This window comes from Morganella sp. GD04133 (assembly GCF_029835375.1).
In the GTDB taxonomy this organism is placed as follows: Bacteria; Pseudomonadota; Gammaproteobacteria; order Enterobacterales; family Enterobacteriaceae; genus Morganella; species Morganella morganii_B.
In genome coordinates this window covers 1-44,007 of record NZ_JAODZS010000038.1, presented here as the reverse complement: position 1 = coordinate 44,007, position 44,007 = coordinate 1, and the positions used below count along the sequence as shown (strand labels likewise).

The window sequence follows — 44,007 nt, the reverse complement described above, 5'->3', positions numbered from 1 at the left end:
ACGGATGTAATAATCCTAAAAAGGGCATCATTTGATGCCCTTTTTCTGCGTTGTTTTATGAAGAACCTATCTCATCACTAGTTGATCATCAACTACTGGTGAGATAGGCTCTCACGCAACGAATGGTGAGTATCTCGAAGAATACGAAACTCATGCTGGATTATGACGCCAAGTCAGATACAATTGCATCTGTCCCTAATTTTGGTCTGATTTGTTTTGCAACAGCGAGGCAGTCCGGCTGACTTTTTTATTTCATGGTTACAGGTTGGTTTATGAGTGCGAATAGCGAAGCTCAACAAAACGGCCGTGGTGCTGACATTGCCAAGTGGTTAGTGGTCGCAGTTCTGCTGATCGCAGCCATCGGCGGGAATTACTACTTCCGCGAATTTAATCTTGCGCTGCGTGCGCTGGCAGTTGTTGTCGTCATCGCATTAGCCGGTGGTATTGCACTGTGGACAACGAAAGGCAGAGCGACACTGACTTTTGCCCGCGAAGCACGGGTTGAAATGCGTAAAGTGATCTGGCCTACACGTCAGGAAACACTGCATACAACACTGATCGTTGCGGCAGTCACAGCGGTTATGTCGTTAGTGTTATGGGGCCTTGATGGTATCCTTGTCCGTCTTGTTTCCTATATAACATCCTTCTGAGGTTCTAAAGATGTCGGATTCTCCTAAAAAACGTTGGTATGTCATCCAGGCTTTCTCCGGATTCGAGAGCCGGGTTGCGCAGTCTCTGCGTGAACATATCAAAATCAACGGGATGGAAGATTCATTTGGCGAAGTCATGGTGCCAACGGAAGAAGTCGTCGAGATCCGCAGCGGTCAGCGCCGCAAAAGTGAGCGCAAATTCTTCCCGGGCTATGTCCTGGTCCAGATGGTGATGAACGATGCATCCTGGCATCTGGTGCGTAACGTACCGCGTGTAATGGGATTCATCGGCGGAACATCCGATCGTCCTGCACCGATCAGCGATAAAGAAGTTGATGCGATTATGAACCGCCTGCAGCAGGTGGGTGATAAGCCGCGTCCGAAAACGCTGTTCGAGCCGGGCGAAATGGTCCGTGTTTCCGATGGTCCGTTTGCAGACTTTAATGGTGTTGTTGAAGAAGTCGACTACGAGAAGAGCCGCCTGAAGGTATCAGTCTCTATTTTTGGTCGTGCAACACCGGTCGAACTGGATTTCAGTCAGGTCGAAAAACCATAACGGTTTTTTTTCCGGGCTTGCAAAGGGCGGGAAATTTATCTACAATTTCGCGCCTTTTGTTTTTCAGGGGTTCGCGTTTTTTACGCGGGCCTGTATTCATAGGGGAGCCGGGATAACCGGCGCTATTACCCATATTGAGGATTTTTTAAATGGCTAAGAAAGTACAAGCCTATATCAAACTGCAGGTTGCAGCTGGTATGGCAAACCCAAGTCCGCCGGTTGGTCCTGCACTGGGTCAGCAGGGTGTGAACATCATGGAATTCTGTAAAGCGTTTAACGCCAAAACAGACAGCATGGAAAAAGGTTTACCAATCCCGGTTGTTATCACCGTTTATGCTGACCGTTCTTTCACTTTCATCACTAAAACTCCGCCAGCGGCAGTTTTACTGAAGAAAGCTGCAGGTCTGAAATCTGGTTCCGGCAAACCGAACAAAGAGAAAGTAGGTAAAATTACTTCTGCTCAGGTTCGTGAGATTGCTGAGACTAAAGCAGCGGATATGACTGGTGCCGATGTAGAAGCTATGATGCGTTCTATCGAAGGTACTGCTCGTTCCATGGGCCTGGTAGTGGAGGGTTAATCGATGGCTAAACTGACCAAGCGCATGCGCAATATCCGTGAAAAAGTTGATGCGACCAAACTGTACGACATCAATGAAGCCGTAGCCCTGCTGAAAGAATTAGCGACTGCTAAATTCGTTGAAAGCGTTGACGTTGCCGTTAACCTGGGTATCGATGCACGTAAATCTGATCAAAACGTTCGCGGTGCAACTGTACTGCCAAACGGTACCGGTCGTTCTGTCCGTGTCGCTGTGTTCGCACAGGGCGCTAACGCTGAAGCTGCTAAAGCTGCCGGCGCAGAACTGGTTGGTATGGAAGACCTGGCTGACAAAATCAAAGCCGGCGAAATGGACTTCGACGTTGTTATCGCATCTCCGGATGCAATGCGCGTTGTTGGCCAATTAGGTCAGATCTTAGGCCCGCGCGGCCTGATGCCAAACCCGAAAGTAGGTACTGTAACGCCTAACGTTGCTGAAGCTGTGAACAACGCTAAAGCGGGTCAGGTTCGTTACCGTAACGACAAAAACGGGATCATCCACACCACTATCGGTAAAGTAGATTTCGACACTGATAAACTGAAAGAAAACCTGGAAGCTCTGCTGGTTGCGCTGAAAAAAGCAAAACCATCTTCAGCGAAAGGCGTGTACATCAAGAAAGTCAGCCTGTCTACCACCATGGGTGCGGGTGTTGCAATCGACCAGTCTGGTCTGACTGCTGCTGCTTAATATCTGCGGATAGTAAGCGCTTTACATTGGGGTCAGGTTTCTGTAGAATCTGACGCCCAATGTTTGCTGTATTTGATTTAGTGAAATTATCACGGAATCAGGCACAGCTCAGAATTTCGGTTGGAGCCCGGCCTTTTCCGGGCCCCGTCCAAGACCGCAGGTGTAAGTGATTACTTAATTTTCCTGCGTAGACGGTGACAGAGCCACAAGAATTTTATTCGAGTATTCTGCTCACCGTGTTTTAGCGCTCTCCACCTTCCGGTGCTGAGTGAAGTGAGTTCCGGGGTTGTATTACCCGGCTAAACCAGGAGCAAGAAGCTAATGGCATTAAATCTTCAAGACAAACAAGCGATTGTTGCTGAAGTCAGCGAAGTTGCCAAAGGTGCGCTGTCTGCAGTTGTCGCGGATTCCCGTGGTGTGACTGTAGATAAAATGACCGGTCTGCGTAAAGCATGTCGTGAAGCTGGCGTTACTGTACGTGTAGTACGTAACACCCTGCTGCGTCGTGCTGTTGAAGGTACCTCTTCTGAGTGCCTGAAAGACGTATTCGTCGGTCCTACCTTGATTGCATTTTCTCATGAACACCCGGGCGCTGCTGCTCGTCTGTTCAAAGAATTCGCGAAAGCGAACCCTGCATTCGAGATTAAAGCCGCAGCCTTTGAAGGTGAGTTAATTGCAGCGAAAGATATCGATCGCTTAGCAACACTCCCGACTTACGAAGAAGCAATCGCGCGCCTGATGGCAACCATGAAAGAAGCCTCTGCAGGCAAACTGGTTCGCACTCTGGCAGCGTTACGCGATCAGAAAGAAGCTGCTTAATTGCCCTTTCTTTTCTTCGTTGCTTTTTAACGTATAAACTTATTCTGAATTTTAGGAACATATCGTATGTCTATCACTAAAGAACAAATCCTGGACGCAGTTGCTGAAATGTCTGTAATGGACGTTGTTGAACTGATCACCATGATGGAAGAAAAATTCGGCGTTTCTGCTGCTGCTGCTGTAGCAGTTGCTGCGGGTCCTGCTGAAGCTGCTGAAGAGAAAACTGAGTTCGACGTTATTCTGAAAGCTGCCGGCGCTAACAAAGTTGCAGTAATCAAAGCTGTTCGCGGCGCAACTGGTCTGGGCCTGAAAGAAGCTAAAGACTTAGTTGAAAGCGCACCTGCTGCACTGAAAGAAGGTGTGAGCAAAGATGAAGCTGAAACTCTGAAAAAATCTCTGGAAGAAGCTGGCGCGGAAGTTGAAGTTAAATAAGCCACTTTTTGCAGTAGCAGCCTGAAAATGGCTGATGGCTGGTGACTTATTGGTCACCAGCCTTTTTGCGCTAATGCGCATGCGTGTGTTTTCGGGGTAACAGTTGTGTTATCTGACACCCGCAAACTCTCCGAATACTTTTTTCTATTGACGACTTAATATACTGTGTTTATGACTGCGATTCGCTCGGGTAGCTCGGTAGTCAGCAGCGCAATGAAATGATTTAAGAGTAATAGCAATGGGTATTAACAGAAAATGTTCAATTTTCTGTCCAAATTAGATAGTTGTAGCGACTGTCCGTCCGATACGGGCAGGCCGGGTCACTGATCAAGCGAGCTGAGGAACCCTATGGTTTACTCCTATACCGAGAAGAAACGTATTCGTAAGGATTTTGGTAAACGTCCGCAAGTGCTGGATGTACCGTATCTCCTTTCTATCCAGCTGGATTCATTCCAGAAATTCATTGAACTCGATCCGGACGGTCAGAACGGCCTGGAAGCCGCGTTCCGTTCCGTTTTCCCGATTCAGAGCTACAGTGGTAATGCTGAACTGCAATATGTCAGCTTCCGTCTGGGTGAGCCGGTATTTGACGTTAAAGAATGTCAGATCCGCGGCGTAACCTTTTCCGCACCGCTGCGCGTAAAACTGCGTCTGGTTGTTTACGAGCGTGAAGCACCGGAAGGCACAGTTAAAGATATTAAAGAACAGGAAGTTTACATGGGCGAGATTCCGCTCATGACTGAAAACGGAACGTTCGTTATCAACGGTACTGAGCGTGTTATCGTTTCTCAGTTACACCGCAGCCCGGGCGTGTTCTTTGACAGTGACAAAGGTAAAACACACTCTTCCGGTAAAGTGCTGTATAACGCACGTATCATTCCTTACCGTGGTTCATGGCTGGATTTCGAATTCGATCCGAAAGACAACTTATTTGTCCGTATTGACCGCCGCCGTAAATTACCGGCATCGATCATTCTGCGTGCGATGAATTTCAGCACCGAAGACATTCTGAACCTGTTCTTCGAAAAAACCACCTTTGAAATCCGCAACAATAAACTGACCATGACCCTCATTCCTGAGCGTCTGCGTGGTGAAACCGCATCCTTCGATATCGAAGCGAACGGTAAAGTTTATGTTGAGAAAGGTCGTCGTATCACTGCCCGTCATATCCGCCAGCTGGAAAAAGACGAAGTCAACCAGATTGAAGTGCCTGTTGAATATATCGCAGGTAAAGTGGTTGCGCGCGATTACATCGATGAAGCGACCGGCGAATTAATCTGTGCGGCGAACATGGAAATGTCACTGGATCTGCTGGCGCGTCTGAGCCAGTCCGGTCACAAAACCATTGAAACCTTGTTCACCAACGACCTGGATCACGGCGCCTACATGTCAGAAACCCTGCGTGTGGATCCGACCAACGATCGTTTAAGCGCACTGGTAGAAATCTACCGCATGATGCGCCCTGGTGAGCCGCCAACCCGCGAAGCTGCTGAAAACCTGTTCGAGAACCTGTTCTTCTCTGAAGATCGTTATGATCTGTCTGCGGTCGGCCGCATGAAGTTCAACCGTTCATTGGGTCGTGATGACTCTGACGGTACCGGGATCCTGAGCCAGCAGGACATTACTGATGTCATGAAGAAACTGATCGACATCCGTAACGGCCGTGGTGAAGTGGATGATATCGACCACTTAGGTAACCGTCGTATCCGTTCTGTCGGTGAAATGGCAGAGAACCAGTTCCGTGTCGGTCTGGTCCGTGTTGAGCGTGCGGTGAAAGAGCGTCTGTCACTGGGTGATCTGGATAACCTGATGCCTCAGGATATGATCAACGCCAAGCCGATTTCTGCTGCGGTTAAAGAGTTCTTTGGTTCCAGCCAGCTGTCCCAGTTTATGGACCAGAACAACCCGCTGTCAGAAATTACTCACAAACGCCGTATATCAGCATTAGGCCCGGGCGGTCTGACCCGTGAGCGTGCCGGCTTCGAAGTACGAGACGTTCACCCGACTCACTACGGTCGCGTATGTCCTATCGAGACCCCTGAAGGTCCGAACATCGGTCTGATCAACTCCTTATCTGTTTATGCACAGACTAACGAATATGGTTTCCTGGAAACCCCGTACCGTTTAGTGCGTGACGATGTTGTTACCGATGAAATTCATTATCTGTCTGCAATCGAAGAAGGTAACTTCATCATTGCACAGGCAAACACCGTGTTAGATGACGAAGGTCACTTCGTTGATGAACTGATCACCTGCCGTAACAAAGGTGAATCCAGCTTATTCAGCCGTGATCAGGTTCAGTACATGGACGTTTCCACCCAGCAGGTGGTTTCTGTCGGTGCATCCCTGATCCCGTTCCTGGAACACGATGACGCCAACCGTGCATTGATGGGTGCGAACATGCAACGTCAGGCGGTTCCGACTCTGCGCGCTGACAAGCCGCTGGTTGGTACCGGTATGGAACGTGCGGTAGCGGTTGACTCCGGTGTTACAGCCGTAGCCAGACGCGGCGGTACTGTTCAGTACGTTGACGCATCACGTATCGTTATCAAGGTAAATGAAGATGAAATGTATGCCGGCGAAGCGGGCATCGACATCTACAGCCTGACCAAATATACCCGTTCTAACCAGAACACCTGTATCAACCAGACTCCTTGCGTATCGCTGGGCGAGCCGGTTGAACGCGGTGACGTGCTGGCTGATGGTCCGTCAACTGACCTCGGCGAACTGGCACTGGGTCAGAACATGCGCGTGGCATTTATGCCATGGAACGGTTACAACTTCGAAGACTCCATCCTCGTGTCCGAGCGTGTGGTTCAGGAAGACCGTTTCACCACTATCCACATCCAGGAACTGGCTTGTGTGTCCCGTGACACCAAACTGGGGCCGGAAGAGATCACCGCCGACATCCCTAACGTGGGTGAAGCAGCGCTCTCCAAACTGGATGAATCCGGTATCGTGTATATCGGTGCGGAAGTGAAAGGCGGCGACATTCTGGTCGGTAAAGTGACACCGAAAGGTGAAACACAGTTAACCCCGGAAGAGAAACTGCTGCGTGCTATCTTCGGTGAGAAAGCGTCAGATGTGAAAGATTCATCTCTGCGCGTACCGAACGGTGTTTCCGGCACGGTTATCGACGTCCAGGTCTTTACCCGCGATGGCGTGGAAAAAGACAAGCGTGCTCTCGAAATCGAAGAGATGCAGTTGCGTGACGCGAAGAAAGACCTGACCGAAGAGCTCCAGATTCTGGAAGCCGGTCTGTTCAGCCGTATCCGTTCCGTTCTGATCAACGGCGGCATGGAAGCTGACAAACTGGACAAACTGCCGCGCGAGCGCTGGCTGGAACTGGCTCTGACTGATGAAGAAAAACAGAATCAGTTAGAACAGCTGGCCGAGCAGTATGACGAACTGAAATCTGAGTTCGCCAAGAAACTGGAAGCGAAACGCCGCAAAATCACCCAGGGCGATGATCTGGCACCGGGCGTGCTGAAAATCGTTAAAGTGTATCTGGCTGTTAAACGTCAGATCCAGCCTGGTGATAAAATGGCGGGTCGTCACGGTAACAAAGGGGTTATCTCAAAAATTAACCCTATCGAAGATATGCCATACGATGAAAAAGGTAACCCTGTTGACATCGTACTGAACCCGCTGGGCGTACCATCGCGTATGAACATCGGTCAGATTCTGGAAACCCACCTGGGTATGGCTGCGAAAGGCATCGGTGACAAAATCAACCAGATGATCAAAGAGCAGCAGGAAATCGCGAAATTACGCGAATTCATTCAGAAAGCCTATGACCTGGGTAATGACCCGCGTCAGAAAGTGGATCTGAACACCTTCAGTGATGAAGAAGTTCTGCGTCTGGCGAACAACCTGAAAAAAGGTATGCCGACAGCAACACCGGTATTCGATGGTGCAAAAGAGCAGGAAATCAAAGCATTACTGACTCTGGGTGGCTTACCGACTTCCGGTCAGATCACACTGTTTGATGGTCGTACCGGCGAGCAGTTCGAGCGTCAGGTTACCGTCGGCTATATGTACATGCTGAAGCTGAACCACCTGGTTGATGACAAGATGCATGCGCGTTCTACCGGTTCTTACAGCCTGGTTACCCAGCAGCCGCTGGGTGGTAAGGCGCAGTTCGGTGGTCAGCGCTTCGGGGAGATGGAAGTGTGGGCACTGGAAGCATACGGTGCCGCTTACACCCTCCAGGAGATGCTGACTGTGAAATCGGATGACGTTAACGGTCGTACGAAGATGTACAAAAACATCGTCGACGGCAGTCATCAGATGGAGCCGGGAATGCCGGAATCTTTCAACGTATTGCTGAAAGAAATCCGTTCCCTCGGTATCAATATCGAGCTGGAAGACGAGTAATTACCGTTGTGGCTGCCCGTGGTACACGGGCAGCACCAGTAAATCTGGTTTAAGGGACAAACAGACGACCGTTTGTCTCACAGGTCTAACTCCGACAGGAGCCATTTCGTGAAAGACTTATTAAAGTTTCTGAAAGCGCAAACCAAGACCGAAGAGTTTGATGCGATCAAAATTGGTCTGGCCTCACCTGACATGATTCGTTCATGGTCATTTGGTGAAGTGAAAAAGCCGGAAACCATTAACTACCGTACGTTCAAACCTGAGCGTGACGGGCTTTTCTGTGCGCGTATCTTCGGGCCGGTAAAAGATTACGAATGTTTGTGCGGTAAGTACAAACGTCTGAAACACCGTGGTGTGATTTGTGAGAAGTGTGGTGTTGAAGTGACTCAGACTAAAGTGCGCCGTGAGCGCATGGGTCACATCGAACTGGCATCACCGACTGCACACATCTGGTTCCTGAAATCACTGCCGTCCCGTATCGGCCTGCTGCTGGATATGCCGCTGCGTGATATCGAACGTGTTCTGTACTTTGAATCTTATGTTGTTGTTGAAGGCGGGATGACCAGCCTGGAGCGCAGCCAGATTCTGACAGAAGAACAGTATCTCGACGCTCTGGAAGAGTTCGGTGATGAGTTCGACGCGAAAATGGGTGCGGAAGCCATCCAGGCATTGCTGAAAGCAATGGATCTGGAACAGGAAGTCGAAAACCTGCGCGAAGAACTGAATGAAACCAATTCAGAAACCAAACGTAAGAAACTGACCAAGCGCATCAAGCTGCTGGAAGCGTTCATTCAGTCCGGTAACAAACCGGAGTGGATGATCCTGACAGTGCTGCCGGTGTTACCACCGGATCTGCGTCCGTTAGTTCCGCTCGATGGTGGTCGTTTTGCGACATCAGATCTGAACGATCTGTACCGTCGTGTGATCAACCGTAATAACCGTCTGAAACGCCTGCTGGATCTGGCTGCACCTGACATCATCGTACGTAACGAAAAACGTATGCTGCAGGAAGCCGTGGATGCGCTGCTGGATAACGGCCGTCGTGGTCGTGCAATTACCGGCTCTAACAAGCGTCCGCTGAAATCGCTGGCAGACATGATCAAAGGTAAACAGGGTCGTTTCCGTCAGAACCTGCTCGGTAAGCGTGTTGACTATTCCGGTCGTTCTGTAATCACCGTAGGTCCTTACCTGCGTCTGCATCAGTGCGGTCTGCCTAAGAAAATGGCACTGGAACTGTTCAAACCGTTCATCTACGGCAAGCTGGAACTGCGTGGTCTCGCAACCACCATTAAAGCCGCCAAGAAAATGGTTGAGCGCGAAGAAGCGGTCGTATGGGATATCCTGGATGAAGTTATCCGTGAGCACCCGGTTCTCCTGAACCGTGCACCGACACTTCACCGTCTGGGTATTCAGGCGTTTGAACCTATCCTTATCGAAGGTAAAGCTATCCAGTTACACCCGCTCGTTTGTGCGGCATATAACGCCGACTTCGATGGTGACCAGATGGCGGTTCACGTCCCTCTGACCCTGGAAGCGCAGCTCGAAGCCCGTGCCCTGATGATGTCCACCAACAACATCCTGTCACCGGCAAGCGGCGATCCGATTATCGTACCTTCTCAGGACGTTGTTCTGGGTCTGTACTACATGACCCGTGACTGTGTTAACGCCAAAGGCGAAGGCATGGTACTGAACGGTTCAACCGAAGCTGAGCGTGTATACCGCGCCGGTCATGCGTCTCTGCATGCCCGTGTGAAAGTCCGTATCACTGAAGAAGTGAAAGACGGCGAAGGTAATGTCACCAAGCGTACCAGCATGATTGATACCACTGTCGGCCGAGCCATCTTATGGCGTATCGTTCCGCGTGGTCTGCCTTACTCACTGGTTAACCAGCCGCTGGGTAAAAAAGCAATCTCCAAAATGCTGAACACCTGTTACCGTATTCTGGGTCTGAAGCCGACCGTTATCTTTGCTGACCAGATCATGTACACCGGTTTTGCCTACGCTGCCCGTTCAGGTGCATCTGTTGGTATCGATGACATGGTTATTCCGGAGAAAAAAGCCGGGATCATCGCGGAAGCGGAAGCGGAAGTGGCCGAAATCCAGGAGCAGTTCCAGTCTGGTCTGGTTACCGCCGGCGAACGTTATAACAAAGTTATCGATATCTGGGCCGCAGCCAACGAACGTGTTGCCAAGGCGATGATGGAAAACCTGTCTGTTGAAACCGTGGTTAACCGCGACGGCGAAGAAGAACAGCAGGTTTCTTTCAACAGTATCTTTATGATGGCCGACTCCGGTGCGCGTGGTTCTGCCGCACAGATTCGTCAGCTGGCCGGTATGCGTGGTCTGATGGCGAAACCGGATGGTTCCATCATCGAAACGCCAATCACCGCGAACTTCCGTGAAGGTCTTGACGTACTCCAGTACTTCATCTCAACCCACGGTGCGCGTAAAGGTCTGGCGGATACCGCACTGAAAACAGCAAACTCCGGTTACCTGACCCGTCGTCTGGTTGACGTGGCACAAGACCTCGTCATCACTGAAGATGACTGTGGTACGCACGAAGGTATCGTCATGACCCCGGTTATCGAGGGTGGTGATGTTAAAGAACCTCTGCGCGACCGCGTATTAGGCCGTGTGGCTGCTGAAGACATTCTGAAGCCGGGTACTGCGGATATTCTTATCCCGCGTAACACCCTGCTGCACGAAAAACAGTGTGACCTGTTAGAAGAAAACTCTGTCGACAGCGTGAAAGTACGTTCCGTTGTAAGTTGCGAAACTGACTTCGGTGTCTGTGCGAAATGCTACGGCCGTGACCTAGCGCGTGGTCACATCATCAACGCCGGTGAGGCGGTGGGTGTTATCGCGGCACAGTCAATCGGTGAACCGGGTACACAGCTGACGATGCGTACGTTCCACATCGGTGGTGCGGCATCCCGTGCTGCTGCAGAATCGAGCATTCAGGTCCGTAACAAAGGTACAGTGAAACTGTTCAACGCGAAGCTTATCGGTAACACTGCCGGTAAACTGGTGGTGACTTCACGTAACACTGAACTGCGTCTGATCGATGAGTTCGGCCGTACCAAAGAAAGCTATAAAGTGCCTTACGGTGCTCAGCTTTCCAAAGGTGACGGTGAAGCCGTCAACGGCGGTGAAACGGTCGCTAACTGGGATCCGCATACCATGCCGGTTGTCAGTGAAGTATCCGGTGTTATCCGCTTCACAGATATGCACGATGGTCAGACCATCACCCGTCAGACTGATGAATTAACCGGTCTGTCCTCACTGGTTGTTCTGGATTCTGCAGAACGTACCACCAGTGCGAAAGAAATGCGTCCGGCACTGAAAATTGTTGATGCACAGGGTAACGATGTTCTGATCCCGAACACGGATATGCCTGCCGCTTACTTCCTGCCGGGTAAAGCGATTGTTCAGCTGGATGATGGTGTTACCATCAACGCCGGTGACACGCTGGCACGTATCCCGCAGGAATCTGTCGGTACCAAGGATATTACCGGTGGTCTGCCGCGCGTTGCGGATCTGTTCGAAGCGCGTCGTCCGAAAGAGCCTGCGATCCTAGCTGAAATCAGCGGTATCATCTCGTTCGGTAAAGAGACCAAAGGTAAGCGTCGTCTGGTGATCACACCAATCGACGGCAGCGATCCGTATGAAGAGATGATTCCGAAATGGCGTCAGCTCAACGTGTTCGAAGGCGAAATGGTTGAACGTGGTGACGTCGTATCCGATGGTCCGGAATCACCGCACGATATCCTGCGTCTGCGCGGCGTGAATGCGGTTGCCCGTTATATCGCGAACGAAGTCCAGGAAGTTTACCGCTTACAGGGCGTTAAGATTAACGATAAACACATCGAAGTTATCGTTCGTCAGATGCTGCGTAAAGTCACCATCACCTCTGCGGGAAGCTCTGAGTTCCTCGAAGGTGAGCAGGTTGAATATGCACGCGTGAAAGTGGCAAACCGTCTGCTGGAGCAGGAAGGTAAAATCCCTGCAACCTTCGAACGTGATCTGCTGGGTATCACCAAAGCGTCTCTGGCAACAGAGTCCTTTATCTCTGCGGCATCGTTCCAGGAGACCACCCGCGTTCTGACCGAAGCGGCCGTTGCGGGTAAACGCGACGAACTGCGCGGTCTGAAAGAGAACGTCATTGTGGGTCGCCTGATCCCGGCCGGTACCGGTTTCGCGTACCACCAGGATCGTATCCGCCGCCGTCATCTGGCAGAAACTGCCGATGCAGCACCACAGCCGGTCAGCGCTGATGAAGCAACAGCTAACTTAGCTGAGCTTCTGAACGCGGGCTTCGGTGGCAGCAAAGAGTAAGTGATACAGCAATGTAACTGACTGAACAGCCCTCCTTTTTAAGGAGGGCTTTTTTGTGCAGAACAGCAAGCAAACGGGCATATTATGCGCAACGTATTGTTTATTTTTATGATTTTATTTTCTGTCGCCGGTATCAGCCGGGCGGCGGAAGCCCCTTCCGATTCACAGGAATGGTTACTGAAAGATGAATCACCGGTACTGATTCAGGTAAAAGAACCGCAGGTGATTTTCGCACCGGTCGCCGGTGTGATGCAGGGGGTTGCGGAACTGAACCCGTCACACGGTTTTTATATTTATCCGATGAAAGGGGAATTCCGTGAGTTACAGTTTGGCAATGACCGCGGTTTTATCAGCAGCGAACATCTGTCAGATAAAAAACCCAAAGTCGTGCCGCCGCTGGACACACTGAATGAACTCAATAATCCTATTTATGATTATCTGATAACCATCCGTAACACCAATGTATTTGGCACGCCGGATGAATTGAAATCCCCGGTTGCCACTCTGTTTGGTGATCTGCGTTATCCGGTGCTGGCTAAAATGGTCAGGGAAAACCGGGAGGGTGAAAAAATTGTCTGGCTGACTATCCGCCTGGCAGACAGGCTGGCGTACATCCGTTTATCGGATGTGGAGCTGGATAAAGGGATCCCGATCCTGACGTATCACCATATTCTGAAAGACAGCGAAAACAGGAATTTCCGTCATACCTCGACCACCACATCCGTTGAGGCCTTTAAGGCACAGATGGATTATCTGAAGCAGGCCGGTTACCGGACGATTTCCCTTGATGACGTGGCCGGTTATCTGGCGAAGGAAAATAACCTGCCGGGCAAAGTAGTGGCGCTGACGTTCGACGATGGCCTGAAATCGGTTTACCGCTATGCTTATCCGATCCTGAAGCAGAATGATCAGAAAGCCACCCTGTTTGTGATTTCCTCGCGGGTGAAATCAAAACCGCAGAAATGGGCACCTGACGGATTACAGTTTATGTGCTGGCCGGAGCTGATGCAGTCACGGGATGTGTTTGACATTCAGTCACATACCCACTTTTTGCACCGTCTGGATAACCGCAAAAACCCGATTATTTTCAGCCGCAAAGAACATACACTCCTGCTGGATTACCAGCGTTCACAGCGCGTACTGGCGAAACTGAATCCGGAACAGCATTATCTGGCTTATCCTTTCGGGGCATATAATCAGGATGCGATGGATGCCGCACAGCAGGCGGGTATGACGATGGCTGTCACCACCATTCAGGGGAAAGTCCGCCTCGGCGATAACCCGTATGCGCTGAAACGTCTGTATGCACTGCGTACTGACCCGATTGAGAAATTTGCCACCATGATTGGCAACAGTGGTCCGGAAGTGGTGAATAAAGATATTGTTGTTGACCGATAGCATGATTTTTCTATAACGACTCACGGCCTGATAATCACGATTATCAGGCCATTTTTTTGCGGGATAGCGCGCTTTTTGCCCGACAGTAATGGAATAATTTAAATCTTAATATTTTTATTAGTTCAGAAATATCCACTATCAAAAAGCGCATTTTTCCTGTTTAACGATAATTTGTTAATTTAATTATTAATATTCAAGATTTTATAAAAGTGACATATTTCATTACATCTTTGTTTCTTTGGCTGTCATTTAAAGGGAGCATAACAAATTGTAATATAATGCGTTTTTCTTTATTTACCCGCGCAGTGAATACTGATTATCGGATTATCATGCCAAAAATATCATAATCAGCCTTTTTCTCAGTGTTATATTCCTATTCTCACACCATTTTCAACGAAAGATAAATATTTCGTGCCATGCCGCCGGTCAGCCATGCTTTACAGTCTGTTATGTGAAATCTATTATTCCCTCCCGCGCTTGCCCGGTGTGCCGGATGAAGCGTAATGATACCGTGCCGGACGGTATTTCTGCCGTGCCGGTTTGTTTTCTGATGGGTTCTGCACAGCACTGTCTGGCGACAACGGTGTGCAGAATTCGTCTGTCCTTATTTATGGAGCCGGCATGATCCCGTCCGTTTCTGAATTGTTGCCGGGGCAGTCCGGCCTGGTATTTACCTGCAAAATCGGCCGGTTGCCGGAACAGACCTTTCAGGTCACCGAGTTTTCACTCAGTGAATCCCTGTCCTCACTGTTTTCGCTGACCCTCAGCGCCGTCAGCCTGCTGCCGTCGATCACCTTTGAGGATCATCTCGGCTCTGCCGCCTCACTGACGGTCACCCGCAACGGTGTCAAAGTGCGTACCGTGCAGGGGCTGCTGGCCTCCGCTGAACAGGGCAATACCGACGGCAACAAAACCTGGTATCACTTTCTGATCCGCCCGGAAATGTGGATCATGACCCTTAACCAGGACAGCCGTATCTTCCGGCAGCAATCGGTGCCGGAAGTCCTCGCCACCCTGCTGGATGAGGCTCACGTCAAAAATGACCTGAAATTTTACGACGGTGAACTGCACGGGAAGCGCGATTACATCACCCAGAAGCGGGAATCAGCGTATGATTTCTGGTGCCGCCTGGCGGCAGAGGAAGGGATTAATTTCTGGTTTGAGGAAGGCCCGGTACTCTTTTACAGTGACAGCCATCTCGGCATGACTGCCGGTATTCACCTGACCTACAACCCGCAGGCGGATACGGACACCGGTGACAGCACGGCATTCTCCTGGCGCTACGCCGAAAAGCTGTGCAGTGATATTCAGATCCGGAAAGATTACAACCCGCAGAATCCCTCCTACCCCCTTGAACATCAGCTGACCGGGGATATACACCGGCAGCACGGTACCTTTGAAAGTTACGGTCGTTTTCAGCAGGATGAGCCGGGCGGCTACTTTACGATGCTGCGCTATGAACAGTCCCAGAATGAACGCCAGACCGGCAGCGCGGGCACCAACTGTTTTGCCCTGAGGCCGGGGAAAATCTTCACCCTGAAAAACCACCCGTCAGGGGTGATGAATCAGTCGTGGCAGGTGATTACGGTTAACCATCGGGGTACCCAGCCGCTGGCGGATAACAGCGGCGGTGAAGGCACCACCTTCAGTAATACCGTGCAGTTCATTCCCGGCTCCCGCGAATGGCGGCCGCCGTACCGTTTCCGCCCGCAGGCGGACGGTGACGAGCTGGCAACGGTGGTCGGGCCGGACGGAGAGGAAATCTACACTAACGATCAGGGTGAGGTGAAAGTCTATTTTCACTGGGACCGCTACGGCAGACCGGATCACAGCGCTTCCTGCTGGGTACGGGTTGCCCATGGCTGGAACGGGGACGGTTTCGGCTTTATGTCGGTACCGCGTATCGGGCAGGAAGTGATTATTTCATATCTTAACGGGGATATTGATCGTCCGGTCATCACCGGCTGCACCTATAACGGGCGCAACCGTCCGCCGCTGAACCTGCCGAAAGAGAAAACCCGCACCACATTCCGCACCAAAACCCATAAAGGGGACGGGTTTAATGAGCTGCGCTTTGATGATTTGGCCGGTCAGGAAGAGGTGTATATTCATGCTCAGAAAGACATGAATGTGCATGTCGAAGATAACGCGACCTGGCATATACAAAATGACCTGAAACGGCGGATCGATCATAACAGTTATACCGAACTGGCCGGTGATGAGCATGTCATTATTGACGGATCACAAAAACATCAGATAGCCGGGGATACCTCGCTGCATATCAAAGGTGAACAACATACCCGGGCAGACAGAAACCTGGTGACATCCAGCGGACAGCAGACACATCACGTCAGTGACGGAAAAATCATCATTGAGGCCGGAACAGAAATCACCCTTAAAGTCGGCGACAGCTTTATCCGTATTACTCCGGGGGCAATTTTTTCGTCCGGTAATATGAATGTCGGCGACAATGCACCCGGCGGCGGTATCCCTGTCCGGCTGCAGCCGCCGGACGGGGTACCGCCGGCTGAACCGCCGCATCCGGCGAAAAAACACTGTGCGCTGGCCTCACAGCATCCGGGCGGCCTGATGGTTAAACCGGCCGGGGAGGCATGAGAGGTATGAAGACAACAGACTGGCGGACATGGCTGACATCGGACAGTCAGCATGACGTTTATTTTCTGCTGAATAAGCTGGCCCGCCCTGATCCGTCAGACCTGTTTTACCGGTATGACTGGATTGATGAGGCGCAGCCGCTGTATGCCGGCACACCGTTGTCACACCTGGGCTCAGCCGGCCCCTGGCTTGTCCGCGTCAAATGGCAGGCCCTGTCCGGAATGGGGCAGTATCTGGATAACAACCCGTTTCCGGATGAAAGCTGGGGCTGGGCCTATCACAGTACCGGCAGCTGGGATGCACAGATAACCCACTGGCAGCACTACCAGCGGATGCTGTTTGAGGGGGAGGACTGCATTTTGCGGCTGTTCGATGCAAGAATTGCGGCTGTGATTATCCCTGCCTGCAAACCGGCAGACTGGGCTTCCCTGCTGGCGCCGGCCGCCGGCTGCTGTATCCCGTCCCCGGACGGCAATATCATCCTGAGCCGTCCCGCAGATACCGGCACAATTGTACCTTCCGGTCTTTTTGTTCCGGGCCGCCACCTGACAGAGGCCTGGAATAACTCTGCGCAGTCACGGCGTAATATCACCGATAATTTTTATATTCAGTTCTGGGAGGATCATTCTGAGCTGGCTCTTCAGCTGGATGAACCTCCCGGCCGTCTGATGGCGCTGATTAATGATTACATGGATACCTGCCGGGAGGATCTGACGGATGTGACCTGGGCAGGCAATGCGCTCTTTATCCGTTATCTGACAGACCAGAATATTATTCACCCGCAGACAGGGATTACCGATGCAACCTGACACAGTAAAGTATAATGACCCTTATTGCACAGACTGCGCTAAATTAAACGCCTGGATTGAGTGTGTGCTTGTTGATGAATTTAATAAACCTCTGGCAGGCCTCCATTACACACTCACAGTCAGGGGGGGCGGTGTCAGAAAAGGATGTACTGATAAGCAGGGGTATTTGCGGCAGGATAATTTACCGCGCACACTGGCAACTTTGACCCTCGATGCTCAGGCACTCACTGATGAAATGGAGGATCGTCCGCTGCGGACACTGCGGGGAGAATTCCATTCTACCGTGAAACCGGCGGCGGAATCCGTAAACCGTGGCTACCGCTATGCTGTCATCGGTGAATTGTGTGACAAAGCCCCGGATATCCCGCAGTGGAAACAGTCCCGTTTTGGGCTGCCTCATTACCATTTTCCGGATGAAGACAAATTTAACGGACAGACTTTCTTCAATACCGACTGGAACCGCTGTCATGTCATTGAGGTATGTCCGTTCAGAGCATGGTCTTTAATTCTCCGCCATACCCCGGACTACGATATGGTGAATACCTATAATCTGGGGCTGCTGTCCCTGCTGGTGTATAAAGATGAGGTTATGGCCGATCCGAATGAAACTGAGGATATGCGCGAATATATCCGGAAACCAGATACCACCGCCTCGTTTTTTTATCAGCAGTGCTTTGATTTATCCCTGGCACCGGTACTTAAAGACAGTTTTAATTACCCGGCCATCGTCACTGATGTGCCGTTCAGAGAACGTTACAGCCCGGCGGTATTTCTGGATGCCTCGCAGTCAAAGGATTATGAAAAAGGTGACCATGACACAAAAATGTTTTTTGTGGAAAATGCGTCACAAATTATCGTGGCGTGGCGTGGCGCGGCACGGCAAGTAAGCGAAGCATACTGACCGATGCAACCTATCAGCCGATCTCCTGCCCGGCAGAATTAGTTCCCGGCGGTGAATCAAAAGTTCACCGGGGTTTTCTGGAGGCATATCAATGTATCGGGCAATATTTCGGTAAAAAAATTAAAGAACTGAGCAAAACTACGAAGAGAAAAAATTTATTTATCACCGGCCACAGCCTGGGCGGCGCACTGGGGTTATTGCAGGCGGCAGCACTGAGAGATAATCATCCGCTCCTGTACACCTACGGAATGCCGAGGGTCCTGACTATCAGCGGTGCAAAATCCCTGTCATCCCTGATTCATTTCCGTCATGTCAATGATGCTGATACGGTGACCAGCGTTCCGTTTGATACCAATATGGACAGCTGGCTCTTCGACGTCGGCGGCAGTCTGGGCACGATACTGGGTGGACTGTGGACCTCTTTTACTATGTCAACCATCCCGTTGCAAAAAAGTCTGCCTGATTTCGGGGAAGTGTATTGCCATCATGGTCATCCGGTCAGCTTTTTCAGGGCCCGGCAGATTGGAGAGGAAAAAATTCCCAGCAAAAGCGGGCGGGAAAACGACTTTACCGGCACGAAACGCTGGCGTATGAACGGCGAATACCAGTTCTACCTGTTCCCGGAGATACAGGCATCGATCAATAAAGACCTGCAGAACGAACAGGCTGAACTGATGCGGTTATCAGAGGCGGATAAACGCATGCTGGAAGATGTTTTCCGGCCGTTAAATAACCCCCGGTTAGACACACTGATTACCATGCCGCTTGACCATTTTATGGGCAGTCAGTATCAGGTTATTATCAATAACCGGCTGCTGAATATGTTAGCACCGGAAAAAACGCCGGTATTAAATGTTGCTAAACAACGTTTTGAGACCCTGATTAATCATCACGATGCTTATCCGCTGAATGCAAAACGGAATACGACCTTTATTGCACTCGAAGACAGCCTGAAATATGCCGTCACGCAGGACATCAATAAAAATACGTTACTGAAACAAGCCATTGAGCGCTACAAGGAAGATACTTATGAAATTACGGTGTCATAAAAACATATTACCGCTCTTACCTATATTATTACTGTCACTGTCACAGGGATGCGCACAGAATATCGCATTTTCTCCGCCGGTGAACGGGGAGCGTATCCATTTTTCCGCCACCGTGCCCGGTGAACTGGAGGCGTTACCGCTTCATACCATCTACCGTTCTGATATCTGCCGCAAAGAGCTGCAGAATGCTGACTGGAAAACCTATACCGTGCCGGGGTATCACCGGGAGCGATATCCGCTGACCATGGTCACACCGGGTAAGGCGGAAGCCGATATTCCCGAATCCGGGGGAGGGGCCTGCAACTGGAGACTCAGTAATATAGTTTTTGAAGTCAAACTCAGGAACCCGGCTAAAATAGATCCGTTAATTTCGGATAATTTAGGTGAAGAAGCTACCTTTGTGTTTGATAATCATGCCCCGGCCACCTTTGATGGTGGTTACGAGAAAAAAACAGGGGACGTGAATGAAGAGCTGATACTGTTTCCTTTGATTACCGAGGATTTTATTGGTGGTCATGAAAAGTCATTCTGGCTAATCGGAAAAGATAAAACCCTAACCTATAAAGTCAAAAATACTAAAAATATCAATCTGATCATAGACTACAAATCAGACATGAAAACGTACAATATCGGACCTAAAAATAAGGAAAAAAATGCGATGGCTACCTTTATTTACCCTGATGGTGAACAGGAAAAAACCAGAGAGCTCTTCCCTGAATATAAAAAGCTGATGAAAATATATAATGAGCGTAAAAATAATAGTGATCACTAATCCGGTCTCGGCAGGAGAAAACTTATATTTAGTGCACATGAAGATACTCTGAAATATACCGTTGCGCAGGACATCAATAAAAGTACCGTATTAAAGCACGCCATTGAACGCTACAAGGAAGTTACTTATGAAATTACGGTGTCATAAAAACATATTACCTCTCTTACCTATATTATTACTGTCACAGGGGTGCGTACAGAATACCGCATTTTCTCCGCCGGTGAATGGGAAGCTTATTCATTTTTCCGCCACGGTACCGGACGCACTGGAATCGCTGCCGTTATCGGCCGTCTACCGTTCAAAAAAATGCACCCGTACCGAATACGACAGTAACGATAAGCCTTATGAGGTGGCGAAAGCTAACCGGGCGGACTACCCGCTGACCGCAATGAACGGCCGGGTGAGTGCAGCGGTACCGGTGTCCGGGGGCGGATACTGTGACTGGATACTCAGCAGTCTCACCTATGAGGTCAGACTGAAACATCCTCATACCGTTGACCCGGCAATCACGAAAAATTATGGGTTTGAAACGGTGTTTATCACCGGAAATTATGCCCCGGCGGTGTTTAACGGCGGCTATATTCCGCACCGGGGTGATTTCAGTGAGTCATTATTATTATTTCCTCTGATTCGTGAACGGCGTCTTGGCAAACACGAAACGATATTTAATTTGGTTGCTGAAGACGACATGGTCACGTACCGGCTGGCGGGGGCGGAAAATATTCACCTGACGGTGGATTATGAACAGGAGATGCTCAGCCGCTGGACGGATATAAAAGAAAACAAACCGGAAAATAAAAGCGTCATGACCTATCCGGACGGAGAGGAAGAACAAAAAGGAAAAATCTACCCAAGTTATAATAAATTACTGAAAATCCGGGAGGCGCGCCGGGCGGCGGCACAGCGTTAAAACAGCCCTGACACGGTTTGAGGAGAATACCCGTGAATTTATATAACAGTATCCCGGTGGCCGTCATTCTGGCCGCATCAGCCCTGACGGGCTGTTCCTACAACACGGCGCTGTCGCCGCCGGCAGACAGCCGGATGATTCATTTTTCCGCGACGGTACCGGACGCACTGGAATCGCTGCCGTTATCGGCCGTCTACCGTTCAAAAAAATGTACCCGTACCGAATATGACAGCCGCGATAAGCCTTATGAGGTGGCGAAAACGAATTGGGCGGATTACCCGCTGACTGCAGTGAATGGCAGGGTGAGTGCAGCGGTACCGGTGTCCGGGGGCGGATACTGTGACTGGACACTCAGCAATCTCACCTATGAGATCAGACTGAAACATCCTCATACCGTTGACCCGGAAATCACTGATAACTTCGGGTTTAAAACGGTGTTTATCACCGGAAATTATGCCCCTGCGGTGTTTAACGGCGGCTATATTCCGCACCGGGGCGATTTCAGGGGCAATTTGCTGTTGTTCCCGTTTATTCGTGATATTTTTCTCGGAAAACAAGAAAAAACATTTCATCTGGTTGCTGAAGACGACATGGTCACGTACCGGCTGGCGGGTGCGGAAAATATTCACCTGACGGTGGATTATGAACAGGAGATGCTCAGCCGCTGGACAGATATAAAAGAAAAAAAACCGGGAAATAAAACCGTTATCACTTATCCGGACGGAGAGGAAGAAAGAGAAAGCGAAATCTACCCGGACTATAAGAAATTACTGAAAATCCGGGAAGCGCGCCGGGCGGCGGCACAGCGTTAAAACAGCCCTGACACGGTTTGAGGAGAATACCCGTGAATTAACAAAATAATGTATGTCTTACTGTGCTGTTGCCCGCTCTATGGTACTGACCGGTGGTTTTTACACTTTGTGTTAAACGATGCCTTAAGATTTTTTTTGGAAATTAAAAAGCTAATTAACATAATGAATTTAATATTATTAATACAGAGTTATGATTGATATGGATAATCACAAGTTATTTAGTAAACCCGTTGTTTTATGTGTCGTTATGCTTGTTTTTTTATTTTATTCTGATGAATATGTGATAATATTTAGCAGTTATATTTTTGAGTCATTTTATATGTCACTTCGATTTATAGTTGACTTTATTAAATTAGCAGTAGTTCTTGCTATCTTGTTTTTTTATAATAAAACAAATACCCCTGTACTTATTGGCACTATAAAAATAAAGACAGTTACTGAATTGACATTTATCATCGTGCCAGTGGTATTGGTTTTATTTTTTATTGAAAAATTAACGGGTGTTGAGTTTGAGGCTGGATGGTATTATTCGTACATAGATGAAACAATGCCTGTATCTAAAGTGCTTTTTTATTTTTCTGTTTTTGTTATTCAGCCAATCATTCAGGGGATTGTTTTTTGTGGCGTGTTATTTAATGAGTTAATAAAATATTCAAGAAAAATTTTGTTCTCTGTTTCAACCCTGTTTTTCATTGTTTACAATGCTTATGATATCAGATTTGGCGTTTGTTTATCCGGAGTTGTACTATTTGTTTCTTTATCAATAATATTATTACTGGCCAGAATGAAAAGCGGAGGCGTACTTCTGCCTGTTATTTTACACGCTCTATTTAATATTTTTTATTTTAATATTCAGACTTATCATTATGGATATGACGGTTAACCATATCTCAAGACCGTATTTGAAAATAAGATATTAAAGTGTGTTGTTTTTGTTAAGGTATTAAAATGAATAAAGAAAAAAATAGTGTATATTTGAAGTTATTGATGTTTCCATATTTGTTATTTACAATAGGTAATATTGTTTTTTTATGGTTTGTTATTTTTATGTATTTTATTGGTTTTAATCAATGGGATATAAGTGGCGATGATGTTTTTAATGCAAGGGTGTTTATTTCTGTTCTTGTTTTTCTTGTTTCATTTCTTTCCTTTATTAAAGGCAGAGTTTTTTTGAAAAAAAATGGTTTTTATTGTCCATCATGGGTCTGGTTTGTTTTTCCTCCGCTATATATATACAAAAGACAAAAATATAATGATTCTGGGTTTGAGTATTTTTGGGTTTTTATTTTCATAAATTTATTTCTTCCTTTATATAATCAAGGTATTTTAATGGGTATAATCACAATCACGTTAAGATTATAATATACAGTAAAATTATAGTTTTTTTGATCGCTTACCCAAATCAGGCCGGTGATACCGGCCTTTCTTACCTTATCTTCCCAGATATTTATCCCAGTCCTTCCAGACCGGCTGAAGACCGGCGGCGAGCAGGGCATCGGCGACCTGCTGCGGCGAACGGTTGTCATGCGGGCTGAACTGCTCCAGTTCCGGATCATCCTCTTCGGCATAGCCGCCGGGCTGGGTGCGGGAACCGGCGCTGACCTGGTTTATCGCCACCGGTACCATATGATCACGGAAATACGGTGATTCGCGGGTGGAGAGTGACAGCTCAATATCGGGTGCGAACAGGCGGAAGGCACAGATAAGCTGCACCAGCTCCGCTTCATTCATCAGGGATTCAGGCTCAATACCGCCTGCACACGGGCGCAGACGCGGGAAAGAGATGGAATAACGGGTTTTCCAGTAGCGCTGGCGCAGATAATGCAGATGCTCCGCAACCATATAGCAGTCTGTCCGCCACTGTCCGGACAGACCGATCAGTGCGCCCAGGCCGATCTTGCTGATCCCGGCCTGACCAAGGCGATCAGGGGTTTGCAGCCGCCAGTGAAAATCCTGCTTTTTCCCTTTCAGATGGTGCCGCTGATAGGTGCTCTCATGGTAGGTTTCCTGATACACCATCACACCGTCCAGCCCCAGTGTGCGCAGTTCGGCGTATTCCTCTGTCGCCATCGGCTGCACTTCCATCATCATGGTGCTGAAATAATCGCGGATCAGCGGGAAGGTTTCGCGGAAGTAGTCCATCCCCACTTTGCGCTGATGTTCGCCGGTGACCAGCAGCAGGCTGTCAAAGCCGAGGGCTTTTATTGCCTTACATTCGGTATGGATTTCTTCCGGGGTCAGGGTCTTGCGCTTAATGTGGTTGCTCATGGAAAAACCGCAGTAAGTACAGTCGTTGGCACACAGGTTAGAGAGATAGAGCGGGACATACATCCCGACGACATGACCGAAACGCTGCCGGGTCAGCGTCTGTGCTTTCTGTGCCATCACTTCGAGATACGGGCGGGCGGCAGGGGAAATCAGCGCCATAAAATCCGCCGTGGTCAGCGTGTCCGCACTCAGTGCCCGTTCGACATCGCGGGCGGTTTTGCTGTTGAGCTGTAAGGTGAGGTCATCCCAGTCCAGCTGCTGCCAGCGGTCGCTGAAGGTTTTTTCACTCATCACAGTGCTCCCAGGAATGAGGTCAGCGGGCTGGAGGCCGATGCCTGCTGCTGCACCGGCGCAAGTCCGGCTTCCCGTGCCAGCAGCCCGGCCTCAATGGCCTGACGGAAGGCTTTTGCCATGGTGACCGGTGAACGGGCAACCGCCATCGCGGTATTGACCAGTACGGCATCCGCGCCCAGTTCGATGGCCTCGAGGGCGTGGCCTGGTGCGCCGATCCCGGCATCAATCACTACCGGAACCGTTGCCTGTTCAATAATAATGCGCAGCATATCGCGGGTCTGTAATCCCTGATTAGAGCCGATAGGCGCACCCAGCGGCATAACGGCGGCGCATCCGGCCTCCTGCAACCGGCGGCATAATACCGGGTCCGCACTGCAGTAAGGCAGGACAACAAACCCCTCTTTCACCAGTATTTCCGCTGCCGCCAGGGTTTCAACCGGGTCCGGCAGCAGGTAACGGGCATCGGGGTGGATCTCCAGTTTGATCCAGTTGGTGCCGAGTGCTTCCCGCGCCAGTTGTGCGGCAAATACTGCTTCCCGTGCATTGTTTGCGCCGGAGGTATTCGGCAGCAGTTTAATACCGAGTTCACGGAGCGGGGCGAGGATATCATCGTGCCCCTGAGAAAGATCGATGCGCTTCATTGCCATGGTGACTAACTGGCTGCCGGAGGCGGCAATCGCTTCCTGCATCACCCGGCTGCTGGTGTATTTCCCGGTGCCGGTAAATAAATGGGATGTAAATGTGGTATCTGCAATCGTCAGCATCATTAACCTCCTGCGATAGCCTGAAAAAGTAAAATCTGATCGCCGTCGCGGACAACGTGTTCTGACCAGCTGCCACGGACAACAATGGTCTGGTTTACCGCGACAGCAATGCCCGCCACCGGGCGGCCGAGAAATGTCAGCAGTTCACTGACGGTGACGGGAGAATCAATATCCATCACCTCGTCATTCACCGTTATGCGCATGCGGCTGCCTCCTGACACACCGGGCAGTCTGCCGCCCGCCGGAGCTGTAATGTGCTCCAGCTTTGCTGTCTGCCGTCGAAAAGGCGTAATTTCCCGTTCAGCGGGGAAGACAATCCGGCCAGCAGTTTGATCGCTTCCAGCGCCTGAAGCGTGCCGATCACGCCGACAACCGGGCCGAGAACACCGGCGGTGCGGCAGTTGCGTTCCGGAATGACATCATCGGGATAAAGACAGCAGTAACAGCCGTGTTCAAACGGCGGCTGCAGTACCAGAAGCTGTCCGCTGAAACCAACCGCACTGCCGCTGATCAGGGTTTTTTGCTGCGTGACACAGGCGGCATTGATGGCATGGCGGGTCGCCATGTTATCGGTACAATCGAGGACAATATCTGCTGTTTGTACAATGTGTTGCAGTGTTTTTCGGGTCTGGCGTTCGGTGATCACATTGAGTGTGAGTGCCGGGTTCAGCGCCCGCAGACGTGCCGCTGCCGTACGGGCTTTATTGTCCGGTACATCGGCTTCGGTATAGAGGATCTGGCGCTGGAGGTTGGAGAGATGCACTTCATCATCATCAATCAGAGTCAGTTCACCGACACCGGCTGCTGCCAGATACAGTGCCGCAGGGGAGCCCAGTCCGCCGAGACCGGTGATCACCGCATGAGACTGCTTGAGTTTCAGCTGACCTTCCGGGCCGATATCCTCCAGCAGCAGCTGGCGGCTGTAGCGCATAAAATCATGATCATTCAGCATGGTTGACCTCCTGATATTCAGCGATTTCCCCGGTCAGTGCCATCAGTTGCCGGGTGGCAGCCTGCCAGTCAGCGGCTTTGGTGATCGCACTGACCACCGCAATGCTGCCGACCCCGGTGGCAGCAACAGCGGGGGCACGTTCAAGGGAAATACCGCCGATGGCGACCAGCGGGAAATCCGGTGTGGCGGCAACCTGACGGGCCAGGTTTTCTAATCCCTGCGGGGATGAGGGCATGATTTTGGTTTGTGTCGGGAAAATATGCCCCAGCGCGATATAGGACGGACGCAGCGCTTTGGCACGCTGCAATTCGTTGTCATCGTGGGTGGAAATCCCGAAACGCAGCCCGGCCTGCTGAATCGCCCGTAAGTCAGCAATATCCAGATCTTCCTGGCCGAGATGCACACCATACGCACCGTGCTTTATGGCAAGGCGCCAGTAGTCATTGATAAACAACCGCGCCTGATATTTTTTCCCCAGCACAACAGCGGTGCGGATCTGCTCATCCACCTGTGCATCGGTTTTGTCTTTGATGCGCAGCTGGATTGTCCGCACGCCGGATGCCAGCAGCCGCTCAATCCACACCAGTGAATCCACCACCGGATACAGCCCTAATTGGTGTTCCGTCCGGGCAAACGGCGCGTCAGGCAGATTCATCGATACGCTCCTCTGCACTGTGGTACAGCTCGCTGCCTTTGGCGCGGAAGGCGTCAGACATCTCTTCCATCCCGGCGGCGTAGTCGCGGACTTCCTGTGAAATTTTCATTGAGCAGAATTTCGGCCCGCACATTGAACAGAAATGCGCGACTTTGCCGGATGCCTGCGGCAGGGTTTCATCGTGGTAAGTCCGGGCGGTTTCCGGATCCAGCGCCAGATTGAACTGATCTTCCCAGCGGAACTCGAAACGCGCTTTTGACATCGCGTTATCGCGGATTTGGGCTCCCGGATGCCCTTTGGCGAGATCAGCAGCATGCGCGGCGATTTTATAGGTGATAAGCCCTTGTTTAACATCTTCTTTGTTCGGTAATCCAAGATGTTCTTTCGGTGTCACATAACAGAGCATGGCACAGCCGAACCAGCCGATCAGTGCCGCGCCGATGCCGGATGTGAAATGGTCATAGCCCGGCGCGATATCGGTGGTCAGCGGCCCCAGGGTGTAGAACGGTGCTTCATGGCAGTGCTCCAGTTCTTCCGTCATATTTTTGCGGATCATCTGCATCGGTACATGGCCGGGGCCTTCAATCATCACCTGCACATCATATTCCCACGCGATTTTGGTCAGCTCGCCAAGGGTATGCAGTTCAGCGAACTGGGCTTCGTCGTTGGCATCCTGAATGGAGCCCGGACGCAGACCATCACCGAGAGACAGTGCCACGTCATAGGCCGCACAAATTTCACAGATGTCACGGAAGTGCTGATACAGGAAGTTTTCCTGATGATGAGACAGACACCATTTCGCCATAATCGATCCGCCGCGTGACACAATGCCGGTCAGGCGTTTTGCCGTCATCGGCACATAGCGCAGCAGAACCCCGGCGTGAATGGTGAAGTAATCCACCCCTTGTTCCGCCTGCTCCAGCAGCGTATCGCGGAACATCTCCCAGGTCAGGTCTTCGGCAACACCGTTCACTTTTTCAAGAGCTTGATACACCGGCACGGTACCGATAGGCACCGGGCTGTTACGCAGTATCCACTCGCGGGTTTCGTGAATATAACGGCCGGTGGAGAGATCCATCACCGTATCTGCCCCCCAGCGGGTGGACCAGACCAGTTTTTCCACTTCTTCCTCAATGGAGGAGGTGACAGAGGAGTTGCCGATATTGGCATTCACTTTCACCAGAAAATTGCGGCCGATAATCATTGGTTCGGATTCCGGGTGGTTAATATTGGACGGGATAATGGCGCGTCCGGCAGCGACTTCATCGCGGACAAACTCCGGGGTGATATTATCCGGCAGATTGGCACCGAAATGCTGTCCCGGATGCTGTTGCAGCAGGACTTCGCCCCGGATGCGTTCACGCCCCATATTTTCGCGGATGGCGATAAATTCCATCTCCGGGGTGACAATCCCTTTCCGGGCATAATGCAGTTGTGTCACGCATTTTCCGGCTTTGGCTTTCAGCGGTGCCGGGCGGTTCGGGTAGCGCAGATGGTCAAGGCCGTTATCGGCCAGCCGGTCACGGGTGAAATCAGAACTCAGGTGTGTCACCGCTTCGGTATCGCCGCGCTCTGCAACCCATTGTTCACGCAGACGGGCAAGACCGGCACGGACATCCAGTTTTACCTGCGGGTCGCCGTACGGCCCGGCGGTATCATAAACCGGCACCGGCTCGTTCTCTTCATACTGCGGATTGGCTTTATCGCCGCCGATCAGGGTCGGCGACAGGGCAATTTCCCGCATTGGCACCCGGATATCCGGGCGCGATCCGGTGAGATAAATACGGGAGGAGTTCGGGAAATTCACCCCTTTCAGGGTGCTGATATATTCCTCTGCCGCATCGCGCTGTTCACGGCGGGTACGGGCTTTGGACGGGGCTGCGGTTTCCGCACCCGGGGAGAGATCAGTGGTATCAATACGTTGTTCACGGGACATAGCAAATTCCTTACAGTGAAACCGGTAAAACCGGAAGAAAAAGTGAGAAATTGCTTGTCTGGAGGTGCGTCAGGAGTAATGCGTGATAACCGGCTGCTGATAAACCGCGCATGGCGGCGGCTGAAAAACGGCGGTTAAAAAAGAAAAGATTACTCTTGTTCCCTTCGCGGGTACTAACCCGATCAGGTTCCGCGGATCCCGAATTAACGGTCTCAGCCCGATTTATCACAGGGATAAATGCTGGGCACTCCGACAAGAAAGATTTCAGTATAAGAAGCTGCCCGGAAACTACAACCTTTTTATAACATCATTTATTTACCTGAAGCATTCCCGGTCATCCTCCCTGATATTCAGCGGTTACGCCGCTGCGGCTAAAGATAAAAAAAATTAAATTAAAACTGATAATTTCCGGTCAGTTGCCGATGTTTTCTGTCGGCGTGCCTTATTACGGCATATTAAGAAAAAACAATTGGTTATTTATTGGCCTTATTGATTGCTTTCTGCATCAGGAAAAAAAATGAATCTTAAAAATATGACGATCCGGGTCAGGTTATCTGTCACATTCGGTGTTCTGATCGCCATTCTGGCGCTGGTTTCCGGAATGGCGGTGATGAACCTGTATAAAGACAAAGAGATGTTCACGAATTACGTTAACGGGACATATGCACTTCAGGTTCAGGCGTATGAAGTCCGCCATGCAACAGAAGAGCGGGCGATCATGTTGCGGGATATGATCAATGCGACAGATAAGAAAGATAAAACAGAAGAACTGAACCGTTTTAAAGAAGAAGACGGGAAAGTCAGTAAAAGAACGCAGACGCTGCTGGATATGGTCAATGAGTTCGGCATGGATCCGCAGGGGCGGGCGTTGCTTGATAAGATGATAGCGGATGAAAAACACTATGCCGCCGTGACCCGGGAAGTGCTTGAACTCGATCAGCAGGGACGGCATGAGGAGGCGATTGCGAAAATGATGGATGCCGAATATGCGGCCTCGGATGCTTATATCCTGTCATTCCGTGCCAGCCGCGATCACGGCACGGAAACCGGTAATCAGCTTATTCAGGAATTTAATACCAATTTTGAGCGCCAGAGCAACATTATTCTGGTGTTTGCGTTACTGGCGTTAACGCTGGCGATTGTCTCCGGGGTGATGATTATCCGCAATCTGACCCGTGCGCTGGGTGCTGAACCCGCACAACTGAAAGAAGTGGCTGAACGGGTGGCCTCCGGTGATCTGTCGCCGTCTGATGAAACGCATCCGGTTCCGGACGGTAGTGTGCTGAGTACCCTGAAGGCAATGCAGAGGAACCTGGCCGGTATCGTCGGCACGGTGCGTAATAACAGTGACAGCATTGTGACCGGCACAATGCAGATAACCAGCGGTAATGCGGATCTGAGCCAGCGTACTGAATCTCAGGCCAGCAGTCTGCAGCAGACCGCTGCATCAATGGAACAGTTATCTGCCACGGTAAAAAGCAGTGCGGAGATCGCGGCAAAAGCGAATATGATGGCAGCGGAAGCCTCCGAAACGGCCCGTCACGGTGGTGAGAAAGTGGATTTGGTTATTCATGCCATGCAGGATATCTCAAACTCTTCCCGCACAATCACTGACATTATCGGCGTGATTGATTCCATTGCATTCCAGACCAATATCCTGGCACTGAACGCGGCGGTGGAAGCCGCGCGTGCCGGTGAGCACGGACGCGGTTTTGCGGTGGTATCCGGCGAAGTCCGGACACTGGCACAGCGGAGTGCGCAGGCTGCCGGTGAAATAAAAAATCTGATTAATGCCAGCGTTGAGCAGGTGGATGCAGGCAGCAAGTTGGTGGCAGAAGCCGGTGAATCGATGCAGGTGATTGTCACTCAGACGCAGGGCGTCAGTCAGATGATTGACGAACTGACGCTGGCGGCAAATGAACAGTCTCAGGGTATTTCGCAGGTCGGCATTGCGGTACAGCAGATTGATGAAGTCACACAGCAGAATGCCGCGCTGGTGGTTGAAAATGCGGCGGCAGCGGAAAGCCTGCATCAGCAGGCGGGACAACTGATGCAGGTCATGACCCAATTCAGGCTGGGAAGCAACGCGGCCTGATCCGGCTGATATCCGCTGCCGTATCTCCGGCAGCGGGTATCGTATTTATCAGTGACAGGCAGGCAGATCAGCCGTTTATTGGGTTTAGCGACCACGTCAGCTGCATCCAACCCTGTTTTTCTGCTTCTGCCTGCAATACCGGGTCGGCGTTGACCGTCAGCACATCGGTGGCATAGCGGCACAGGGGTAAATCGTTGGCGGAATCGGTATAAAAGATCGTACGTTCCGGTAAAAACTGGCGAATATCCAAAAAGTTAGCCAGTTTTTCCACTTTCCCTTCCCGGAAGGTGGTGATCCCCTGCAATGCGCCGGTGTAGTGATCATCCCGGACTTCCAGCTCAATACCAAAGGCCAGATTCACTCCCAGCATCTTCGCCACCGGTTTGACAATAAAATCGGCGGTGGCGGAAATGATGATCACCGGCACGCCGTGTTCTTTATAAAACGCGAGGGTTTTGACTGCATCCGGGTAGACCAGCGGGCGCACTTTGCTTTCGGTAAAATCAGCCACCAACTCATCAATCTGTGCAACGGTGGCATTACCTAACGCCTTCAGACTGAAGGCCATATACGCGGCCATATCCAGCTTACCGGCGCTGTAATCCGCCATCATCTGCTTATCTGCGGCAAGAAAGGCCGGATCAGTGATAATGCCTTTTTCCCACAGATAATCTGTCCATAACAGGCTGCTGTCTGCAGCGATTAAGGTGTGATCGAGATCGAAAACCGCTAATGTTGACATGACGTTCCTTTAATTGACTGACGGGGCAAGGGCGCGGATTTCATTTTTATTGAACATCAGTTCCAGCTGAGTGCCCTGTTCAAACAGCCGCTCAGAAGAGCGGTTCAGCAGATCCACGGTCAGCGCGCCCAGTCCGGTATCCACCTGATAACGGATAATATTGCCCAGTAACTGACTGTCACGGATTGTACCTGAAACCGGGTGGGAAATGTGTTCCCCGTATTGTCTTCCGGCCTCACGCACATAAATGGATTCCGGGCGGATCGCCACAATACCGCTGAGATTCAGGCCGAGCAGGCTGTTGGCGTTGTGCGCGCTGACCAGATTGTAATGCCCCATAAAACGCGCGACAAACTCATTGGCAGGCTGGGTGTAGAGGTTTTCGGCGGTATCGCTCTGCACGATTTCACCTTTGTTCATCAGGAAGATGCGGTCAGACATCAGCATCGCTTCTTCCTGGTCGTGGGTGACAAAAATGGTGGTCAGATTCAGTTCGCGCTGGATCTGACGGATTTGCTGACGCAGATGTTTGCGGATTTGCGCATCCAGCGCGGAAAGTGGTTCATCCAGCAGCAGGATGCGCGGTTTCATCACCAGTGCCCGTGCCAGTGCCACACGCTGGCGCTGACCGCCGGAAAGCTGATGCGGCAGATGCTGTTCTTTTCCTTTCAGACCGACCAGCTCAATCACCTCTGCAACGGCTTTGCGCTGTTCATCTTCCGGGACTTTCTGCATCTTCAGGCCGAAGGCAATGTTGCGTTCGGTGGTCATATTCGGGAACAGCGCATAGCTCTGAAATACCATGCCGATTTCCCGCTGCTGTGGCGGTGATAACGTAATATCCTGTTTATTCACATAAATTCTTCCATCATTGACCGGCTCCAGCCCAGCGAGACAACGCAGCAGGGTGGATTTACCGCAGCCGCTCGGGCCGAGCAGGGTAATAAATTCCCCTTTGCTGACAGAAAAATTCAGACCGGAAAAGACCGGGGTGGCAGCAAAGGATTTTGTCAGGTTTTCAGCAATTACATAGCTCATCAGTGATTCCTCAGCGGCTTAAGCGTGTCGCGATCAGGGTCAGGATCAGGGTGAAAATAAAGTAGCTTGCCACCAGAGCGGAGGTGAAGTGACCGCTGGTCTGGCGCATGTTATAGAGATAGATTTGCAGGGTTTCGTAACGGGTACCGACCAGGATATTAGCAAACACAAACTCGCCGAACAGGAAGGAGAAGGCGATCAGCAGTGACACCAGCAACCCTTTGCGGATATTCGGTACGATCACCAGCAGAAACGCTTTAAAAGTCCCTGCACCGAGCAGATGGGCAGCATCCAGTAGATCTTTCAGCGGCACGCCGTTCAGACTGTTAGCCAGCGCCCGGTACATAAACGGCAGGGTGATGGTGAAATAGGTACCGATCAGGATCCACGGCGTCCCTGCAATCGGCAGCGGCCCGTCAGCAAACAGCTGCAGTAAGCCGACAGAAGAGACCACCGGCGGCACGGCGAACGGCAGAATAATCAGGATCTCCATCAGCCCTTTCAGTCGCGGGAAGTAATAAAACACGGCAAACACCAGCGGCAGGATCACCAGGGTGCTGATGGCGAGCGTGACAAAACAGATAAACAGCGAGCGGCCGAACGCGGCGAGAAAACGCGGATCCTGCCACAGCTTCAGATACCACTGTAACGTCAGGCCGTCCGGCAGTACCGTGGCTCCCCAGCGGGTGGAGAAGGAATACAGCAGGGTCGCGATAATCGGCAACAGCAGCAGGATCACAATCAGGCTGAGCATGATTTTGTGATAACGCGCCATGGACGGCGGATTAAGTGTGAGATCAGCACGTGGCATGGTAACTCCGTTTCAGCAGCCAGTGATAGACAGTAGTGATGAATCCGAGGATAACCATCAGCAGAACAGACAGTGCCGCCGCCATATTCGGCTCCAGGAACAGGTCGCCGGACACCAGGCTGGCGATACGGATGGTCACCATATTGTAGTTCCCGGTGGTCAGCGCATAAGTGGAGGCATAAGCCCCGGCGGCATTGGCAAACAGGATGATAAAGGTGCCGAGCAGCGCCGGAGAGAGCACCGGCAGCGCAACATAGCGCCAGTAGGCGAGGCGACCGGCACCCATGGTTTTGGCGGCATCCTCCCATTCCGGTTTCAGGGCATCAAAGGCCGGATAGAGCAGCAGAATTCCCAGCGGGATCTGAAAATAGAGGTAAATCAGCATCAGTCCGGCGGCGCTGTACAGATTGAAATCCTCAATCACCCCCCAGGCTTTCAGTTGCAGGGTAATGGCTCCGTTGACGCCGAGAATGATGATGAAAGCGAACGCCAGCGGCACACCGCTGAAATTGCCGGTCATATTGGTAAATGCGATCAGCCAGCGGCGCGGGCGCGGCGGGGCGTGCTGTAAGGAAGCGGCAAACAGTGCGGCGAGGATCAGCCCGCCGACTGACGATACCCCGGAAATCCACAGGGTATTTTCAAAGGATTGAATATAAAAAGGGCTGCTGAAGATGTCGGTAAAGTTACCGAATGACCAGGCATCTTCATACACGAAACTGTTGATAATCACCCATAACATCGGCGCAAGCTGGAAAAGTGCGAACAGCAGCGCGGCCGGGAACAGTAACAGCATCGGTTTCAGCGGCAGACGGCGTGACAGAGGGCGGGTATGTTGCTTACTTTTCATCGCGGTCAGCTCCGGCAGAATATCAGCCATGGTGTATCTCCCGCAGCAGGCGCGGTACAGCGGCTTTGTTGTGTCCGCTCAGGCCGAGCAACCGGCAGATGGTGCCGCACAGTTGTGTCTGCTGCACCGGGATATCTGCCTCGTGAGAGAAGGCATCACCGGCAACAAACAGCGGGACGGTGCGCTCTTCATCCAGAATCCCGCCGTGAGAGCGGTCATTGTTCATGCCGTGATCACTGGTCACCAGCACCTGATAATCGGCCTCCAGCCACGCAGGCAGATACGCAGAGAGCAGGCCGTCTGCACGGCGGGCACTGTTGCGGTACTGCTGTGAATCGACACTGTACTTATGACCGGCATCGTCAATATTCATCGGGTGAATAAGCAGGAAGTCGGGGTGGTAGTGACGGCGCAAATATTCCGCATCGAGAAATAAATGGTCGTCCGGATAATGATCCGCCTGATAAAAACAGCCGTGTTGTATCGCAAGCGAATCATCGTGAGTGAAACGGTCACGGACGGCATCAAACGGGGCGCGGTTATACAACTCACTGACCCAGTGATAAGCGGCGGCAGCGGTGGTTTTTCCGGCTTTTTGTGCGAGGGAGAAAATACTGTCATTGTGTGACAGGCGCACCACCTGATTGTGCACCACACCGCTGTCAACCGGGCGCACACCGGTCAGAATGCATTCATACAGCGGGCGGGAGAGCGAGGGCAGTTCACAGCTCAGGCGGTACAGTGTGGCGTCCCCGGATTCGGCTAACCCCTGCATAAAGCCCATGCAATCATGGGCTGTGCGGTAGTTTAAGCCATCCAGAACAACCAGGATAACTGGGTTATTCATTGTCATTCCGTTAATTCATGTTGATGATAACGTTCTGCTGCCACAGTTTCGGCAACTGGCGGGAGGTTTTTTCCCAGCCGTCAAAATCAGTAATCGGTTTGGCGTTGCTGTACTGGGATTCCGGCAGCAGTTTGGCTTTGATATCGTCCGGTAAAGTCAGGTGTGCGGCGCGGATCGGGCGGGCATAGCCTTCAGCCAGGTTGAGTTGTCCTTTATCACTGAAGATAAATTCACGCGCCAGTTTGGCGGCGTTCGGATTCTTCGCGTATTTGTTGATGATCGTGGTGTAACCGGAGGTGACGGAGCCGTCAGACGGGATCACCACGGTAAAGCGTTTGGCATCAATTTGGTCGCGGTAGTTAAGGGCGTTGAAATCCCACATTACCGCCACTTCGACTTCGCCTTTTTCCAGGTTGGCCACGCTCGGATCATTCAGGGATAAACGTTTTTGTTTGGCGAGATCAGCAAACAATTCAATCGCAGGCTGAATATTGGTCTCATTACCGCCGAGGGCAAAGGCCGCAGACAGCACGCCGCTGTTGGCCTGCGCTGCGATACCGACATCACCGATTGTCACGCGGTAGTTACCGTTGCGCAGGTCGGCCCAGCTTTTCGGCTGTTCTTTGACAAGATCATTATTGATGATGAATGCAATGGTGCCGGTATAGGCCAGTGCCCAGTTACCGTCTTTATCTTTCGCCCAATCCGGGATCTGATCCCAGGTGGTCGGTTTGTAAGGCTGCACCACATCTTTCTGTACGGCGACAGGGCCGAAGGCGGCACCCACATCCCCGATATCTGCGGTGGCATTACTTTTTTCAGCGGCGAATTTGGCAATTTCCTGGGCGGAGCTCATATCGGTATCCTGATGGCGGATGCCGTAGAGCTTTTCAAGATCAGACCAGGTGCCTTTCCAGTTGGCCCAGGTATCCGGCATTCCGACACTGTAAACCACGCCCTCTTTTTTGGCTGCGGCAATCAGTTCTTCAGGAATGGTATTTTGTCCGGCAGAGAATGCAGAGAAAGAGGCGGAAACAGCAACGGCGGTCAGCAATATTTTGGCAGCAGGAAAACGTGTCATAAAACCCTCGTCAGTTAACTGATTCAGTATCAGTGGTGAGGCTAGGGTATGACGTGTTTGTGACAGGCAACTGACACCCGTGTGACACTTTTCTGACAGACGGGTGACAGGGAAATGCATGCCCCGTTATGCTGAGTATTCTCCCCGCAAACGGAGTATGATTTAATCCATTATTATTTCATTAACATGATGTCTCTATTATGCAGCAGATTTTAACAGGCAATGAAACCGGCTACTGGGTGATCAGCGCGGATAACCGCGTCTGGCTGCCGGAAGGACAACTGCCGGAGGGCAGTGCGGCGCAATGGATGCTGACCGGGAAACCGGCGGTACGTATCGGGGAGTGGCAGGGGCTGCCGGTCTGGCTGATCCGCGAAAAAATGCGTTCCGATATGTGTTCGCCGCGCATTATTGCCGCAGAAAATGATGATCTCTTCAAAATGGCCGGACGCGGCGTGCAACTGGCGGAATTTTACCGCTCGCACCGCTATTGCGGCTATTGCGGCGCAGCCATGAAATACAGTGAAAGTGAGTGGGCGTGTCTGTGTGACAGCTGCCGCGAGCGTTACTATCCGCAGATAGCGCCGTGTATTATTGTCGGCATCCGCCGTCATGACTCTATTCTGCTGGCACAGCACCGCCGCCACAAAAGCGCGCCGCTGTTTACCGTGCTCGCCGGGTTTGTCGAAGTCGGTGAAACCCTGGAAGAAGCCGTTGCCCGTGAGGTGATGGAAGAGAGCCGGATAGAGATTCAGAATATCCGTTATGTTTCCTCACAGCCGTGGCCGTTCCCGCATTCGCTGATGATGGGATTCCTGGCGGATTATGCGGACGGTGAAATTCATCACGACCCGTCAGAACTGCTCAGTGCAGACTGGTACCGCTATGATAATCTGCCGGTTATTCCGCCGCCGGATACCATTGCCCGCCGTCTGATTGAAGATACGGTTGCACTGTGCCGTCAGGATGACGAAGACGCATAACACCGCCCTGACCCCGGGCGGCAGGCGTGCTACAATGGGTTTTATTCAGGACGTCAATACGTTACGCGGCCAACAACTTTTTGGAGTCTGTCATGAGTGAACTGAAAAACGACCGCTATCTGCGGGCATTACTGCGTCAGCCGGTGGATGTCACCCCCGTGTGGATGATGCGCCAGGCCGGGCGTTATCTGCCTGAATATAAAGCCACCCGCGAACAGGCGGGGGATTTTATGGCGCTGTGCAAAAACACCGAACTGGCCTGTGAAGTCACCCTGCAACCGCTGCGTCGTTTCCCGCTGGATGCGGCCATTCTCTTTTCCGATATTCTCACCATTCCTGATGCGATGGGCCTCGGGCTCTATTTTGAAACCGGCGAAGGGCCGCGCTTTGTGCATCCGATCCAGAATGCCCGCGATGTTGAAAAACTGCCGGTGCCGGACCCGGAGCAGGAACTCGGTTATGTCATGAATGCCGTGCGAGCCATCCGCAAAGCCCTGAACGGTGATGTGCCGCTGATCGGTTTTTCCGGCAGCCCGTGGACACTGGCGACTTATATGGTGGAAGGCGGCAGCAGCAAAGCCTTTACCAAAATCAAAAAGATGATGTATGCCGAACCGCAGACCCTGCACCTGCTGCTGGATAAACTGGTGGACAGCGTGATCCTCTATCTCAACGCGCAGATTAAAGCCGGTGCGCAGTCCGTGATGATTTTCGACACCTGGGGCGGTGTGCTGACCGGGCGTGATTACCGTGAGTTTTCACTCAATTACATGCACAAAATTGTCGATGGCCTGATCCGCGAAAACGATGGCCGCCGTGTGCCGGTTACTCTGTTCACCAAAGGCGGCGGACAGTGGCTGGAAGCCATGGCGGAAACCGGCTGTGATGCGCTGGGGCTCGACTGGACCATGGATATCGCGGATGCCCGCCGCCGCGTCGGTAATAAAGTGGCCTTACAGGGTAATATGGATCCGTCCATGCTCTATGCATCACCTGCCCGTATTGAAGCGGAAGTGGCATCCATTCTGGCCGGGTTCGGGCAGGGCGAGGGTCATGTGTTTAACCTCGGGCACGGCATCCACCAGGATGTTCCGCCTGAGCATGCCGGTGCATTCGTTGAATCGGTACACCGCCTGTCAGCCAAATATCATCAGGGCTGATCACTGACAGATCACGGAGGTCACCATGACAGCCATTGACACCCGCGCCCTGAAAGCCCGGCAGACGGAACTGGCACAACAGGTCAGTTTGCAGGATGTACCTCTCAATCCCCGCTATATTGCGGGGGTGGATGTCGGCTTTGAGGACGGGGGAAACATCACCCGGGCTGCTGTGGTGATCCTCACCTGGCCTGAGCTGGAAGTGGCGGAGTATCAGACCGCCCGTATTCCCACCCAACTGCCCTATATCCCGGGGCTGCTCTCCTTCCGTGAAATTCCCGCTGCCCTTGCCGCGTGGGAGAAACTGACGTTAAAACCGGATCTGGTGCTGGTGGACGGGCAGGGCCGTGCCCATCCCCGCCGTCTCGGTGTTGCCGGTCACCTCGGGGTGTTGCTGGACTTACCCGCCATCGGTGTGGCCAAAAGCCGGTTATGCGGCACATTTGAACCGCTGGCGGAAGAGGCAGGGGCGCAGTCACTGCTGACAGACAACGGTGAGCCGCTCGGCTGGGTCTGGCGCAGCAAAAACCGCTGTAATCCGCTGTTCATTTCCCCCGGTCATCATATGAGCATCAATACCGCGCTGACCTGGGTAAAAGCCCTGACACGCGGTTACCGCCTGCCGGAACCGACCCGCTGGGCTGATGGTATTGCCTCAAATCGAACATTTTTTGTCCGGTTGAAACAGAAATTTCCCGATTTTCCACGTAAAGATGTGGATATCATGGATTTTCAGGTAAACTGCGGCTCACATCAGAGTAACGAGTAAAGCGGAATGTTAAAGAACCCGATCCACTTACGGCTGGAAAAACTGGAAAGCTGGCAGCATCTCACTTTCACGGCCTGTCTGTGCGAGAGAATGTACCCGAATTATGCCGTTTTTTGTCAGCAGACCGGGTTTACCGATCCATCGCTTTACCGGCGTATTCTGGATCTCATCTGGGAAATCCTGACCGTCAAAGACGCAAAAGTGAACTTTGATAACCAGCTGGAAAAGCTGGAAGATGTCATCCCTGATGCAGATAACTATGATATTTACGGTGTGTATCCGGCGATTGATGCCTGCGCGGCACTCAGTGAGCTTATCCATACCCGCCTGAGCGGGGAAACACTGGAGCATGCGATTGCGGTCAGTGAGATTTCTGTCGGCACTGTCGCGGTACTGGAAATGACACACGCCGGACGCGAAATGTCCGACGACGAATTAAATGAATTGCCCGCCGTGGAAGAAGAGTGGGACATTCAGTGGGAAATTTACCGCTTATTGGCCGCCTGCGAAGAGCGCGATATTGAGTTGATAAAAGGCTTGAAATCCGATCTCCGTGATGCGGGGATCAGCAATATTGGCGTTAGTTTAGGCGATTAAATCAAAAAACGTGATTTAAGCCTATAAATGCCGGTGTTAAAGGCTTCACATTTGCCCCGTCTCTGGTCTACAGTGGGGGGCGAAAAGAAGTGGCTATCGGGGCGCGTGTATCAGGGCTGTCAAAAGGCACATCCGACGCACTCGATGCTTTGCAAACGATAAACACACTGTAAGGATATTTTATGAATAAGACTCAATTGATTGATGCTATCGCAGAAAAAGCAGAGCTGTCTAAAGCACAAGCTAAAGCAGCGCTGGAATCAACTCTGGCGGCCATCACTGACTCTCTGAAAGAAGGCGATGCTGTACAATTAGTTGGCTTCGGTACTTTTAAAGTTAACCATCGTGCAGAGCGTACTGGCCGTAACCCGCAGACCGGTAAAGAAATCAAAATTGCAGCAGCAAACGTGCCTGCTTTCACTGCCGGTAAAGCACTGAAAGACGCAGTAAAATAATTGCGTTGCAAAAACAGATTGATAGAGGGGGATTTCGTCCCCTTTTGTTGATCAGACAGGGGCTGCTTGCATTGGGTTTTGGCTCATTGCTCAGCGCCTGCTCTGTTCAGCCTGAGTTTCCTCCCTTCAGCGCATCCGGCTATATCGCGGATGACGGCGCTGTCAGAATGTGGCGTCTCAACGCCGACAACCAACCCCGTGTCCTGATGAGTGTTTTCAGTCCTTACCGCAGCGGACAGCAGACTGTCGTCACCGTTTATGAATACCGCAGGGGCAGGCTCTGGCAGATCCGCGCAGAATATCTGGGTGATAACGGTTTCTCTGAACAGATACGGCTGGATCACGAGGGCAATACCATCTTTATGCAGCGTGATAAAGACGGGCATAAATCCCCGCTGACCACGGATGAAATCACGCGGATGACCTTTGTGGCTGACAGGCAGCTGATGCTTAACAGCGCACTGGTGGTCGGTGATATCCGGCTGAAGCAGGGGCAGTGGCGTGACAACTATGTCACGGATTGCCAGGGTAATAAATCGTATATTGAATTTGATGCGGAAACAGAGCGGTTCCTGGCGAAGCGTCAGCGCAGCAGTGCATCACCTATCTACATTGCATGGCTGGATTCACCGGAAGGACGGGAAATACTGCTGGCGGCAAATGATAACTTCTGTAAATGGGAACCTACGGAAGATTCACTGTAAATCTCCCGCAGGTTATTAACGCCGTTTACTTATTCAGGCGGTCAATGGCACGGTAACCGATGTCACTGCGGGAAAATGCATCATCCCAATGAATGTGTTTCAGTGCGGCATAAGCCTGCTTCTGCGCCTGAGCAATATCCTCACCCAGTGCCGTCACACACAACACCCGGCCGCCGTCAGTGACAACCGCACCTTCTTTCAGCGCCGTTCCGGCCTGGAAGACTTTGCAGTCTTCTTCCTGAACATCCAGTCCGCTGATCACATCACCTTTGCGGTAATCACCCGGATAACCACCGGCTGCCATCACCACACCAAGCGCCGGACGCGGATCCCACTGTGACGTTTTACCGGCCAGTTTTCCCTGTGCACCGGCAAGGCAGAGCTCAACCAAATCTGATTGTAACCGCATCATAATCGGCTGGGTTTCCGGGTCACCAAAGCGGCAGTTAAATTCAATCACTTTCGGCTCGCCGTGTTCATCAATCATCAGCCCGGCGTATAAAAAGCCCTGATAGGTATGACCTTCCGCCGCCATGCCTTCAACGGTCGGGTAAATCACTTTTTCCATCACCCGCTGATGAACGGTATCGGTCACTACCGGTGCCGGGGAGTAAGCGCCCATGCCGCCGGTGTTCGGGCCGGTATCATTATCACCGACTCGTTTGTGATCCTGGCTGGTCGCCATCGGCACCACATTCTTACCGTCCACCATGACGATAAAACTGGCTTCCTCGCCGGTCAGGAACTCTTCAATCACAATGCGGTGCCCGGCATCACCGAAAGCATTACCGGCCAGCATGTCATGTACCGCGTCCTGTGCTTCTTTCAGGGTCATGGCGACGATCACACCTTTACCGGCCGCCAGGCCGTCAGCTTTGATCACCACCGGCGCACCGGTTTTGTTCAGATAAGCCAGTGCCGGTTCAACCTCAGTAAAGTTCTGATAGTCCGCTGTCGGGATATGGTGACGCGCCAGAAAATCTTTGGTGAATGCTTTGGAGCCTTCCAGCTGCGCGGCACCTTTGGCCGGGCCGAAGATAGTCAGACCGGCGGCATTGAATGCATCAACCACACCCAGTACCAGCGGGGCTTCCGGGCCGACAATCGTCAGGCCGATATTATTGGCACGGGCAAACGCGACCAGACCGTCAATATCTGTCGCGCTGATATCCACATTGGTCAGGTTTGGTTCCTGTGCGGTACCGGCATTACCGGGCGCGACATAAACATTGGCTGCCAGCGGGGATTGTGCAGCTTTCCAGGCCAGCGCGTGTTCGCGTCCGCCATTACCGATAATCAGGATATTCATAAGTCAGCTCCGGGTATTAATGACGGAAATGGCGCATGCCGGTGAAAATCATCGCGATATTGTGTTCGTCTGCCGCCGCAATGACTTCATCATCACGGATAGAGCCGCCCGGCTGGATCACGCAGGTAATACCGACAGCGGCGGCTGCGTCAATTCCATCACGGAACGGGAAGAACGCATCGGAGGCCATGGCGCATCCCGCCACTTCCAGTCCTTCGTCACCGGCTTTGATCCCGGCAATTTTCGCGGAGTAAACACGGCTCATCTGACCGGCACCCACGCCGATGGTCATATTATTCTTCGCATAAACAATGGCATTGGACTTAACAAACTTCGCCACTTTCCAGCAGAACAGGGCATCTTTCAGCTCCTGCTCTGTCGGCTGACGTTTACTGACCACTTTCAGGTCGTTATCGCCGACCATCCCGAGATCGCGATCCTGCACCAGCAGGCCGCCGTTCACCCGTTTGAAATCAAGGGCAGCAACCGGATGCTGCCACTGACCGCAGGTCAGCACGCGGACATTCTGTTTTGCCGCGAGAACCGGCAGCGCATCTTCCGCGACGGACGGGGCAATAATCACTTCTACAAACTGACGTTCAATAATTTCAGCCGCCGTTTTGGCATCCAGTTCGCGGTTAAAGGCGATAATACCGCCGAATGCGGAGGTCGGGTCAGTTTTGAAGGCATTGTCATAGGCGGTCAGTAAAGTATCGGCAACGGCTACGCCACACGGGTTGGCATGTTTGACGATTACGCAGGCCGGTTTATCAAACTGCTTTACACATTCAAGGGCTGCATCTGTATCAGCAATATTATTATAAGAGAGGGCTTTGCCCTGTAACTGTACAGCAGTACTGATGGAGGCTTCCTGAATATTCTCTTCTATATAGAAGGCGGCATTCTGGTGGCCGTTTTCGCCGTAGCGCATATCCTGTTTTTTAATGAAGTTGAGATTCAGGGTACGCGGGAACTGACCGGAAGGCTGAGTGGTATCGCCGAAGTACGGTTTGACTTTCTGACCGAAATAGTTGGCGATCATGCTGTCATAAGCCGCTGTATGCTCAAAGGCTTTGATGGCGAGGTCAAAACGGGTATCGAAACTCAGGCTGTTTTGTCCGGCATCCATCTCAGCAATGATATTGCTGTAGTCACTGCTTTTTACCACAATCGCCACATCTTTATGGTTCTTCGCGGCGGAGCGCACCATGGTCGGCCCGCCGATATCGATATTTTCAACCGCGTCTTCCAATGTGCAGCCGGGTTTTGCCACGGTTTCCGCAAACGGATAGAGATTCACAACCACCATATCAATAGCGGAAATCTGATGCTTCGCCATAATTTCATCATCGGTGCCGCGGCGGCCGAGGATCCCGCCGTGTACTTTCGGATGCAGGGTTTTTACACGTCCGTCCATCATTTCCGGAAAACCGGTGTAATCGGAGGCTTCAGTCACCGGCAGACCGGCGTCAGCCAGCAGGCGGGCAGTACCACCGGTTGATAACAATTCAACACCACGGGCGGAAAGAGCCTGCGCAAATTCAGTGATGCCGGTTTTGTCAGAGACACTGAGCAGAGCGCGACGGATTGGGCGAAGCTGTTGCATGAGTTTGGATCCCTTGAATTCAACGAATAGATGACAATAGGTTGCAGGTGAAATCGGTGTATCTCATAAGATTTCAAAACCCGGAGTAAAAAGCAACGGTACACGAATGCAGCAGATTGTAACGCAAACGTTTGCGTGTTGCTTGTGAATTTTGTGATTTTTTACCACCTGTGGATAACTTTGTGTGTAACCCGGTATAAGCAGGGGTTTTGCTGGGGAATGCAGCAAACAGTCAGAAAATATAAAATTAACACTTGTCTTCTGAAAGCGACTCCCTATAATGCACCTCCACTGACACGGAACAACGCGCTAACACGCGGTCCGGCAGGAAAAAAGAGAACGGCAGATAAGAAATTATTGCTTGACTCGAGG

General features: G+C 51.5%; 40 protein-coding genes and 1 riboswitch. Of the genes, 26 read left to right on the top strand and 14 right to left on the bottom strand.

Going from position 1 to position 44,007, the window contains the following annotated elements; translation table 11 throughout:
• The first annotated feature begins 272 nt into the window (after window positions 1–272).
• The 19 genes from secE to N7387_RS17265 all read left to right on the top strand — a co-directional run bounded on the left by secE (window position 273) and on the right by N7387_RS17265 (window position 23,081).
• Window positions 273–650, top strand: a complete 378-nt coding sequence (gene secE, locus N7387_RS17355; protein WP_025154592.1) for a preprotein translocase subunit SecE — start codon at window positions 273–275, stop codon at window positions 648–650.
• Window positions 651–660: 10 nt separating this feature from the next.
• The gene (nusG, locus tag N7387_RS17350) at window positions 661–1,206 is read left to right on the top strand and encodes a transcription termination/antitermination protein NusG (RefSeq protein WP_025154591.1); all 546 of its coding nucleotides are present in this window, start codon (window positions 661–663) and stop codon (window positions 1,204–1,206) included.
• A gap of 149 nt (window positions 1,207–1,355) precedes the next feature.
• Complete coding sequence (gene rplK / locus N7387_RS17345) at window positions 1,356–1,784, top strand: 50S ribosomal protein L11 (RefSeq protein WP_004238484.1); 429 nt, start codon at window positions 1,356–1,358, stop codon at window positions 1,782–1,784.
• A gap of 3 nt (window positions 1,785–1,787) precedes the next feature.
• The gene (rplA, locus tag N7387_RS17340) at window positions 1,788–2,489 is read left to right on the top strand and encodes a 50S ribosomal protein L1 (RefSeq protein ID WP_025154590.1); all 702 of its coding nucleotides are present in this window, start codon (window positions 1,788–1,790) and stop codon (window positions 2,487–2,489) included.
• A 321-nt stretch (window positions 2,490–2,810) separates the two neighbouring features.
• On the top strand, window positions 2,811–3,308 hold the full coding sequence (gene rplJ / locus N7387_RS17335) for a 50S ribosomal protein L10 (RefSeq protein ID WP_004242307.1): 498 nt from the start codon (window positions 2,811–2,813) through the stop codon (window positions 3,306–3,308).
• Window positions 3,309–3,374: 66 nt separating this feature from the next.
• Window positions 3,375–3,740, top strand: coding sequence for a 50S ribosomal protein L7/L12 (gene rplL / locus N7387_RS17330; RefSeq protein ID WP_004242306.1), 366 nt, complete (start codon window positions 3,375–3,377; stop codon window positions 3,738–3,740).
• Window positions 3,741–4,088: 348 nt separating this feature from the next.
• Window positions 4,089–8,117, top strand: a complete 4,029-nt coding sequence (gene rpoB, locus N7387_RS17325; protein WP_279800449.1) for a DNA-directed RNA polymerase subunit beta — start codon at window positions 4,089–4,091, stop codon at window positions 8,115–8,117.
• Window positions 8,118–8,225: 108 nt separating this feature from the next.
• The gene (gene rpoC, locus N7387_RS17320; RefSeq protein ID WP_025154588.1) at window positions 8,226–12,452 is read left to right on the top strand and encodes a DNA-directed RNA polymerase subunit beta'; all 4,227 of its coding nucleotides are present in this window, start codon (window positions 8,226–8,228) and stop codon (window positions 12,450–12,452) included.
• 84 nt (window positions 12,453–12,536) lie between these two features.
• Window positions 12,537–13,850, top strand: a complete 1,314-nt coding sequence (locus tag N7387_RS17315) for a polysaccharide deacetylase family protein (protein WP_262868462.1) — start codon at window positions 12,537–12,539, stop codon at window positions 13,848–13,850.
• 493 nt (window positions 13,851–14,343) lie between these two features.
• A complete protein-coding gene (locus N7387_RS17310) occupies window positions 14,344–14,475 on the top strand; it encodes a hypothetical protein (protein ID WP_262861373.1) in 132 nt (43 codons plus the stop codon).
• A complete protein-coding gene (gene tssI, locus N7387_RS17305; RefSeq protein ID WP_279800447.1) occupies window positions 14,472–16,466 on the top strand; it encodes a type VI secretion system tip protein TssI/VgrG in 1,995 nt (664 codons plus the stop codon). The genes N7387_RS17310 and tssI overlap by 4 nt, the downstream gene beginning before the upstream one ends.
• Window positions 16,467–16,471: 5 nt before the next feature.
• On the top strand, window positions 16,472–17,275 hold the full coding sequence (locus tag N7387_RS17300) for a DUF4123 domain-containing protein (RefSeq protein WP_279800446.1): 804 nt from the start codon (window positions 16,472–16,474) through the stop codon (window positions 17,273–17,275).
• Between the two features lie 166 nt (window positions 17,276–17,441).
• Window positions 17,442–18,176, top strand: a complete 735-nt coding sequence (locus tag N7387_RS17295; RefSeq protein WP_279800445.1) for a hypothetical protein — start codon at window positions 17,442–17,444, stop codon at window positions 18,174–18,176.
• Complete coding sequence (locus N7387_RS17290; RefSeq protein WP_279800443.1) at window positions 18,137–19,225, top strand: lipase family protein; 1,089 nt, start codon at window positions 18,137–18,139, stop codon at window positions 19,223–19,225. The genes N7387_RS17295 and N7387_RS17290 overlap by 40 nt, the downstream gene beginning before the upstream one ends.
• 79 nt (window positions 19,226–19,304) lie before the next feature.
• Window positions 19,305–19,997, top strand: a complete 693-nt coding sequence (locus tag N7387_RS17285) for a hypothetical protein (RefSeq protein WP_347815240.1) — start codon at window positions 19,305–19,307, stop codon at window positions 19,995–19,997.
• A gap of 220 nt (window positions 19,998–20,217) precedes the next feature.
• On the top strand, window positions 20,218–20,907 hold the full coding sequence (locus N7387_RS17280) for a hypothetical protein (protein WP_279800441.1): 690 nt from the start codon (window positions 20,218–20,220) through the stop codon (window positions 20,905–20,907).
• 32 nt (window positions 20,908–20,939) lie between these two features.
• Window positions 20,940–21,719, top strand: a complete 780-nt coding sequence (locus tag N7387_RS17275; protein ID WP_279800439.1) for a hypothetical protein — start codon at window positions 20,940–20,942, stop codon at window positions 21,717–21,719.
• A gap of 190 nt (window positions 21,720–21,909) precedes the next feature.
• Entirely contained in the window at window positions 21,910–22,602 is a 693-nt protein-coding gene (locus N7387_RS17270) for a CPBP family glutamic-type intramembrane protease (protein WP_279800438.1), read from the top strand.
• 65 nt (window positions 22,603–22,667) lie between these two features.
• Window positions 22,668–23,081, top strand: coding sequence for a hypothetical protein (locus tag N7387_RS17265; protein WP_279800436.1), 414 nt, complete (start codon window positions 22,668–22,670; stop codon window positions 23,079–23,081).
• A gap of 69 nt (window positions 23,082–23,150) precedes the next feature.
• Here the strand turns inward: N7387_RS17265 and thiH are convergent, their stop codons facing one another.
• Genes thiH through thiC form a run of 6 tightly spaced genes read right to left on the bottom strand, consistent with a single transcriptional unit; the run spans window position 23,151 to window position 28,588 of the window.
• Entirely contained in the window at window positions 23,151–24,278 is a 1,128-nt protein-coding gene (thiH, locus tag N7387_RS17260) for a 2-iminoacetate synthase ThiH (RefSeq protein ID WP_004242297.1), read from the bottom strand.
• Complete coding sequence (locus N7387_RS17255; RefSeq protein WP_262861377.1) at window positions 24,278–25,045, bottom strand: thiazole synthase; 768 nt, start codon at window positions 25,043–25,045, stop codon at window positions 24,278–24,280. Before N7387_RS17255 ends, thiH begins: the two co-directional genes overlap by 1 nt.
• Before the next feature lie 2 nt (window positions 25,046–25,047).
• On the bottom strand, window positions 25,048–25,248 hold the full coding sequence (gene thiS / locus N7387_RS17250; RefSeq protein ID WP_262861362.1) for a sulfur carrier protein ThiS: 201 nt from the start codon (window positions 25,246–25,248) through the stop codon (window positions 25,048–25,050).
• Entirely contained in the window at window positions 25,239–25,997 is a 759-nt protein-coding gene (locus N7387_RS17245; protein ID WP_279800435.1) for a HesA/MoeB/ThiF family protein, read from the bottom strand. Before N7387_RS17245 ends, thiS begins: the two co-directional genes overlap by 10 nt.
• Window positions 25,987–26,652, bottom strand: a complete 666-nt coding sequence (gene thiE / locus N7387_RS17240) for a thiamine phosphate synthase (RefSeq protein ID WP_279800434.1) — start codon at window positions 26,650–26,652, stop codon at window positions 25,987–25,989. Before thiE ends, N7387_RS17245 begins: the two co-directional genes overlap by 11 nt.
• Entirely contained in the window at window positions 26,639–28,588 is a 1,950-nt protein-coding gene (gene thiC, locus N7387_RS17235) for a phosphomethylpyrimidine synthase ThiC (RefSeq protein ID WP_112550531.1), read from the bottom strand. Before thiC ends, thiE begins: the two co-directional genes overlap by 14 nt.
• A 142-nt stretch (window positions 28,589–28,730) precedes the next feature.
• Window positions 28,731–28,850: riboswitch (TPP riboswitch) on the bottom strand.
• Window positions 28,851–29,105: 255 nt separating this feature from the next.
• Between thiC and N7387_RS17230 the strand changes: the two genes are divergently transcribed.
• The gene (locus N7387_RS17230) at window positions 29,106–30,683 is read left to right on the top strand and encodes a methyl-accepting chemotaxis protein (RefSeq protein ID WP_279800433.1); all 1,578 of its coding nucleotides are present in this window, start codon (window positions 29,106–29,108) and stop codon (window positions 30,681–30,683) included.
• Window positions 30,684–30,750: 67 nt separating this feature from the next.
• On the opposite strand, the gene N7387_RS17225 is transcribed toward N7387_RS17230, so the two are convergent.
• The 6 genes from N7387_RS17225 to N7387_RS17200 are packed head-to-tail and all read right to left on the bottom strand — an operon-like array spanning window position 30,751 to window position 36,052.
• Window positions 30,751–31,425, bottom strand: coding sequence for an HAD-IB family hydrolase (locus N7387_RS17225; protein ID WP_279800432.1), 675 nt, complete (start codon window positions 31,423–31,425; stop codon window positions 30,751–30,753).
• 9 nt (window positions 31,426–31,434) lie between these two features.
• Entirely contained in the window at window positions 31,435–32,463 is a 1,029-nt protein-coding gene (locus N7387_RS17220) for an ABC transporter ATP-binding protein (RefSeq protein WP_108655612.1), read from the bottom strand.
• 10 nt (window positions 32,464–32,473) lie between these two features.
• A complete protein-coding gene (locus N7387_RS17215; RefSeq protein ID WP_279800451.1) occupies window positions 32,474–33,238 on the bottom strand; it encodes an ABC transporter permease in 765 nt (254 codons plus the stop codon).
• Window positions 33,239–33,260: 22 nt separating this feature from the next.
• Entirely contained in the window at window positions 33,261–34,154 is an 894-nt protein-coding gene (locus N7387_RS17210; protein ID WP_279800431.1) for an ABC transporter permease subunit, read from the bottom strand.
• The gene (locus N7387_RS17205) at window positions 34,147–34,971 is read right to left on the bottom strand and encodes an alkaline phosphatase family protein (protein WP_279800430.1); all 825 of its coding nucleotides are present in this window, start codon (window positions 34,969–34,971) and stop codon (window positions 34,147–34,149) included. The genes N7387_RS17210 and N7387_RS17205 overlap by 8 nt, the downstream gene beginning before the upstream one ends.
• A gap of 10 nt (window positions 34,972–34,981) precedes the next feature.
• Window positions 34,982–36,052, bottom strand: coding sequence for an extracellular solute-binding protein (locus N7387_RS17200; RefSeq protein ID WP_279800429.1), 1,071 nt, complete (start codon window positions 36,050–36,052; stop codon window positions 34,982–34,984).
• A gap of 200 nt (window positions 36,053–36,252) precedes the next feature.
• On the opposite strand from N7387_RS17200, the gene nudC reads away from it, so the two are divergent.
• The 6 genes from nudC (at window position 36,253) to N7387_RS17170 (ending at window position 40,720) form a co-directional block, all read left to right on the top strand.
• Window positions 36,253–37,035 carry an NAD(+) diphosphatase gene (gene nudC / locus N7387_RS17195; protein WP_029991326.1) on the top strand — a complete coding sequence of 261 codons (783 nt, stop codon included), beginning with the start codon at window positions 36,253–36,255 and terminating at the stop codon, window positions 37,033–37,035.
• 92 nt (window positions 37,036–37,127) lie between these two features.
• Complete coding sequence (gene hemE, locus N7387_RS17190; protein WP_279800428.1) at window positions 37,128–38,195, top strand: uroporphyrinogen decarboxylase; 1,068 nt, start codon at window positions 37,128–37,130, stop codon at window positions 38,193–38,195.
• 25 nt (window positions 38,196–38,220) lie between these two features.
• Entirely contained in the window at window positions 38,221–38,964 is a 744-nt protein-coding gene (gene nfi, locus N7387_RS17185) for a deoxyribonuclease V (protein WP_279800426.1), read from the top strand.
• Window positions 38,965–38,970: 6 nt separating this feature from the next.
• A complete protein-coding gene (locus N7387_RS17180) occupies window positions 38,971–39,561 on the top strand; it encodes a YjaG family protein (protein WP_025154564.1) in 591 nt (196 codons plus the stop codon).
• 182 nt (window positions 39,562–39,743) lie between these two features.
• Entirely contained in the window at window positions 39,744–40,016 is a 273-nt protein-coding gene (hupA, locus tag N7387_RS17175; protein WP_046895341.1) for a nucleoid-associated protein HU-alpha, read from the top strand.
• A gap of 71 nt (window positions 40,017–40,087) precedes the next feature.
• Complete coding sequence (locus N7387_RS17170; RefSeq protein WP_279800425.1) at window positions 40,088–40,720, top strand: DUF1481 domain-containing protein; 633 nt, start codon at window positions 40,088–40,090, stop codon at window positions 40,718–40,720.
• A gap of 25 nt (window positions 40,721–40,745) precedes the next feature.
• On the opposite strand, the gene purD is transcribed toward N7387_RS17170, so the two are convergent.
• Both purD and purH read right to left on the bottom strand, forming a co-directional pair.
• Window positions 40,746–42,029: a phosphoribosylamine--glycine ligase gene (gene purD / locus N7387_RS17165; RefSeq protein ID WP_279800424.1), complete on the bottom strand. Its 1,284-nt coding sequence runs from the start codon at window positions 42,027–42,029 to the stop codon at window positions 40,746–40,748.
• A gap of 16 nt (window positions 42,030–42,045) precedes the next feature.
• Complete coding sequence (gene purH, locus N7387_RS17160; RefSeq protein WP_279800423.1) at window positions 42,046–43,635, bottom strand: bifunctional phosphoribosylaminoimidazolecarboxamide formyltransferase/IMP cyclohydrolase; 1,590 nt, start codon at window positions 43,633–43,635, stop codon at window positions 42,046–42,048.
• Between the last annotated feature and the right edge of the window lie 372 nt (window positions 43,636–44,007).

Bases quoted from the DNA above. Each gene is read 5' to 3' on its own strand.
- N7387_RS17205 (WP_279800430.1), bottom strand. From the start codon at position 34,971: ATGAATAACCCAGTTATCCTGGTTGTTCTGGATGGCTTAAACTACCGC.
- N7387_RS17310 (WP_262861373.1), top strand. From the start codon at position 14,344: ATGAAGCGTAATGATACCGTGCCGGACGGTATTTCTGCCGTGCCGGTT.
- rpoB (WP_279800449.1), top strand. From the start codon at position 4,089: ATGGTTTACTCCTATACCGAGAAGAAACGTATTCGTAAGGATTTTGGT.
- nudC (WP_029991326.1), top strand. From the start codon at position 36,253: ATGCAGCAGATTTTAACAGGCAATGAAACCGGCTACTGGGTGATCAGC.
- N7387_RS17315 (WP_262868462.1), top strand. From the start codon at position 12,537: ATGCGCAACGTATTGTTTATTTTTATGATTTTATTTTCTGTCGCCGGT.
- thiS (WP_262861362.1), bottom strand. From the start codon at position 25,248: ATGCGCATAACGGTGAATGACGAGGTGATGGATATTGATTCTCCCGTC.
- rplA (WP_025154590.1), top strand. From the start codon at position 1,788: ATGGCTAAACTGACCAAGCGCATGCGCAATATCCGTGAAAAAGTTGAT.
- N7387_RS17225 (WP_279800432.1), bottom strand. From the start codon at position 31,425: ATGTCAACATTAGCGGTTTTCGATCTCGATCACACCTTAATCGCTGCA.
- purD (WP_279800424.1), bottom strand. From the start codon at position 42,029: ATGAATATCCTGATTATCGGTAATGGCGGACGCGAACACGCGCTGGCC.
- N7387_RS17180 (WP_025154564.1), top strand. From the start codon at position 38,971: ATGTTAAAGAACCCGATCCACTTACGGCTGGAAAAACTGGAAAGCTGG.
- N7387_RS17220 (WP_108655612.1), bottom strand. From the start codon at position 32,463: ATGAGCTATGTAATTGCTGAAAACCTGACAAAATCCTTTGCTGCCACC.
- N7387_RS17210 (WP_279800431.1), bottom strand. From the start codon at position 34,154: ATGGCTGATATTCTGCCGGAGCTGACCGCGATGAAAAGTAAGCAACAT.
- thiE (WP_279800434.1), bottom strand. From the start codon at position 26,652: ATGAATCTGCCTGACGCGCCGTTTGCCCGGACGGAACACCAATTAGGG.
- rplL (WP_004242306.1), top strand. From the start codon at position 3,375: ATGTCTATCACTAAAGAACAAATCCTGGACGCAGTTGCTGAAATGTCT.
- N7387_RS17245 (WP_279800435.1), bottom strand. From the start codon at position 25,997: ATGCTGAATGATCATGATTTTATGCGCTACAGCCGCCAGCTGCTGCTG.
- N7387_RS17215 (WP_279800451.1), bottom strand. From the start codon at position 33,238: ATGGCGCGTTATCACAAAATCATGCTCAGCCTGATTGTGATCCTGCTG.
- hemE (WP_279800428.1), top strand. From the start codon at position 37,128: ATGAGTGAACTGAAAAACGACCGCTATCTGCGGGCATTACTGCGTCAG.
- nfi (WP_279800426.1), top strand. From the start codon at position 38,221: ATGACAGCCATTGACACCCGCGCCCTGAAAGCCCGGCAGACGGAACTG.
- N7387_RS17300 (WP_279800446.1), top strand. From the start codon at position 16,472: ATGAAGACAACAGACTGGCGGACATGGCTGACATCGGACAGTCAGCAT.
- N7387_RS17200 (WP_279800429.1), bottom strand. From the start codon at position 36,052: ATGACACGTTTTCCTGCTGCCAAAATATTGCTGACCGCCGTTGCTGTT.
- N7387_RS17230 (WP_279800433.1), top strand. From the start codon at position 29,106: ATGAATCTTAAAAATATGACGATCCGGGTCAGGTTATCTGTCACATTC.
- rplJ (WP_004242307.1), top strand. From the start codon at position 2,811: ATGGCATTAAATCTTCAAGACAAACAAGCGATTGTTGCTGAAGTCAGC.
- purH (WP_279800423.1), bottom strand. From the start codon at position 43,635: ATGCAACAGCTTCGCCCAATCCGTCGCGCTCTGCTCAGTGTCTCTGAC.
- tssI (WP_279800447.1), top strand. From the start codon at position 14,472: ATGATCCCGTCCGTTTCTGAATTGTTGCCGGGGCAGTCCGGCCTGGTA.
- secE (WP_025154592.1), top strand. From the start codon at position 273: ATGAGTGCGAATAGCGAAGCTCAACAAAACGGCCGTGGTGCTGACATT.
- N7387_RS17255 (WP_262861377.1), bottom strand. From the start codon at position 25,045: ATGCTGACGATTGCAGATACCACATTTACATCCCATTTATTTACCGGC.
- thiC (WP_112550531.1), bottom strand. From the start codon at position 28,588: ATGTCCCGTGAACAACGTATTGATACCACTGATCTCTCCCCGGGTGCG.
- hupA (WP_046895341.1), top strand. From the start codon at position 39,744: ATGAATAAGACTCAATTGATTGATGCTATCGCAGAAAAAGCAGAGCTG.
- thiH (WP_004242297.1), bottom strand. From the start codon at position 24,278: ATGAGTGAAAAAACCTTCAGCGACCGCTGGCAGCAGCTGGACTGGGAT.
- nusG (WP_025154591.1), top strand. From the start codon at position 661: ATGTCGGATTCTCCTAAAAAACGTTGGTATGTCATCCAGGCTTTCTCC.
- rplK (WP_004238484.1), top strand. From the start codon at position 1,356: ATGGCTAAGAAAGTACAAGCCTATATCAAACTGCAGGTTGCAGCTGGT.
- N7387_RS17265 (WP_279800436.1), top strand. From the start codon at position 22,668: ATGAATAAAGAAAAAAATAGTGTATATTTGAAGTTATTGATGTTTCCA.
- N7387_RS17270 (WP_279800438.1), top strand. From the start codon at position 21,910: ATGATTGATATGGATAATCACAAGTTATTTAGTAAACCCGTTGTTTTA.